This is a genomic window from Streptomyces sp. NPDC054887, from assembly GCF_053610585.1.
Window position 1 is genome coordinate 1 of the sequence record NZ_JBSGYQ010000045.1, and the last position, 57361, is coordinate 57361.

At 70.3% G+C, this 57361-nt stretch carries 54 protein-coding genes (1 of these 54 cut by a window edge); 37 read left to right on the top strand and 17 right to left on the bottom strand.

Going from position 1 to position 57361, the window contains the following annotated elements:
• Positions 1-51 precede the first annotated feature (51 nt).
• Both ACWGH0_RS23695 and ACWGH0_RS23700 read right to left on the bottom strand, forming a co-directional pair.
• Positions 52-1770, bottom strand: coding sequence for a chitinase (locus tag ACWGH0_RS23695; protein ID WP_453406214.1), 1719 nt, complete (start codon positions 1768-1770; stop codon positions 52-54).
• Positions 1771-2762: 992 nt separating this feature from the next.
• On the bottom strand, positions 2763-3251 hold the full coding sequence (locus ACWGH0_RS23700; protein WP_453406215.1) for a hypothetical protein: 489 nt from the start codon (positions 3249-3251) through the stop codon (positions 2763-2765).
• An 814-nt stretch (positions 3252-4065) separates the two neighbouring features.
• Here ACWGH0_RS23700 and ACWGH0_RS23705 point away from each other — a divergent pair.
• From ACWGH0_RS23705 to ACWGH0_RS23765, 13 genes are all read left to right on the top strand, one after another.
• A complete protein-coding gene (locus ACWGH0_RS23705; protein ID WP_453406216.1) occupies positions 4066-5109 on the top strand; it encodes a hypothetical protein in 1044 nt (347 codons plus the stop codon).
• A 141-nt stretch (positions 5110-5250) separates the two neighbouring features.
• On the top strand, positions 5251-5958 hold the full coding sequence (gene cpaB / locus ACWGH0_RS23710) for a Flp pilus assembly protein CpaB (protein ID WP_453406217.1): 708 nt from the start codon (positions 5251-5253) through the stop codon (positions 5956-5958).
• A 10-nt stretch (positions 5959-5968) separates the two neighbouring features.
• Complete coding sequence (locus tag ACWGH0_RS23715) at positions 5969-7600, top strand: AAA family ATPase (protein ID WP_453406218.1); 1632 nt, start codon at positions 5969-5971, stop codon at positions 7598-7600.
• Positions 7597-7980 (top strand): TadE/TadG family type IV pilus assembly protein, encoded by a 384-nt coding sequence (locus ACWGH0_RS23720; RefSeq protein ID WP_453406219.1) that lies wholly within the window; start codon positions 7597-7599, stop codon positions 7978-7980. The genes ACWGH0_RS23715 and ACWGH0_RS23720 overlap by 4 nt, the downstream gene beginning before the upstream one ends.
• Before the next feature lie 82 nt (positions 7981-8062).
• Positions 8063-9418: a CpaF family protein gene (locus ACWGH0_RS23725; RefSeq protein WP_453406220.1), complete on the top strand. Its 1356-nt coding sequence runs from the start codon at positions 8063-8065 to the stop codon at positions 9416-9418.
• 7 nt (positions 9419-9425) lie between these two features.
• Positions 9426-10361, top strand: coding sequence for a type II secretion system F family protein (locus ACWGH0_RS23730; RefSeq protein WP_453406221.1), 936 nt, complete (start codon positions 9426-9428; stop codon positions 10359-10361).
• 30 nt (positions 10362-10391) lie between these two features.
• Positions 10392-11279, top strand: coding sequence for a DUF5936 domain-containing protein (locus tag ACWGH0_RS23735; RefSeq protein WP_453406222.1), 888 nt, complete (start codon positions 10392-10394; stop codon positions 11277-11279).
• A gap of 5 nt (positions 11280-11284) precedes the next feature.
• On the top strand, positions 11285-12709 hold the full coding sequence (locus ACWGH0_RS23740) for a sensor histidine kinase (RefSeq protein ID WP_453406223.1): 1425 nt from the start codon (positions 11285-11287) through the stop codon (positions 12707-12709).
• Positions 12710-12749: 40 nt separating this feature from the next.
• A complete protein-coding gene (locus ACWGH0_RS23745) occupies positions 12750-13814 on the top strand; it encodes a response regulator (RefSeq protein WP_453406224.1) in 1065 nt (354 codons plus the stop codon).
• Between the two features lie 149 nt (positions 13815-13963).
• Positions 13964-14200 (top strand): hypothetical protein, encoded by a 237-nt coding sequence (locus ACWGH0_RS23750; RefSeq protein WP_453406225.1) that lies wholly within the window; start codon positions 13964-13966, stop codon positions 14198-14200.
• A complete protein-coding gene (locus ACWGH0_RS23755; protein ID WP_453406265.1) occupies positions 14200-14802 on the top strand; it encodes a pilus assembly protein TadG-related protein in 603 nt (200 codons plus the stop codon). The genes ACWGH0_RS23750 and ACWGH0_RS23755 overlap by 1 nt, the downstream gene beginning before the upstream one ends.
• Positions 14803-14832: 30 nt before the next feature.
• Positions 14833-15435, top strand: a complete 603-nt coding sequence (locus ACWGH0_RS23760) for a hypothetical protein (RefSeq protein WP_453406226.1) — start codon at positions 14833-14835, stop codon at positions 15433-15435.
• Between the two features lie 4 nt (positions 15436-15439).
• Positions 15440-16096: an OmpA family protein gene (locus tag ACWGH0_RS23765; protein WP_453406227.1), complete on the top strand. Its 657-nt coding sequence runs from the start codon at positions 15440-15442 to the stop codon at positions 16094-16096.
• 51 nt (positions 16097-16147) lie between these two features.
• Here ACWGH0_RS23765 and ACWGH0_RS23770 read toward each other — a convergent pair whose 3' ends face one another.
• On the bottom strand, positions 16148-16414 hold the full coding sequence (locus tag ACWGH0_RS23770) for a hypothetical protein (protein WP_453406228.1): 267 nt from the start codon (positions 16412-16414) through the stop codon (positions 16148-16150).
• Positions 16411-16905: a hypothetical protein gene (locus tag ACWGH0_RS23775; RefSeq protein WP_453406229.1), complete on the bottom strand. Its 495-nt coding sequence runs from the start codon at positions 16903-16905 to the stop codon at positions 16411-16413. Before ACWGH0_RS23775 ends, ACWGH0_RS23770 begins: the two co-directional genes overlap by 4 nt.
• Before the next feature lie 82 nt (positions 16906-16987).
• Here ACWGH0_RS23775 and ACWGH0_RS23780 point away from each other — a divergent pair, with 82 nt between their 5' ends.
• Positions 16988-17329, top strand: coding sequence for a PadR family transcriptional regulator (locus ACWGH0_RS23780; protein WP_453406230.1), 342 nt, complete (start codon positions 16988-16990; stop codon positions 17327-17329).
• A complete protein-coding gene (locus ACWGH0_RS23785) occupies positions 17326-17997 on the top strand; it encodes a permease prefix domain 1-containing protein (RefSeq protein ID WP_453406231.1) in 672 nt (223 codons plus the stop codon). The genes ACWGH0_RS23780 and ACWGH0_RS23785 overlap by 4 nt, the downstream gene beginning before the upstream one ends.
• A 61-nt stretch (positions 17998-18058) precedes the next feature.
• On the opposite strand, the gene ACWGH0_RS23790 is transcribed toward ACWGH0_RS23785, so the two are convergent.
• Entirely contained in the window at positions 18059-18568 is a 510-nt protein-coding gene (locus ACWGH0_RS23790) for a nuclear transport factor 2 family protein (RefSeq protein ID WP_453406232.1), read from the bottom strand.
• A gap of 221 nt (positions 18569-18789) precedes the next feature.
• Between ACWGH0_RS23790 and ACWGH0_RS23795 the strand changes: the two genes are divergently transcribed.
• The 4 genes from ACWGH0_RS23795 to ACWGH0_RS23810 all read left to right on the top strand — a co-directional run bounded on the left by ACWGH0_RS23795 (position 18790) and on the right by ACWGH0_RS23810 (position 22427).
• Positions 18790-19419: a PadR family transcriptional regulator gene (locus tag ACWGH0_RS23795; RefSeq protein ID WP_453406233.1), complete on the top strand. Its 630-nt coding sequence runs from the start codon at positions 18790-18792 to the stop codon at positions 19417-19419.
• Positions 19403-20296 (top strand): SGNH/GDSL hydrolase family protein, encoded by an 894-nt coding sequence (locus ACWGH0_RS23800; RefSeq protein WP_453406234.1) that lies wholly within the window; start codon positions 19403-19405, stop codon positions 20294-20296. Before ACWGH0_RS23795 ends, ACWGH0_RS23800 begins: the two co-directional genes overlap by 17 nt.
• 349 nt (positions 20297-20645) lie before the next feature.
• A complete protein-coding gene (locus tag ACWGH0_RS23805) occupies positions 20646-21209 on the top strand; it encodes a dihydrofolate reductase family protein (RefSeq protein WP_453406235.1) in 564 nt (187 codons plus the stop codon).
• A 714-nt stretch (positions 21210-21923) separates the two neighbouring features.
• Positions 21924-22427, top strand: coding sequence for an FBP domain-containing protein (locus ACWGH0_RS23810; RefSeq protein ID WP_453406236.1), 504 nt, complete (start codon positions 21924-21926; stop codon positions 22425-22427).
• A 1162-nt stretch (positions 22428-23589) separates the two neighbouring features.
• Here ACWGH0_RS23810 and ACWGH0_RS23815 read toward each other — a convergent pair.
• Entirely contained in the window at positions 23590-24267 is a 678-nt protein-coding gene (locus tag ACWGH0_RS23815; protein ID WP_453406237.1) for an endonuclease domain-containing protein, read from the bottom strand.
• 1092 nt (positions 24268-25359) lie between these two features.
• On the opposite strand from ACWGH0_RS23815, the gene ACWGH0_RS23820 reads away from it, so the two are divergent.
• From ACWGH0_RS23820 to ACWGH0_RS23830, 3 genes are all read left to right on the top strand, one after another.
• A complete protein-coding gene (locus ACWGH0_RS23820) occupies positions 25360-25929 on the top strand; it encodes a hypothetical protein (RefSeq protein ID WP_453406238.1) in 570 nt (189 codons plus the stop codon).
• Positions 25930-26204: 275 nt separating this feature from the next.
• On the top strand, positions 26205-27785 hold the full coding sequence (locus ACWGH0_RS23825) for a polymorphic toxin-type HINT domain-containing protein (protein ID WP_453406239.1): 1581 nt from the start codon (positions 26205-26207) through the stop codon (positions 27783-27785).
• 134 nt (positions 27786-27919) lie between these two features.
• On the top strand, positions 27920-28261 hold the full coding sequence (locus ACWGH0_RS23830) for a hypothetical protein (RefSeq protein WP_453406240.1): 342 nt from the start codon (positions 27920-27922) through the stop codon (positions 28259-28261).
• A 191-nt stretch (positions 28262-28452) separates the two neighbouring features.
• On the opposite strand, the gene ACWGH0_RS23835 is transcribed toward ACWGH0_RS23830, so the two are convergent.
• Positions 28453-28908, bottom strand: a complete 456-nt coding sequence (locus ACWGH0_RS23835; RefSeq protein ID WP_453406241.1) for a DUF192 domain-containing protein — start codon at positions 28906-28908, stop codon at positions 28453-28455.
• Positions 28909-29048: 140 nt separating this feature from the next.
• On the opposite strand from ACWGH0_RS23835, the gene ACWGH0_RS23840 reads away from it, so the two are divergent.
• The 3 genes from ACWGH0_RS23840 to ACWGH0_RS23850 all read left to right on the top strand — a co-directional run bounded on the left by ACWGH0_RS23840 (position 29049) and on the right by ACWGH0_RS23850 (position 31764).
• Positions 29049-29846: a prepilin peptidase gene (locus ACWGH0_RS23840; protein WP_453406266.1), complete on the top strand. Its 798-nt coding sequence runs from the start codon at positions 29049-29051 to the stop codon at positions 29844-29846.
• Between the two features lie 165 nt (positions 29847-30011).
• Positions 30012-31130, top strand: a complete 1119-nt coding sequence (locus ACWGH0_RS23845; RefSeq protein WP_453406242.1) for a baeRF3 domain-containing protein — start codon at positions 30012-30014, stop codon at positions 31128-31130.
• Between the two features lie 322 nt (positions 31131-31452).
• The gene (locus tag ACWGH0_RS23850) at positions 31453-31764 is read left to right on the top strand and encodes a winged helix-turn-helix transcriptional regulator (protein ID WP_453406267.1); all 312 of its coding nucleotides are present in this window, start codon (positions 31453-31455) and stop codon (positions 31762-31764) included.
• Between the two features lie 341 nt (positions 31765-32105).
• On the opposite strand, the gene mgrA is transcribed toward ACWGH0_RS23850, so the two are convergent.
• The gene (mgrA, locus tag ACWGH0_RS23855) at positions 32106-33143 is read right to left on the bottom strand and encodes an L-glyceraldehyde 3-phosphate reductase (protein WP_453406243.1); all 1038 of its coding nucleotides are present in this window, start codon (positions 33141-33143) and stop codon (positions 32106-32108) included.
• A gap of 167 nt (positions 33144-33310) precedes the next feature.
• Between mgrA and ACWGH0_RS23860 the strand changes: the two genes are divergently transcribed.
• The 5 genes from ACWGH0_RS23860 (at position 33311) to ACWGH0_RS23880 (ending at position 39051) form a co-directional block, all read left to right on the top strand.
• Positions 33311-34072, top strand: a complete 762-nt coding sequence (locus tag ACWGH0_RS23860; RefSeq protein ID WP_453406244.1) for an isoprenyl transferase — start codon at positions 33311-33313, stop codon at positions 34070-34072.
• A 318-nt stretch (positions 34073-34390) separates the two neighbouring features.
• Positions 34391-35713 (top strand): PhoH family protein, encoded by a 1323-nt coding sequence (locus ACWGH0_RS23865; RefSeq protein ID WP_453406245.1) that lies wholly within the window; start codon positions 34391-34393, stop codon positions 35711-35713.
• A gap of 393 nt (positions 35714-36106) precedes the next feature.
• A complete protein-coding gene (locus ACWGH0_RS23870; RefSeq protein ID WP_453406246.1) occupies positions 36107-36844 on the top strand; it encodes an aggregation-promoting factor C-terminal-like domain-containing protein in 738 nt (245 codons plus the stop codon).
• 129 nt (positions 36845-36973) lie between these two features.
• Complete coding sequence (locus ACWGH0_RS23875; protein ID WP_453406247.1) at positions 36974-38320, top strand: AI-2E family transporter; 1347 nt, start codon at positions 36974-36976, stop codon at positions 38318-38320.
• Positions 38317-39051 carry a hypothetical protein gene (locus ACWGH0_RS23880; RefSeq protein WP_453406248.1) on the top strand — a complete coding sequence of 245 codons (735 nt, stop codon included), beginning with the start codon at positions 38317-38319 and terminating at the stop codon, positions 39049-39051. The genes ACWGH0_RS23875 and ACWGH0_RS23880 overlap by 4 nt, the downstream gene beginning before the upstream one ends.
• 61 nt (positions 39052-39112) lie before the next feature.
• Here the strand turns inward: ACWGH0_RS23880 and ACWGH0_RS23885 are convergent, their stop codons facing one another.
• Both ACWGH0_RS23885 and ACWGH0_RS23890 read right to left on the bottom strand, forming a co-directional pair.
• On the bottom strand, positions 39113-39646 hold the full coding sequence (locus tag ACWGH0_RS23885; protein WP_453406249.1) for an alkyl hydroperoxide reductase: 534 nt from the start codon (positions 39644-39646) through the stop codon (positions 39113-39115).
• A 5-nt stretch (positions 39647-39651) separates the two neighbouring features.
• Complete coding sequence (locus tag ACWGH0_RS23890; RefSeq protein WP_453406250.1) at positions 39652-40206, bottom strand: peroxiredoxin; 555 nt, start codon at positions 40204-40206, stop codon at positions 39652-39654.
• Positions 40207-40338: 132 nt separating this feature from the next.
• On the opposite strand from ACWGH0_RS23890, the gene ACWGH0_RS23895 reads away from it, so the two are divergent.
• Entirely contained in the window at positions 40339-41322 is a 984-nt protein-coding gene (locus ACWGH0_RS23895) for a hydrogen peroxide-inducible genes activator (protein WP_453406251.1), read from the top strand.
• Positions 41323-41366: 44 nt separating this feature from the next.
• Here the strand turns inward: ACWGH0_RS23895 and ACWGH0_RS23900 are convergent, their stop codons facing one another.
• Together ACWGH0_RS23900 and ACWGH0_RS23905 are read right to left on the bottom strand one after the other, a co-directional pair.
• The gene (locus tag ACWGH0_RS23900) at positions 41367-41636 is read right to left on the bottom strand and encodes a hypothetical protein (protein WP_453406252.1); all 270 of its coding nucleotides are present in this window, start codon (positions 41634-41636) and stop codon (positions 41367-41369) included.
• Complete coding sequence (locus ACWGH0_RS23905) at positions 41633-42562, bottom strand: SPFH domain-containing protein (RefSeq protein WP_453406253.1); 930 nt, start codon at positions 42560-42562, stop codon at positions 41633-41635. The genes ACWGH0_RS23900 and ACWGH0_RS23905 overlap by 4 nt, the downstream gene beginning before the upstream one ends.
• 255 nt (positions 42563-42817) lie before the next feature.
• On the opposite strand from ACWGH0_RS23905, the gene ACWGH0_RS23910 reads away from it, so the two are divergent.
• Positions 42818-45127 (top strand): transglycosylase domain-containing protein, encoded by a 2310-nt coding sequence (locus ACWGH0_RS23910; RefSeq protein WP_453406254.1) that lies wholly within the window; start codon positions 42818-42820, stop codon positions 45125-45127.
• 82 nt (positions 45128-45209) lie between these two features.
• On the opposite strand, the gene ACWGH0_RS23915 is transcribed toward ACWGH0_RS23910, so the two are convergent.
• The 3 genes from ACWGH0_RS23915 to ACWGH0_RS23925 form a co-directional block, all read right to left on the bottom strand.
• Positions 45210-47060, bottom strand: coding sequence for a SpoIIE family protein phosphatase (locus tag ACWGH0_RS23915; RefSeq protein ID WP_453406255.1), 1851 nt, complete (start codon positions 47058-47060; stop codon positions 45210-45212).
• A gap of 262 nt (positions 47061-47322) precedes the next feature.
• Positions 47323-47997, bottom strand: coding sequence for a cytidylyl-2-hydroxypropylphosphonate hydrolase (gene fomD / locus ACWGH0_RS23920; RefSeq protein ID WP_453406256.1), 675 nt, complete (start codon positions 47995-47997; stop codon positions 47323-47325).
• A 44-nt stretch (positions 47998-48041) separates the two neighbouring features.
• On the bottom strand, positions 48042-49445 hold the full coding sequence (locus ACWGH0_RS23925; protein ID WP_453406257.1) for a class II fumarate hydratase: 1404 nt from the start codon (positions 49443-49445) through the stop codon (positions 48042-48044).
• Positions 49446-49551: 106 nt separating this feature from the next.
• Between ACWGH0_RS23925 and ACWGH0_RS23930 the strand changes: the two genes are divergently transcribed.
• Positions 49552-51075 carry a ricin-type beta-trefoil lectin domain protein gene (locus tag ACWGH0_RS23930; RefSeq protein ID WP_453406258.1) on the top strand — a complete coding sequence of 508 codons (1524 nt, stop codon included), beginning with the start codon at positions 49552-49554 and terminating at the stop codon, positions 51073-51075.
• 131 nt (positions 51076-51206) lie between these two features.
• On the opposite strand, the gene ACWGH0_RS23935 is transcribed toward ACWGH0_RS23930, so the two are convergent.
• Positions 51207-52883, bottom strand: a complete 1677-nt coding sequence (locus tag ACWGH0_RS23935; protein WP_453406259.1) for a fumarate hydratase — start codon at positions 52881-52883, stop codon at positions 51207-51209.
• A 150-nt stretch (positions 52884-53033) separates the two neighbouring features.
• On the opposite strand from ACWGH0_RS23935, the gene ACWGH0_RS23940 reads away from it, so the two are divergent.
• The 4 genes from ACWGH0_RS23940 to ACWGH0_RS23955 all read left to right on the top strand — a co-directional run bounded on the left by ACWGH0_RS23940 (position 53034) and on the right by ACWGH0_RS23955 (position 56925).
• Entirely contained in the window at positions 53034-53738 is a 705-nt protein-coding gene (locus ACWGH0_RS23940; RefSeq protein WP_453406260.1) for a DUF1707 SHOCT-like domain-containing protein, read from the top strand.
• 91 nt (positions 53739-53829) lie between these two features.
• Positions 53830-54198 (top strand): WhiB family transcriptional regulator, encoded by a 369-nt coding sequence (locus tag ACWGH0_RS23945; protein ID WP_453406261.1) that lies wholly within the window; start codon positions 53830-53832, stop codon positions 54196-54198.
• A gap of 163 nt (positions 54199-54361) precedes the next feature.
• On the top strand, positions 54362-54919 hold the full coding sequence (locus tag ACWGH0_RS23950; protein WP_453406268.1) for an effector-associated constant component EACC1: 558 nt from the start codon (positions 54362-54364) through the stop codon (positions 54917-54919).
• Positions 54916-56925, top strand: a complete 2010-nt coding sequence (locus tag ACWGH0_RS23955) for a caspase, EACC1-associated type (protein ID WP_453406262.1) — start codon at positions 54916-54918, stop codon at positions 56923-56925. Before ACWGH0_RS23950 ends, ACWGH0_RS23955 begins: the two co-directional genes overlap by 4 nt.
• 112 nt (positions 56926-57037) lie before the next feature.
• On the opposite strand, the gene glpX is transcribed toward ACWGH0_RS23955, so the two are convergent.
• Positions 57038-57361, bottom strand: partial view of a class II fructose-bisphosphatase gene (glpX, locus tag ACWGH0_RS23960; protein ID WP_453406263.1) — the 3' end only. It continues 708 nt past the right edge of the window; 324 of the gene's 1032 nt are visible here — the last part of the coding sequence; its start codon lies beyond the right edge, outside the window; its stop codon occupies positions 57038-57040.

The window sequence follows — 57361 nt, forward strand, 5'->3', positions numbered from 1 at the left end:
GGCGGCGCCCCGGTACACCGGGGGGCCCCGACGCACCCGCCCTGCCCGCTGTTACGGCAGGTTGTGCACGTGCGGTCCCACCGCGTTGGACCAGGCGTTGCCGGCCGTGGCGTCCCAGTTCGTGGACCAGGTCATCGCACCGCGCAGACCGGGGTACGTCCTGGCGGGCTTGAAGGAACCGCAGTTGGTGCCCCGGGTCAGGCAGTCCAGGGCGGCGTTCACGACGGACGGCGCGACGTACCCACTGCCCGCGCCCCGCGTGGACGCCGGCACGCCGATCCCGACCTGGCTCGGAGCGAGGCCGCCCTCCAACTGGATGCAGGCCAGCGCGGTGAGGAAGTCGACGGACCCCTGCGAGTACACCTTGCCGTCGCACCCGAGCATGGACCCGCTGTTGTAGTACTGCATGTTGACGACGGTCAGAATGTCCTTCACCGCGAGCGCCGTCTTGAAGTACTCGGTCCCGGTGTTCTGCATGTCGATGGTCTGCGGCGCCATGGTGAGCACGAGCCCTGAGCCCGCCTTCGCGGACAGCTGCCGCAGTGCCTTCGTCAGATACGTCGAGTTGATCCCGTGTTCGAGGTCGATGTCGACACCGTTGAAACCGTACTCCTGCATGAGCGCGTAGGCGCTGTTGGCGAAGGCGGTCGCGGACGCGTCACTGTTGATGGTGACGTTGCCCTTCTCCCCGCCCACCGAGATGATCACCGACTTGCCGGCGGCTTTCTTCGCGGCGATGTCCGCCTTGAAGTCGGCGACGCTCGCGTATCCGACGGCCGGATCGAGGTTGAAGACGATCTGTCCCGGCGTGGCGGTCGAGTCGGCGAACGAGACGGCGATGATGTCGTACTGCGCCTGCACGTCGCGGAGCTTCTGCACGGTCGCGCCGTTGTCGAAGTTCTGCCAGTAACCGGTCAGCGCGTGCTTCGGCACGGCCGGCCCGGGACCGGTACCGCCCCCGGGTGCGGTCCGGCCGCTCACGGAGGCCGACTTGGCCGACTCCCCGGCCGCATTGGTCGCGCTGACCTGGAACTCGTACGCGGTGTCCGCGGCCAGCCCGCCCACAGTCGCCGAGGTCCCGCTCACCGACTGGACCTTCGTACCCCCGCGGTAGACGTTGTACCCGGTGGCGCCACTGACGCCCGACCACGACAGGGCAACGGACGACGCCGTCGTCGCGCCGACCGTGAGCCCGGCCGGGGTGGCGGGGATCCCCGGCTCGGGGTCGGTGCCACCACCCCCGTCGGGTCCGAAGACGGACACGTCGTCGACGTAGTAGGCGCTCTGGCCGTACCAGCCGTGTGTGTAGACCGTCACGGAAGTGGTGGAGGGGCCGGCCTTGAAGCTGGTGGTGAGCTGCTTCCAGCCGGCCGAGTCGGGCGTCCAGGTGGACACGTCCGTGGTCCCGGTACCGCTCGCGCCGAGGTACGCGTACCCGCCCTGGACCCAGGCGCTGAGCGTGTACGTCGCACCGGGCTTGACGGCGACGGTCTGCGTACAGCGGGCGTTGTCCTGGCCGCCCGGGGCGGCCTTGAGGGCAGCGGCACCACCGTGGGTGGGGGAAGAGACGGTGGTGCCGCTGCCTGCGGAGCAGGCCCAGTTACTGAGCCCGGCCTCGAAGCCGGCGTTCTTCACGACGTTGACGTCGGCGGTGGCGGCGGTGGTGGTGGAGGTGGTGGCGGTGGTGGCTTGGGCGGCGGGGGCGGCCAGCCCGGCGGTGAGGAGGGTGGCGGCGGTGAGGGCTATGAGGGGAAGGGCTGGGCGGTCCACTTGCTGCCTCCGGTGGGGGAGTGTGGGGAGGAGTCGCTGAGACGGTGGCCACCGTTTGTTGGTCGTGCGTTGTTGGTCGTTAAAATGGTTCAGACCAATTCGCTTGTCAAGACCTCTGGCAGGAGCGGGGGGTGGGGATGGGTGGATGGGGTGCGGCGGGGGTGGGGGTGACGGGCGGGGGGCTTCGATGGGCCTGGGGCGTTGGTTCTTTCTGGTGTGGGGGCCGCCTTTCTGGAGGGTGGCGTCGGAGGCCCGCCCCTCAAGGGCGCTCCTGCGTCGCGTCGCCTACGGCGATTCCGCTGCGCTCCACCCTTGACCGCCGAACCTCCGACGCAAGGCTTGAGGGGGGCGGCCCCCGGGGGGGAGCCCACGGGAAAGGCTCGGTGAGTGGCCGTACGCCGTCGCCGGGCGGCGGGCCGGTGGGTGGGGCGCGGTCGCTTCTGGGGTGGTGCGGCCCCTGGCTAAGCGGCTGACGGGAACGGCCGTTGGTGCGACACCACCATTGCGACCCGCGCCAGCACACCGGCCGGGAAGCGGACCGCCTGCGGGCGACGTGCGGATGGTCATGCAGGCGACGGGGATGGAGCGACCTTTGCTCCTGCGGGCGCGTCCATGCGGGATGCGGCTGCGGGATGTGGCTTGTTGTGACTGTGTGGCTCGTGGTGAACCGTGTTGTGGGTCGAAAGCCGCAAATGATTGCGGGACGCGTTACGGCTGTGACTGCCGTAACGGACGAGGCGTGCGAGGCGTCCCTCCCTCGCCAAGTGCGGAGTTCGTCCCATCCCCACGTGCGGGGTATCCGCCCCGTCGCTCCGTCGCTCCGTCGCCCTGTGGATCCGTCGACCCGTGAATCCGTCGATCCGTCGATCGCCAATCCTTCGAATCCGTCGACGCGCGTGCTGTCTGGCTGCACATTGCCTCAGATCTCAACCCACCTGCCGTATCAGGACCAGCACTGTGGTGATCGGCATCGTCGTTCCTGAGACCTCACGTCACTGGCCGTCAGTCCTCCACAGGTCCAGGCCGGCGCGCAGCAGTTCGCGGACTGCTGCTGTCTCTTCCTCGGTCCATGACTCCGAGACGCCGTTCGCTGGAGGGGAGTCACCGGCGAAGAGCTTCTCGTACGCGTTGTCTTGCGTCGGCCCCCGTGAAGGGAGGGTGGTGCCGGTCCGCGTGCTGTACGAGAGGTCGTCGAAGAAGTTCCACGCCTCCAGTAGCAATTCTGCGGAGGGGGAGTCGCGGTCGGATCCCTCGACCCACCGCCGTACGGCTGTCAGGTCAAGGGACCCCTCCCCCTCCCAGTTGAGCTCCCAGCCCTCGCGGTCGCACGTCTTCTGCAACGTCGTCCGGTCGTGGAGAGACCAGGGCCGTCCACCGTTGTCAGTCATGAACTGGTCGGGGAAGTCGCCCTCCCCGGGACGCCAGATGAGGAAGTGATCCGCTTCGTTGCTTCTTATGCGGTACGGGTAGTGAACTGACATGTCGGTTCCCGGTCTCTCCGGAGGCGTGCAACGAACTCCACATATGGCATGCGACTGAGCGTGCGCCGATCGCGCATATCGCCCATAGGGGTAAGTAGGGGCGGCTGCTCGTGTCATGTGTGGGTTTCGAACCATTCTCCTCTCCGACCCTCCGACCCTCCGACCCGCCGGCCTCGGCCGCTTACCTCCGCCACCGGCTACCCCGATTCCCCGGGGCAAGCCCACCCCTCATCCAACCGGCCAGCAGGTCGCCCCGATCGGCTCGTCGTCCACTGGCGTGGGTGTGCGTGTGGGTTGCAATGTCGGTGTCGCACCAGCGGCCGTCGTCGCACCCGCCGAGACAGGGGCCGAGCCGCCCCAGAACCGACCGCGCACCCACCCACGCACCTCACAGCCACCAGTCAAACGCCCGCCCCTGTCCCCGCTCCCGTGCAGGGCGTTTTTCCTGGCGTCGTCCCCCTATAAGCGTTTGCGGTGGGACGGGGTGGTGGGTCAAGGGTGGGCCGTAGGTCCATCGCGCAGCGACGCGACGTAGGAGCGCCCTTGACGCGCCGCCCCGGCCCACCGACACTCAAGCGCCCGGGGACGGCCCCACACCCCCCAGAAGCAACGGGTGGTCAACCAGCCACCCCATCCCCGGCCCCAGTCACCACCCGCCTAACCTCCACCCCCTCCACACCCCCGTATGAGAAAAAGGAAAAGTGTTCTCCGCCACGTAGGCCGTGGATAAAGTGCTGGTGCAGCACGACGGAGCAGCATCGATCTGCGGACGCCGCCGGGATCAGCGGCGTACGGAGTGAACGGGGAAACCAACGTGCCGACCGCGATCGCAGTCACCAGCGCCGATTTGGTGTTGCCGCCGACCGATCAGCAGACCCCCACCGCAGCCCTGCTCCAGGCTCCCGAGGATCAGCCGCTCGAAGCAGCGCTCGTCGACATGCACGTCATGCTGGAGCGGTACGGATACGTCGTTGCCGTCTATCCGGCCTCCATTTCAGCTGCTCACGAGCGCCGTCTCCACACCCTCCGTTCGATGCTGGAGACCGACCGGCTCGCACTGCTGAAACTGGATCTGCCACCGCTCGGGATCGCCGTACTGGGCCGCCAACTGCGGCAGTTGTCCATCTGCGACTTCAGCGCGGGTGTCGTCGCCTCGGCCGCCAGGCTTCTCTCGCACTACATCTACTCCGGCGCGCTGCTCAACTCCGTCACCAAGCTCGACCGAGTTCCCGTCAGCCTCAAGTCGCACGCGAAGTCGTGGATGCCGGGCACGCAGTTCGCCGTACTGACCAACCCTGAACCGCAGTTGGTCAAGATCAGCAGCAGCGGCGGCAGCAACCACGCCACCGGCACGGGCAGCAGCCGTAGCAATAACAGCAACAGCAACAGCCACCGCAACACCAACACCAACCGCAACAGCTCTCGCACCGCCCCCGCAGGCGCCCTCACCACCCGCACCGGATCCACGGCCTCCGTATCCGCAGCCGGAATCACCGCCACCCCAGCCGGCCTAGCCGGTCCCCAGTTCGCGACTCAGCTTCTCGTCGGGCGGGGTTCCCTCGCGTCCGACTGGGTCACCGGTGTCCTCGCACCCGCCTGGCAGGTGTCCGGTGTGCACGAAATCGGGCTGCCCGACGACTCCCCGCGCTGGTGGGGCACGGCGAAGATGATCGAGTTCACGGCGTTCCTGCCGGACATCTCCGTGCTCTACCAGTTGGTCGCCTCCGTGCGGCGCGAGAAGTGCCGCTGGTGCGGTGTCGAACTCATCGGTGACCGCTGCGGTTTCTGCTGCTCCCCCCTCACCCCGCCCGAGAACCAATCCCGTGCGGTCGGTGTCCTGAACCAGGGGTCGCCGTAGCGTCGCGCGGGGCACGATATCCCTCAGACCTTCCGACCCTCAGACTTTCCAACCTTCAGACCCACAGACCTTCAGGCCGTCCAACCTTCAGTCAGTCCGTTGATCCGACGTTCCCGTTCCTGATCGAGGTAGCCCGACTCCATGAACTCACGTCAGCGCCGCGGTGTCATTCTGCTGCTCCTGTCGGTTCTCTGCGCCTTCGGGGCGTTCGCCGGCGTGCTCTCGGTGATCAGTGATGTGAACTCGAAGGTGGGCCCGGAAGTCTCGGCGTACCGGCTCAAGGACGACGTGGCACCGTACAAGCAGCTCGAACCGGGCCAGTTCGAGAAGATCTCGATGCCGAAGCGGTGGCTTTCCGCCAATGCCGTGACCGATATCGGGGAGGTACGCGGCAAGATCGCGGTGACTCAGCTCCAGAAGGGGTCGCTCCTCCAGAGCGACATGATCGTGAAGAAGCCGGAACTCGGTTCCGGGGAGCAGGAGATCGCGATCATGATCGACGCCGCCACCGGTGTCGCCGGCAAGATCAATCCGGGTGCGAGAGTGAACATCTTCGCCACGTTCGAGGGCGAGGACGAGGGGCAGCCCGACAAGTCCCAGGTCATCGTCTCCGGCGCGCGCGTGCTGGACGTAGGCAGGATCACGGCTCTTGAGCCCGGCGCCAACGACCGCAGCCGCCGCGCCAAGGACGCCGTACCGATCACTTTCGCCCTGAACACGCTCGACGCCCAGCGTGTGGCGTACGCGGAGTCCTTCGCCCAGCACGTGCGCCTGGCCCTCGTGGCCGACGGCAGCGACACCACGATCTCGCCGCGCGACCGTGAGTACACCCTCGACGGGGACAAGTGAGGACCGGCGTATGACGACTCGTATCCTCCCGGCGGTCGGCGACCCTGACGCCGCCCGCGCCATCACCACCCTCCTCAGCCAGCTCCCCGACGCCGAACCCGCCGCGCCCGTCATCGACTCGACGTCGCTCCTCGACACCCTGGCGAGGCTCGCGGGCGAATCGCTCGACGAGCTGCCCGAGGTCGTCCTCGTGCACGAGCGCATCGGTCCCGTGCCCGCGCTGGAACTGATCCGTGAGGTCGCGCTCCGCTTTCCGGCGGTCGGCGTCGTCCTCGTCACCGCCGACACCGGTCCGGCGCTCTTCACGGCTGCCATGGACTCCGGCGCGCGGGGGCTGGTCGGACTGCCGCTCGGTTACGAGGAGCTGGCGGCCCGCGTCCAGGGCGCCGCCTCCTGGTCCACGGGCGTACGCCGCCACCTGGGCACCGGTCCGGACGTGTTCGCGGGACCCGGCGGCACGGTGGTGACGGTGACGGGCGCGAAGGGCGGCACCGGTGCCACGGTCGTCGCCGTACAGCTCGCCCTCGCGGCGAAGGCGTCGGGGCGTACGGTCGCGCTGGTGGACCTCGACCTGCAGTCGGGTGACGTGGCGTCGTACCTGGACGTGCAGTTCCGCCGTTCGATCGTCGACCTGGCCGGCATCGCCGACATCTCACCGCGCGTGCTCCAGGACGCCGTCTTCTCGCACCCCACGGGCATCAGCCTGGTGCTCGCCCCCGCCGAGGGGGAGCGCGGCGAGGAGGTCACCGACCGGGTGGCGCGGCAGGTGGTGAGCGCGCTGCGCAACCGCTACGAGGTCGTGGTCGTCGACTGCGGTACGCAGATGAACAGCGCGAACGCGGCCGCCGTCGAGATGGCCGACGAGGCGCTGCTCGTCGTCACGCCGGACGTGGTGGCCGTACGGGCGGCCAAGCGCATGGTGCGGATGTGGGACCGGCTCCAGATCCGCAAGGCGGAGGAGACGACCACCGTCGTCAACCGGCACAACCGCAATACGGAGATCCAGCCGCCGCTGGTCGAGCGGATCACCGGCACGAAGGTCGCACGGGCCGCGATCCCCGCCAACTTCAAGGAGTTGCAGGCGGCGACGGATGCCGGCCGCATGCAGGATCTGGACAGCCGTGGCACGGTCCGGCAGGCCCTGTGGGCGCTGGCCGGCGAGCTGAGTCTGGTGAAACCGGTCGCGGGCTCGGGGAGCAAGGGTGCCGGGAGGCTGCTGCGGAGCGACCGCGGGGCGATCGGGTTCCGGGGGCGGGGCAAGGACCGCGACCGGGGCGCGGTCACGGTCGAGCTCGCGGGCATGGCGCCTCTGATCATCTTCGTCATGGTCGCGATGTGGCAGGCGGTCCTGTTCGGCTACACGTTCTCCCTGGCGGGCAACGCGGCGGACGAGGGCGCGCGGGCGGCCACGGCGGCGGCCACGACCGGCGGCTCCGGACAGGCGGCCTGCGAGGCCGCGGCCACGGAACATCTGCCGTCCGCGTGGCGGGACGACGCCGGGGAAATCAGCTGCGTACCGGAAGGCAACCTGTGGAAGGCGAGGGTGGAACTCAACACCCCCGTCCTCTTCCCCGGAGCCGGCAGCTTCCCGTGGGACGTGACAGGCAGTGCGGGCGCCGCGAGGGAAGGGGACGGGCCGTGAGACGTCTACTGCGCCGGATCGTCGGGCGGGAACGCGACCGGGGAGCGGCCATCCTGGAGTTCGCCGGCTTCCTGCCCATCCTGCTGATCGTCGCCATGGCCGGCATCCAGCTCGGCATCGTGGGTTACGCCGCCTCCCAGGCGGGCACGGCGGCGCGCGCGGCGGCCCGTACGGAGGCGCAGGAGGAGTACGGGGGGCAGGGCGTGGTCACCGGCAAGGCGGCGATGAGCGACTGGCTGGCCGACGCCACCGAGATCACGTTCAGTGGCAATGTCACCGCCAAGGCCACGGTCCAGATCCCCTCGGTCGTCCCCGGCATCGAGGACTTCGGCACGGTCGATCGCTCGGTCACGATGCCCGCCGACCAGGAGGACCGGTAACCCCCGCCCGATGGGAGAGGCGCCCAGGAGACACCCGTACGGAAGCCGCACGAGCGATCCGCACCACCGAGGAGTGACGCACATGAGTCTGCGGGCACGCATCACCGCCCCCGAAGAGCACGCGGGAGGGCGGGAGGACGGCCACCTGGTCGCCACCTACCGGACCAAGCTGCTCGAGGAGATCGACCTCGCGGAGATGTCCTCGCTCGCGGCCGGCGAGCGGCGTGCCCGGCTGGAGCGCGTCCTCGCCCACATCATCAGCCGTGAGGGGCCCGTCCTCTCCACGGCCGAGCGTTCGCAGCTCATCCGCCGGGTCGTCGACGAGGCGCTCGGGCTGGGCGTCCTGGAGCCGCTCCTCGAAGACGCGTCCATCACCGAGATCATGGTGAACGGCCCCGACTCGATCTTCGTCGAGCGGGCCGGGCGCGTCGAGCAGCTCCCCATGCGTTTCGCGTCGAACGAGCAGCTCATGCAGACCATCGAGCGCATCGTCTCGACGGTCAACCGCCGCGTCGACGAGTCGAACCCGATGGTCGACGCCCGCCTGCCGTCCGGCGAGCGCGTCAACGTCATCATCCCGCCGCTGTCCCTCACCGGCCCGACGCTCACGATCCGCCGATTCCCGCGGGCGTACCGCCTCCAGGAGCTGATCGGCCTCGGCACGCTCGACGAGCAGATGCTGCTTCTGCTGTCGGCTCTGGTACGGGCCCGGTTCAACGTCATCGTGTCCGGCGGTACGGGTTCCGGGAAGACCACGCTGCTCAACGCGCTCTCCGGGCTCATCCCCGACCACGAACGCATCATCACCGTCGAGGACGCGGCCGAGCTCCAGCTCCAGCAGGCGCACGTCATCCGCCTGGAGACGCGCCCGCCCAACGTCGAGGGCAAGGGCCAGATCACGATCCGCGATCTCGTACGCAACTCCCTGCGTATGCGCCCCGACCGCATCATCGTCGGTGAGGTGCGCGGCGGTGAGACGCTCGACATGCTCCAGGCCATGTCGACCGGCCACGACGGTTCGCTCGCGACCGTCCACGCCAACAGCGCCGAGGACGCGCTGATGCGCCTGCAGACCCTCGGCTCGATGTCGGAGGTGGAGATTCCGTTCGAGGCGCTCCGGGACCAGATCAACAGCGCCGTCGACGTCATCGTGCAGCTGGCCCGCATGGCCGACGGCTCCCGCAAGATCAGCGAGATCGCGATCCTGGTGTCCCACGGCCGCGAGCGGTTCCAGATCGCCCCGGTGTCGCGCTACCTCGCCCAGCCGATGAGCGCGGACCGCGTCGTCCACGGCCGGTTCGAACACCTGGGGCTGCCCCGCCGCATCGCGGACCGGCTGCACCTGGCGAACGAGCCGATCCCGCCCGCCTTCGGCGTGGCGGACCTCGGTGATCCGCTCGATCCGCTCAATCCGCTCTACGTACGAGAGGCCCAGTAGGTACGCGATGAACAATCCCGCAATGCTGGCGATCGGCAGCACGCTGCTCTGCGGCGCCTTCGCCGTCGCCGGGCTTCACACGTACGTGTCGGGCAAGGCCCAGCGCGCCGCCCTCGTCGACCGCCTGGCCATCACCGGCCCGCACTCGGCGGGACGACAGCGGCGGTTCACGGCCGTCGACCGGCGGCTGCGCAGGACCGCTCTGGGCAAGAGGATCCACGTACGGCTCTCGGCCACCGGGCTGGATCTGACGGCGGGCGAGTTCTTCGTCTACATGGTCGTCGGCGTCGCGGCGCTCTGGCTGATCGCCTCCTCGGTCCTGGCCCCCTTCTTCGGGCCCGTCGCCGGCCTGGTCGCCCTCTGGGGAGGCAGCGCGTTCCTCAACTGGCAGCGGCAGAAGCGGATCGAAGCCTTCATCAACCAGCTCCCCGACCTGTCCCGGATACTCGCCAACGCGACCGCCGCCGGGCTGGCCCTGCGTACCGCGCTCAGCATGGCGGCCGAGGAGCTGGAGGCGCCGGCGGGCGAGGAACTCGCGGGCGTGGCCAACCAGCTCGCGGTCGGCCGGTCCATCGACGACGCCCTGGGAGAACTCGCCGAGCGCCTTCCGTCGCGCGAGCTCGTCGTCCTCGTCACCACCCTGGTCCTCTCCAACCGGGCCGGCGGCACGGTCGTCGGATCCCTGCGCAACCTCACGGAGACGCTGGAGGAGCGCAAGGAGACGCGGCGCGAGGTCCGCACGATGCTCGCCGAGGTCAACGCCACCGCGTACACGATCCCGCTGCTCGGCCTCGGCGCGATGATCATGCTGAACTCCGTGACACCCGGCTCCATGGCCCGCATGACCGGCAGCCCCGTCGGCCAGATCATCGTGATCGTGGCCATAGGGCTCTACGCGCTCGGCTTCATCGTCATGCGCCGCCTCGGCAAGATCGACGTCTGACCGCCCGTACGGGAGACAGGAGGGATCGGCATGGCACTGCTTCTCGCGCTGGTGGTCGGGCTGAGCGTCGCGGGCGCGTTCCAGGGCATCAGGATGTACCGCGCCGAGGCCAAGATCCCCGGTGACCTGGCCGTCGCCCTGGAGATCGGCGCCTCGCGCGTCTCGGGCCCCGAATCGGCGGTCGACCGCCTCGGCATGCGCTTCGCCCCGGCCGTACTGCGCCTCATGGGCCCCCGGCGGGTCGACAAGAAGCGCCGCAGGATCGACATGGCGGGCAACCCGGGCGGCCTCACCGTCGACCGGTACGCCGCGCGGCGCGCCGTCTACGGCCTGTTCGGCGGCCTCTCCGCGCTCGTGCTGCTGCTGAAGGACCTGCCGCTCTTCGGCGTCTTCTGCATCGCCTACGGACTCTTCGCGGCGGACGTCACCATCTGGCAGGCCGTCCGCGAGCGCAAGGACGTCATCGAGCGGACCCTGCCCGACTTCCTCGACGTACTGGCCGTCGTCGTCAGCGCCGGCCTCGGCTTCCGGCAGGCGCTGGACCGGGTGTCGGAGAAGTACGAAGGCCCCTGGGCCGACGAGGTACGCATCACCCTGCGCCAGATGGACATGGGTGTCAGCCGCCGCCAGGCGTTCGACGAACTGCGCCGGCGCAACGAGTCCGAGCAGGTCTCGCAGTTCGTGACCGCCCTCCAACAGGGCGAGGAACTCGGCGCTCCGATCGCGGACACCCTGATCCAGATCGCCAACGACATGCGCCGGACCGACGCGCAGAACTCCCGGCGCCGCGCCGCCAAGGCGATCCCCAAGACGACGGTCGTCACGCTGGCCTTCATGGTCCCGGCGACGCTGCTCCTCATCGTGACCAACATGTTCCTGGGGTCGGAGACCGACTTCGGCTCGGTCTTCGGCGGCTGACGGCCATGGTGGCGCTTCCCACGATCCGGCTCCGGCACGGGCCCCGTACGCCGGTGGGAGGTGGTACGACGGCCCTGCACGGCGGCGCGGCCGTGCCCGAAGAGGCCCCCGCGTCCGCCCTCGCCGACGACGTACCCGCACCGAGCATCCCGATCCAGATCAACGCCCTCCAGGCGCTGTGCCGCCAGGTGTTCGGCTTCCGCCTCGCCATGATCGCGCTGGGCGCGCCCTTCGCGCTCGCCCGCGCGGGCGGGCAGTTCGGCGGCTGGCTGGTCGGCGGGGCGGTGGTGTTCAGCTTCGTGGGCTCGTACGCGATGCTGCGGGACTGGGAGGTCTTCGGCCCGCTGCTCATCAAGTACCGCACGCTGATGGGCGTGGACGTGCTGTTCGGCTCGGTCCTGCTGCTGACCGCGTCACCCGACTCGGCCCTCGGGTACGCCACCGTGTGCACGCCGCTCCTCGCGGGCCTGCTGTACGGCTGGCGCGGAGCCGGGATCTTCACGGCCATCCAGATCCTGCTGCTGGCGGCGGCGTACACGGCCTGGTCGGAACGGATCGCGAGCCCGGCGAGCACGCTGCTGATAAGCGGCTTCTGCGTGGCGGCGGGCATCATCGGCGTCACCCTCCGGAACCTGATGTTCCGATTCGGTGCGGCGACGCAGGCCCTGTCCGAGGCCAACGCCCGGCTCGCGGTCACGGACGCGGTGGAGGACGAGCGGGCCCGCCTGGCCCGGGAGATGCACGACTCGGTCGCCAAGACCCTGCACGGCGTCGCGCTGGCGGCGGAGGGGCTGGCGCAGTCCGCCGACCGCATGGACCCGCTGACCGTCAAGCACCAGGCCGGCATGGTCGCCAGGTCGGCGCGGCGCGCAGCGGCGGAGTCCCGCGAAATCCTGTCCGACCTGCGCAGACAGGCCGACTACGACACCGGGGGAGTGGTCGTCGCGGACGAACTCGCCGCCCGCCTCGCCGACTTCGAAAAGCGTACGGGCATCCGCACGGCGTTCCGCGACATCGGCGGCACGTCCCCGGTGCCGACGGTCCCCCACGCGGTCGGACGCCACCTCCTGACCATCGCCACGGAGGCGATGGAGAACAGTCACCGCCACGCGCACGCCTCCCGGGTGACCGTCGAGTTCGGCCTGGCCGGCGGAATACTGCGCATCAGCGTCCTCGACGACGGCCGGGGCCTGCCCGCCGGCATCAGCCTCGACGACCTCCGCAAGGCCGGCCACTTCGGTCTCGTCGGCATGGTGGAGCGGGCCGCCGGCATCGGCGCGCGCATCAGCATCGGCCGCGGCCGCAGCGCGGGAGGCACCGAGGTACGCCTGGAACTCCCGGCGGCGGCGCTGGCACCGGCGGGCGCCGGCCCGCGGCCGCCCCTGCCCGCACTGCCGCCCCTGCCCCCACGGACGAGGGCCTCGAACTGACCCACCGCCCCCCGTCACTCTCCCGAGAGGAGGCCGCACCATGCCGGACGACAACTCGTACGACTCCGGGCCCCGCCCCTCCGTGTCGTCGCCGTCCCACGTGTCCCAGCACACGTCGTCGCACACGGTCGAACCGCGCTCGGAGCACACCCCCACCGGGGTCCGCGTTCCCCCGCCGGCGGCGGCGTTCCCCGATCCGTCCCCCGACCCCTTCGGCCCGCCGTCGCTCCTGCGCGTGGTCGTCGCCGACGACAACCCGGTCGTACGGGCAGGGCTCACCGTCCTGCTCGGCGGCCGCGACGACGTGGAGGTCGTCGCGGAGGCGACCGACGGCCGCCAGGCCCTCGCCGCCGCCCAGCACCACCGGCCCGACGTGGTGCTGCTCGACGTGCGGATGCCGGGCGTCGACGGCATCTCCGCGCTGCCCTACCTGGTACGGGTGGCGCCGGTGCTGATGCTCACGTACAGCCGCGAGAGCGAGATCGTGCGGGAGGCGCTGCGGCTGGGCGCGGGCGGCTACCTGGTGCACGGCGAGTTCACCGCCGAGCAACTGGTCGCCGCCGTACGGGACATCAAGAACGGCCGCGCCCACTTCTCGCCCTCGGCCCAGGACGCGTTGCTGGCCCACATGCGCGGCGGCGGGGCGGCAGGCGGATCGCAGCCGCTGCCGGAGGGCCTCGGCGCGGCGTACGCCACGGGCCGCCCGTACACGGGCACGAGCCGCGTCCCCGGCCACACCACGGCGCCCGATGCGACTGCACACACCGCCAGAGGGCCCAATCCCGCGCCGAACGTCTCGGATTCGAGGCGATCCCGAGAAACTACTTCGCACCTGCAATCGGACATGGCACAGTATTCAACGGACCGGCAGACCCAGCGGGCACGGAACTCAGAGGACTTCGGGCTGAGTACGAGGGAGGTGGAGGTCATGGACCTGATCGCTTCGGGGATGAGCAACCAGCAGATCGCCGCCACCTGCTTCATCAGCGAGAAGACCGTGAAGAACCACATCAACCGCATCTTCGCGAAGCTGCACAGCGCGAGCCGGAGTGAGGCGATCGCGCTGTGGCTGGGATCGGCGAGGGGGACGACGACTCATGGCTGAGCACACGAGCACGACCGCCCCCGGACAGGCCCAGACCGGCCTTTGGGCCCAGACTTGGGCCCACGGGCCCTGCGCCGCCCCCTCCGCCCCGACGTACGTTTCCACCATCGCGGAAACGCACACGTCGGCCGACCTCGGAGGGGCACCCCATGGCGAAGGACATCACGCTCAAGACCGCAACGAAGGCCCAGCTCGCCATCAGCAACTGGCGCCACACGGTCGTGACCCGCATGCAGAAGCGAGCGGACGAGGGCGCGAGCGTCGTGGAGTACGCGGGCCTGGTCGTGGTGATCGCACTGATCGTGGTGGCAGTGCGGGAGTTGAACCTCGACGACACAATTTCTGGCGCGATCGACGACGCGGTGGCCGACATCACCGGCGACTGATCCGCAGCACGCTTCGGCGCGACCGAGGGCAGACCCTCCCCATGTACGTAGTGGTGGTGGGGGGTCTGCTCTTTCTTGCGTTCGCATATTTCGCCTTCGCTCAGGCCGCCGTCGCCCGCAATGGCGCTCAGTCCGCGGCTGACGCCGCAGCCCTTGCGGCTGCCCAGGACGCGCGCGACGAGTTGACCGACGGGTTCATCGACGCTCTTGGCACGCCGGAGTGGCCCAAATGGCTCATGGCTGAGGGCGACTTCGGTGTTGGGTTCACAGCTGCCGCAAGGCGGCTGGCCAGTGACAACGATTCGAACCTCGTGAGCGTCGAGCCGAGGGTTGTCAATGGATACCCGGCTTTTCAGGCCGAGATTCTCACCCGATTCACGGTGGGGGACTCTGTTATTCCCGGAACAGAAAGCAGGCATGCTGAGGCTGATGCCACCGCCGTTATCGAACCCCGCTGTGACATTGTGCCGGGGGGTGACTTGTCGGATCTTGTCGAGATCGACTGCGAGGGCAGTGGTCGTTGGACAATCGATCCCAAGGATTTCGTCATCGGTGATCTGCCTCAGCCCAGGGATCTGTTCTCCGTCCATCTGGCTGAGTGAAGTGCGAATGTCGAGAAAAGGAAGAGCTTGATGAGCATGCGGTACTCCATGAAGGCCCGGAGGGCACTGACCGCTGTGGCGATCACTACTGGCTTGGTCCTCACGGTGGCCGGATGCGGAGGAGGAGAAGAGGACAAGCCGAGCTCGGGGGCCACTTCTTCGCCCTCGGGCAAGGGAGCGGGCGGCGATGAGAAGCCGGAGGAGAAGGAGCCGGAGGCTCCGGAACAGAACACCGTCCTGGCCGAGGTGCAAGGAGGTGAGGACATCACTCTGACGATCACTTCGGCCGTACGCGATGAGGGTGGTTTCGTCACCGTCGAAGGCAAGGTCAAGAACGGCAGCGGAGGACGGTGGTCAGCCCCCGGCTGGCAGGGCAGTGAACGGGAGCTGGCCGACAATTCGGGTTCCATGGCTGGGTCTTCGCTGGTCGACAAGGCCGGCAAGAAGAAGTACCTAGTGCTGCGTGACACGGACGGGCGGTGCTTGTGCACTCAGTTCTCCGGTGGCTTCCGGAGCGGTGACGAGAAGGCCTGGTATGCGCAGTTCCCCGCCCCGCCGGCCGGCAGCACCAAGGTCGATTTCCAGATTGCCGACATGCCCCCGGCAGCCATCGAAATCACTGACGGTGAGTGACGCCATGCCTTCCCACCTTTCCCGAAGTCGCCCCGCGCATTTCGCCACAGCCACACTTCTGACGGCAGCCCTGTTCTCCGGCCTGTCGGTGACGGCGGCCCAAGCCGATCCCTCGCCCAGCGCACCCCCCGGCAGCACGACGACGTCCCCGCCCCCAGAGGTCGACGGCAACTCTCCCGGGTTGAAGCTGGCAGACGGCGGCACCCTCGCCCCCGCCCGCGTGATCGACATCAAGTCCGTCGTCGAAGACCTCGGTGGTGAGGAGCGGCGTGAGGACACCAACTCCGACGTGAAGTTCGCCCTCCAGGCCGAGGTCCTCTTCGGCAAGGACAGTGCGAAGCTCAACGCGGAGGCCGCCTCCCGTATCAAGTCCATCGCCGACGAGATCATCGCCCAGAAGGCGACCAAGATCCGGGTCTTCGGCTTCACCGACGACCTCGGCTCGTACGAGCATGGCAAGGTGCTCTCCAAGAAGCGCGCGGACGCCGTTCAGCAGGAGCTGAACAAGTCCCTCGACTCCTCCGTCACCTTCGAGATCCGCGGGTACAGCGAGGACTACCCGATCGCCGACAACGATTCCGAAGAGGGCCGGAAGAAGAACCGGCGCGTAGAGGTGTCGTTCCCCCGCGGCGAGGCACCGGCCTCCGCCCCCGAGAACTGACCGGTTCCGGTCGGCGCGCTCACGCCGCCGGCCGGCCCTCGGCCCGTTCGTTCATGCCGCCAACGGGATGTTCCGTATCCGGCGAAGGGCGAGCAGGCCGCCGACGCCGGGGACGGCGGCGAGCCACCGCACGCGGGACGAGGCGGCGCCCCCGGCAGGCCAAGCGGTCGCGATGACGACGAGGTACGCCGTGCCGTGGAGCGGCCCGGCGAGTGAGGCGACCGCCGGCGAGTGCGCGGTGAGCAGGTTCGCCAGCAGGACGACGAGGGAGGCGGCCTCGACACGGGCCGCGATGAGCAGGAGGCGCACCCTCGTCACGCTCCCGTCGTCGAACCGGGACGCACGATCATGAGCACGACGACGACCGCCCACAGAAGGTTGAAGACACCGGTCAGCATGGCCAGTTGAGCCACCGCAGGCACGGGCTCCTCACGCTCGTCCAACCCTTGGAGCGACGCGAGCAGACGTGCTTGGCGGGGCAGGATGGCCAGCGCGAGAACGGCCGCGGCGATCGCCGTCAGCGCGAGCGAGGTTGTCAGCCAGGCGTCGGTGAGTACGCCGAGTTGCACGGCCGTGGCGATCCCGAAGACCGGCACAGCGATGCCTGCGACGGCGTAGACGCGGCATATCCGGTGCAGGGATGCGGCAACCCCGACGGACCGCCCACCGGTGTCCCTGCCGCCGGCGGTCGCCACACCGCCGGGCGCGGGCTGCCTGACGTACCGGGGGAACAGGGATGCGGCCACGGCGATCGGTCCGATCGCCAGAATCGCCGCGAGTACGTGGATGGACAGCAGCAGCTTGGTCACCGCGGGCTCCTGGGGCCGTGCGTTATAGGTTGGCTGCCAATAGGTACCACGCCTACTCCTCCATTGGGTAGGCTGCCTACCTATGAGGGCAGACGCGGTACGAGGACATCTGGACGGGCTGCTGCTTGCCGTGCTCGAACCAGGGCCGCTGCACGGGTACGCGATCATCACCGCGGTCCAGCAGCGCAGCGGAGGCGCGCTCGACCTCCGCACCGGAACGATCTATCCGGCGCTGAACCGGCTGGAGCGGCTCGGGCTGCTGAGCAGCACGTGGGACTCCGTCGGCGAGCGGCGACGGCGCTGTTACGAACTCACCGACGCCGGGCGCGGCAGCCTGGCCCGTGAGCGGACGGCGTGGGAGGAGTTCACGACGGCGATCGGCTCCGTCCTGAACCCGGCACCGCCGCCCCGGCCCGCCACGTGAACGCCACCGGTAGGCACGCCGACCCCGTCGAGGAGTACGCCCACACCCTGGCGGGCGCCCTGCACGGTCCGGCCCGCGTCAAGGCGCGGCTGGTCGACGAGGTGCGCGACGGCCTCGCGGAGACGATCGCGGCGTACACCCACGGGGGCCTGCCCCGCGAAGAGGCGACCCGGCAAGCGGTACGGGACTTCGGCAGTCCGGACGAAATAGTGCCGAGCTGTCAGCGGGAACTGACCATCGCCCAGGCCCGGCACACCGCCCGGGCCGCGGCTCTCGCCGCCCCGTTCCTGATCGCCTGCTGGTACGTGGTGCGGAGCGCCGACCCGGGTCAGGCCTGGCTCGTCCCACGGGCGGCGCAGTCGCTGGCCGTACACCTGGCGGGGATCGCGGGCGTGGCCGCGCTGCTCGCGGCAGCCACCCTGGCCGCCACCGGCACCCTCGCCCGCCGGCTTCCCACGCCGCACCACCTCCCCCTCGTGGTCGCATGGACCGGCACCACCGCGAGCGTGGCCATGGCGATCGCCACCCTGTCTCTCACCATCTCCGCACTCCTGGCCACGACCTGGCCGCTGCTCGCCCTCGCCGGCTCACTGGCCGCCGCGTCGCACGCCCTGGTCGCAGCTTCCGCACGCGCCTGCCGCCGGTGCGCGCGCTCCCCGGTGGCGTAGCCGCCGCACCGAGCCAGGGGCCGGCCGGGCGCCGGGTCCCACCAGGTCACGGACGGGCGGCTTATGCGGGTGGGGCGGGTGAAGGCGGCGGTACAGGGGCGGCTTCGGTCACGGGGTCCGGGCCGGGGGCGAGTCCGTCTGCCACCAGCCCCGCCAGTACCGCCTCACCCAGGGCATGCACCGCCGATTGCGGGCGGACCATCACCGTGAACTCCTTGATCAGGCCCTGCTCGTCGAAATGCAGCAGGTCGACGCCGTGGACAGCCCTGCCGTTCACGACCGTACGGAAGAGCAGCACCGCCGAAGGGGCCTCACCGCCGTCGGCGCTCGTCTCCGCCGTACCGGCGTACTCGCCGACGTAACGGAAGTCCTCGAAGGTCCGCAGCAGGACGCCGAAGAGCCCCATGACCATCGGCTTGCCCTCGAAGGGCCGGAACTTCACCGGGCTGTAGAGGCGGATGCCGTCCGCGAACAGCCCGTCGAGCGCGGCGAGATCCTCCTTCTCCACGGCGGCACGAAAGCGCGCGGCGGTGGCGGCGGCCTCAGCAGGAAGCTGGTCGTCATCGTTCATGCGTCGGTACTCCTCAACAGTCGGGTCAGTCACATGTGGCTGCGCGCCCACGTGCGTGCACGTAAGCAGGCGCGCACGGGCGCAAGCACCCACGCACGCGCATCCACTTCACCGTCACGTACGTGCACGTGGGCACCGTCTCCCTAGTCATCAATCTGACTAGTCACTTTCTTGACTATGATGATGTGGGTACGCACGCAGAAAAGGAAGGGGCCGCATCGATGGCCTTGCGACATGCCGTCCTCGCAGCGCTGCTCGCGGGCGACGGCAGTGACGGGGACGGCCGGGGCGAGTACAGCGGCTACCAGCTGGCCAAAGCGTTCGACATCGGCGTCGCCAACTTCTGGCACGCCCTGCCCCAGCAGCTCTACGCCGAGCTGGCCAAGCTGGAGAAGGAGGGCCTGGTCGCGGGTCGGCAGGTGGTCCAGGAGGCGCGGCCGAACAAGCGCCTCTTCCGCGTCACGGAGGCCGGTCTCGCCGAGCTGGAAGCCTTCGCCGCCGCTACGCCGAAGGCTTCGTTCATCCGCGACGACCTGTTGGTCAAGGTCCAGGCCGCCGACAGCGTCGACACCGCCCGGGTGATCGAGCAACTGGAGCAGCGGGCCGCACTGGCCGAGGCCAAGATCGAGCTGTTCGGCAAGGTGCTGCGCAAGATGCGCGGCGACCTGGCCGAAGAGGAGTTCCTGCGCCGAGGCGACCGGATTGGCCCGTACCTCACCTGCCTGCGCGGCCTGGCGCTGGAGCGGGAGAACCGGGAGTGGGGGCTGCGCGTTGCGGCCGTCCTGCGCGAGAGGAAGAGCACCGAGGGGCGGACCACGGAGAGGCGGAGCAGCGATGCAGAACGGCGATGAGCGGGTGCCGTACGGGCGGCAGGTGGCGGACGGGCGACGGGCGGCGGACGGGGGACACGTGTCGGACAACGTGCCTGGTGCGGGCGGTGGTGGGCGGGCGCTGTCGTACGCCCGTTACGTCGCCCTGGGGGACAGCCAGACCGAAGGGCTCGGCGACGGTGACGACACCACCGGCCTCCGGGGCTGGGCGGACCGTTTCGCCGAACACCTCGCCGCTGCCAACCCCTCTCTTCAGTACGCCAATTTGGCCGTACGGGGACGCCTCGCCGGTCAGGTTCGCGCGGAACAGCTCGCACCGGCTCTGGCCCTGCGCCCCGACTTCGCGACGGTGGTCGCAGGGGTGAACGACGTGATGCGGCCGAAGTTCGACGCTGCCGAGGTGGTGGGGCACCTGGAGGCGATGTTCGCCGCCCTGACGCGCGGCGGCGCCCGCGTCATGACGATCACCTTCCCCGACATCGGGAAGGTCGCGCCGCTCGCCCGGCCACTGCGTTCCCGTATGCACGCGCTGAACACGGGCATCCGCGCGGCGGCCGGCCGCCACGGCGTTGTGGTCGTCGAGACCGCCGAACACGCCTTCACCGTCGACCCACGGATGTGGACCGCGGACCGGCTCCATCTGAGCCCGCTCGGCCACGAACGCTTCGCGGCGGCCGCAGCGTACGCCCTACAACTCCCCGGCGTCGACGACGCGTGGTCACGCCCGCTGCCTCCCCATACCGCCGTCGCCGGCTGGCGGGCGGCGCAAGCCGAGCTGCGATGGGTCGGCGCGCACCTCGGTCCGTGGCTGGGGCGACGCCTGCGCGGCCGGTCCTCAGGAGACGGCCGCACGGCGAAGAGGCCCGAACTGACCTACTTCGTTGATCATTCCGGCTAAGTTCTTCCGATGAAGAGTGCTCTGGCCGATGAGTTTCGCAGTGCAGTGAGGTCTCAATGAACACGAAGCACACAGGGCACGAAGCACGCAGCAGGAAGCAAGAAGCAGAAGGCACAGAGCAGTAGGCGCCAAGCACAAGGCAGTAGGTGCCAAGCACAAGGCGCAGAGCACCAAGCACAGAACACCGATTACCGAGCACGAGCACGAGCACCAAGCACCAAGCACCAAGCACAAAGCACCAAGCACCGAACACAGAGCACCGAACACGGAGCACGAAGTCCGCAGACGCAGTGCGCGGCGCGGAGCCGTCTCCGTCCCCTCCCGAGCGAAACGCCCGAAAGGTACCACCATGCGCAAGTTCAAGCTTCAGGTTCAGATGACCGTCGACGGCTACATGGCTGGCCCGAACGGTGAGATGGACTGGATGACGTTCCCTTGGACGGACGACATCAACGCCTACATCGGTGCGCTGACCGACCCGGTCGACTGCATCGTGCTGGGACGCAAGCTCGCGGAGGGTTTCATTCCGGCCTGGGCGGCCGGCCCGGAGGGGGAGGACCAGGCGTCCATCGACAAGATGAACAACACGCACAAGGTCGTCATCTCCAACACCCTCACGGAGTCGCCGTGGGAGAACGCCGTCGTGGCGGGTGGTGACCTGGCCGAGACGGTGAACAAGCTGAAGGCGCAGCCGGGAGGCGACATCATCGCGTACGGAGGCGGCACGCTCGTTTCGAACTTGATCGCCGAGGAGCTGCTGGACGAACTGCACCTGTTCGTCAACCCGACCGCCATAGGGGCCGGCATGCCCGTGTTCGCGAACCGGGATGGCTACCAGAAGCTCCGCCTGGTCACGGCGCGACCGTTCGACTGCGGCATCACGGCCCTCCACTTCGAACCGAAGCGTGCCTGAGCGGCGGTGTGGGGTGGGTGAGGTGCGGCGGGGGTGGGGTGACGGGCCGGGGGCTTTGTTGGGCCTGGGGCGGTGATTGCTTCTGGTGTGGGGGCCGCCTTTCTGGAGGGTGGCGTCGGAGGCCCGCCCCTCAAGGGCGCTCCTGCGTCGCGTCGCCTGCGGCGATTCCGCTCCGCTCCACCCTTGACCGCCGAACCTCCGACGCAGTGCTTGAGGGGGGCGGCCCCCGGGGGGAGCCCACGGGTCAGGCTCGGTGAGTGGTTGTTCGTGCGTCGCCGGATGGCGGGTGTGTGGGTGGGGCGCGACGGCTTTCGGGGTGGTGCGGCCCCTGCTTCGGCGGGTGCGGCGACGGTTGTTGGTGCGGAGTTAGAGGCGGCAGGCGACATGTCGCAGGCGACGTGCGACCTGTGACCTGTGACCTGCGATGTGCGGCATGGGCATCTCGCGCGCACGCTGACCACTTACGTGCCACGGACCGGGTGCTTGGTGGCGGACGGTGGGTTGGGAGGATCGGGCACCGACCCTTGGCAGCAGCAGGCCGAGCGGGGTGGTGACGGCGGTGGCGGCCTGGAGGACGCCGTGCGCGTTGCCCTGCTCGTATGGGTGGCCGGCCATGGGGAGCACGTGAACCCGTGGATCTATACCTAGGCCGGTTGGAGGGGCCTGCGGATATTGAGATGCGGGGTGGTTTTGGCGGCCGTAGGGTCGACGCCCGTGGAACCACTCACCGAGAAACAGATCCGCTCTTCCTTCGTGAACTGCACCAAGGGCGAGGCGGCACGGCTGCGCCTGCCGCTCGGCTTCGCCGAATTGCCATGGGGCGAACTGGACTTCATCGGCTGGGTGGACCCGGGAGCACCTTTGCGGGCGCATATCGTGCTGCCACGAGCGGAAGGCCCGGTGGGGGTCTCGCTGCGCGTACCGTCGGTGAGTCGCACCAGTGCGGTGAAGTCCAGCCTGTGCCAGGTATGCCTGACGGGTCATGCGTCTTCGGGTGTCACCTTGCTGGTCGCCCCCTTGGCGGGCACCAAGGGCCGCGAGGGCAACACTGTCGGTATCTACATCTGCGCAGACCTCGCCTGCTCCCTGTACGTGCGCGGCAAGCGGCAGCCGAAACTGCGTTCCGGGCGGTACGAGGAGACTCTGACGCTGTACGAGCGTCTCGCCCGTATGACAGCCAACCTCGACGCCTTCGTGGCCAAGGTCACGGGCAACTGAACCGCTGCCATGGGCGAACAGCAGGCACCTGACGCGCACGAACCGTGCGCACGAGGACCGGCGGCGAGCGAAACGCCGGTGACGAGCGACTGGTAGAGGGACGTATGACTCCCCCGCCTGTCGACTTCGTCCCGCCGGCCTGGCGGCGGGGAGCCGGCCCACGGACCCTGTGCGACCAACACGCGCCCCACCGTCGAGGCTGCAGCGTTCCCCCAACGGCCTGCGCTGGAGATCAATGGCTGCGTGGCGCGGGTAGCCGCGCACCTAATCGCTGGCGCTAGCCCGGCCGTATGGTCGGCTGACGCCCCGCACGAGACCGGTGGTGCGGGACGTAATCAACAAATGACGCGCCCACCAGTCGACCTAATAGGGTGAATGGGTGCGAAACAGTCATCCACCTCCGCGTTCTGTGCAGTTCGTCCCAGCGTCCTCACCAGCGTGAGCGTGGATCGCCGATATCGATCTGCGGCCAGTGAGTCACCTGGGCGCCCTTGCCCACCCACCTCAGCCATGTGCTTGTAGCCCCGTCGGCCGCCGGTCGGGGCAGAACCGAACTGCCCGTCTCACCCCGTTCCCTCCGTCGCGCCCCACCCACTCAGCAACAAGTCCGCAGGTCGTCCTGACCACGGCAAGCACCCACCGGTGTGAGTCTTCGTGCGGGTCCTGACGTGCGTGTCGCACGACATCCGTTGTCGCACCCGCTGAGGCGGGGCCCCACCACCCCTGGACCGACTGCGCCCCACCCGCTGTGCCACGGGTCCGCAGGTCGCCCCGATCGGCTCGTCGTCCACTGGCGTGGGTGTGCGTGTGGGTTTCAATGTCGGTGTCGCACCAGTGGCCGTCGTCGCACCCGCTGAGACAGGGGCCGAGCCGCCCCAGAACCGACCGCGCACCCCACCACACACCCGCAAGCCACCGAACCAACGCCCGCCCCTGTCCCCGCTGCCGTGCAGGGCGTTTTCTTGGCGTCGTCCCCCTATAAGCGTTTGCGGTGGGCCGGGGTGGTGGGTCAAGGGTGGGCCGTAGGTCCATCGCGCAGCGACGCGACGTAGGAGCGCCCTTGACGCGCCGCCCCGGCCCACCGACACTCAAGCGCCCGGGGACGGCCCCACACCCCCCAGAAGCAACGGGTGGTTCGCCGCGTGCGTTCGCCGCCGCTTCGTCATCCCCGACTCTCCAATGCCAGTGCGCTACGGATCTCTTCGATCATCGTGTCCGGGCGGCGGTAGACATCCATGGCTGTGAATCGAAGCGATCGGCGGATGGGTTGGCACAAGCTGAGTTCGTTGAAGCGACGTACGTCTCGCTCATGGGCGTCTCGGTCGCCGTGGTACGCGTAGCCCTCAATCTCCACCGCCACACCCTCAGCCCGGAACAGGAAGTCGACAGTCCGCCGTCGGCCTCCCGGCGGCCGCACCTGCGCCTGTGGCTCGGGGTGCAAGTTCGCGTCGTGTATGTGCAGACGAGCGACAGTTTCGGCGGGCGAACCGCTCCGCCGGTCCGCGAGCGCGAGCGCGGCGCGCGCTCGCCGTACGCCACGCTGAGGTCCGGCCTCCAGAGCAGCCGCTACCGCTCCGAGGTGCGTGAACGCAGGTCGTTTCGCCGTCGGGTCGCCCGTCGGCGGGCGAATCGACACCGCCGACTCGACGGTGATCAGAGCCTCGTCCCGAGGGCTCGACCGCAACAGGTCCGCCAGCGTGCGACTGACGGTCGTGACGCGGATGCCCGCGACGTACGCCGTGGCCTCTTCGGGCAACCACTCCCGGTGCACGCGCGCCTGCGGCAGCACCACCCCCGACGCCTTCGCGGCGTGGACCGTGAAGTCCAGCCCGCGCTCCAACCCTCGTGCCGCTCCTAACCCTCCTACTGACTGCAATGCTCGGCCCGCCTCCACCCGTCGGGCCGACGCCACCCCTCGATCCGACTCCACCTCTCCTTCCTGCGCCGACTTTCCGTCCTGCGCCGACCTCTCTCCCTGCACAGGCCATCGATCCTGCGCCGGCATCCCGTTACTCGCTGTCCACGGAAGTTCGAAGTCGTGCAGCCAAGCCGCCGTCCATCGGCTTGCGACAAGTCGTGGGTGCGCCAGTTGGACCGCCCGTAACCACGTCGTGCGGTCGACCACCATGCCGGGCTCGGCCCAGCTTCCCCGACGGATCCGCGTCCAGCCTTCCTCTCTGAGTACGCGATGGAGACGGGACGGTGACCAGCCGTTCTCTGCGGCTTGGCGGGTCAGCAGCACGCCACCCTGGCGCCGCGCCAGCACGGTCAGCGGCAACGGTGCTATCAAACTCCTCGCCGATGCCGATGCCGATGCCGTCGCCGACGTATCCCCCGTGGTGCGCGTCATGTGTCGAGCGTCCCAGTCGACTTCCACGTACGCGACCCCTGTGGATAAGTGTGGATGAGCGGACGCGGAGTGCATTTGGGCCCGTGGGCCCAGGCGCCCTCCACCGCACCTTGTTAGCGTGCGGGGGACCAGTGACGAGGCAACCAGCAGCAAGGAGCAAGGAGCAAGGAGCCGGTAGTCGGCGCTAGGCCGTAGGCGGCCCATGGCGGCGGACAAACGCTCAGCCGTCAGCCGCCCATGCGCTGATAGCCGTCAGTCGTCGTACGCAGGGAGCAGTGAGGCGTGAAGGCACGTTCGACACGGTCCACCCAGTCAGCACGTTCAGCCCTTTCGCCCAACCCAACGCCGTCAGCTCCTGCGGCTCGTCGACCCGCATCTGCCGTCAGTGTTGCCACAGCCCCAGCTCCAGCCAGAGCAGCCGCAGTCGCAGCAGTTCTCCTCCTGACGGCGGCCTGCGGTGGCGGTCCCGTCGCTACTGATGACAAGGACAGTCGGGCGAAGCCAGCAGAAGCCGCCTCTGCCTCCCCCTCTGTCACCGCTCCAGCCGCCACCGACAAACCGGTCACCAGCACCGGCGTCACCTTGAGCGCACGTGAGCTGAAGAAGGTTGCCCTTGCGAACGGCGACGTACCGGACTTCGCCGTTACGCCGATGGAGGGCGCCGGCCAGACCGGCACCGAGCGCGCCGCGCAGCCCGAGTGCCAGGCGCTCGCCGCCGTCATCAACGGTGCGCCCGAGCCCACACCCTCCGCCGTCGTCCACCGCACGCTGACTGACGAGTCGGAGGAGGGCCGGGACGACCAGACGGTCGTTACCGAGATCCTCACCTCGTATCCCGGAGGGAGCGCGGTGCAGGTTCTCCGAGGCGTCAGCAAGGCCGTACGGGCCTGTGCCGACGGCTTCAAGACCACCGGCGGCGAAGGACCCTCCACCTATACGGAGGTGAAGCCGCTACCCGCACCCAGAGCCGGGCAGGAGGCCCTGGCCTACCAAGTGACCGGAGCATTCGAAGGCGCCGACGTGCCGCTCGTCTTCCAGCTCGTACGCACCGGATCGACGGTCGTCATCTTCTACGCCGCTAACTTCATCGACGCGAAGCCCCCGGAGATCCCCACCCGCCTCGCCACCGCCCAGGCGTCCAAACTTCCCTGATGCCTCGACCGCACCAGGGACCTTGACCGCGCCCAGGAGCCTCGACCGCGCCCCGTAACCCCGACCACGCCCAGAAACCCCGACCGCACCAGAGTCCTCGGCCGACCCGGCACCTCACCTCGCCGACCACCGCCCGCGCCGCCTCGGTATTTGAGCCCGCGTTGGGTCCGTGGGCCCATGCCCGTCAACACGGTGTTCCGTACGGTCACGGCATGGCACTCCACTTCGGTCGACCCCGCAGGCGACGTCGCCAACCGCGAACCGAGGCACGCCTGTTGGGGCTGCGCAAGGCGCAGTCGGGGCAGACCACGTTGGAGTACGCGGCACTTGTGCTGGTCGTCGCCGCCATCATCGGGGCCCTCGTCGCCACCGGTTTCGGGCAGACCATCTCCGAGCAGGTCGGCGCGGCGGTCTGCCGGATCACCGGCAGCGGTGACTGCGGGAGTGGTGGAGGTGGCGACCCGCAGGCACGCGAAGACGGTGGGAAGCAGGGCGACGGCGACACCAACGGCACCGGAAGCACCAACGGCACCGGAAACACCAACGAAGCCGGCGACGGAACGAAGTCTCCCGAGCAGATCGCGTACGAGAAAGCCCTCAAAGAGCTACAGGACGCCAAGAACGCCGAGCAGAGCGACAGCGAGAAGGCCCAGCAAGCGGCGAAGGAGCTCGGCAAGATCCTCGCCGAGGAACTCGGCATCACCGATGCCGTCGACTGCGTCACGACCGGAAACGCCGGGTCCTGCACCGAAACCCTGATCAACGTCCTGACCAGCCTCATCGGCGGAGCTGTCGGCAAGCTGGCCGCGAAGTACGGCGCGCCGTGGAAGTGGAAGAAAGCCGCCGAGCTCGTACGGAAGCTGAAGAAGCACGGCGACGATCTGTACGACGGCCTCACCGGCATGGTGAAGAACCGCAAGCGCGTCGAGGACGCCCAGGACAAACTCGCCGACGCGCAGCGCAGACTCGACGAGAAGAAACCGGGCCAAAGGAAACCCGACCAGCCCGACAAACGGCCCATCACCTGCGCCGGCGCCCACAGTTTCCTGCCCGGCACCCTCGTACTGCTCGCCGACGGATCGGGTCGGGACCGCATCCCGATCGAGGACGTACGCGTCGGTGATCTCGTCACCGTGACCGATCCTGTCCGCGGCGTGACGACCGGCCGCCGGGTCACGCACACCATCACGACGTACGACGACAAGCACTTCACCCGCCTGACCGTCCGTACGCCGGCCGGACACCGCGCCGTCACCGCGACCGACACGCATCCCTTCTGGGTGACCGGCGACGGCGCTCCCCGCTGGGCCGACGCCGGCGACATCAGGCCGGGCGCGAGCCTCCGCGCCTCCGACGGCAGCGCGCTCCCGGTCACGGCGGTCTCGCACCACACCCGGCGGCAGACCACCCACGACCTCACCGTCGCCGGCATCCACACGTATTACGTCGGCGTCGGCGGGCAGAACGTCCTCGTCCACAACAACGACTGCGTGGACAAGGAACTCCTCGACGAGATGAAGGAGACGGGCGTCAAGTTCGACCCGGAGAAGGTCATCAGGGCCGAGCGGGACGCCGACGGCAAGATCGTGTTCCTGGAGGAGGGCAACTCGCGGGCCGGCCTCAAGCACATCCTCGAAGAGCACGCCGATGATTTCGAACGGAGCGGAATCGCCCGGGAGGACATTCCCGACCTCGTGATGCAGGCTGCGACCAAGGGCAAGAAGGTGGGTACGCAGGGCAAGGGGGACGGGCGGCCGATCTACGAGGTCGAGTTCAAGGGACAGAAGCGAAGGGTGGCGGTGACGGTGGGGAACAACGGGTTCGTCGTCGGCGCCAACCCGAAGAGCGTGAGCTAGCGGGAACGGGAACGGGAACGGGAACGAGAAGCGGGACGGGTGACGGTATGAGGGCAGAAGCACGAGCAGGGGACGTACGAGCGGAAACCGGCACGGGCCGGGGACCGGGGACCGGACCGGGTGCCGTACGTCGGGTGCGGTTGGCGGCGGACTACGACTGCCACCCGGTGTGGGTCCGCGGCAGCGACGGCATCAGCGACAACGTCGCCCCCGGCGAGTTGCCGGTCGATGCGGGCCTCGCGGCGGAGCTGGAGCGCTGGGGGGATGCGTACGACGCCACGCTGGACCGCGACGACCCCGTGGCGTCCGGATTTCCGACGCCGCAGGACGAGGCGGCGTTCGCCGAACGCGGCGCGACGCTCGCGCGCGAGCTGGCCCGGCAATTGGGTGCGGCCTGGCAGGTCACGTACTACGACCCGAGGCTGTCCGAGGACGTGCCGTACGGCCCGGAGTCGGGCGGGGGAGCGCCCCGGTAACGCTGGAGTAGCGGACTCCGGGAGCCGGTGGCGGCGCGGAGTGGGGCGGGCGTGACAGGCAGCCAGCCTGGGCCGACGGAGAGACCACCCCCGCCGGCTGCACAGCACCCGGCATCAGCAGGCCCGCCCACCGTCACCCGGCGTCTGCGGAGTCGCCGACCGTCACCCGGCATCAGCGGAATCGCCCACCGTCAGCCGACATCCCCGCCCCGCCCACCGTCCCCGCTCGCGCCCTCGTCGTCGCCCCGCGCCCCCGCACCGCGAACCGTAAGCAGCACTCCCCGCCGTACCCCCCACCGTTCCAGCGCCCCCGCCTCCGCTTCCAGTACGTGGCGGGCGCGTGGGCGGGGCAGGCCGAGGCGGCCGGGGGGCATCATGCGGACCGCGAGTACCCGCAAGTCGCGGTCCAGGTAGGCCACATCGAGCGCGAAGCGCATGCCGAAGGTGTGCACGCTGCTCGCGGGGGTCAGCAGCAGCGCGCCCGGGATGCCGTCCCTGCCCAGCAGCCCCCGCGTGCGGGCCCGTCGGGACGCCGCGATCTCGATCGGTACGGACACCGGCACCTGGCCGGCCCGGCCGTCCGCCGTCCCCGCCGCAACCGTCACCGTCAACGTCCCGGCACCGTCCACCCATTGCCCCATGCGCATGCGTCGACGGTAGCTCCGCGGCCTGCGGCCGGCGGCCCAAGCCCCACGGCTCACGGCCGACCCCCACCCCCCACCCCTCTAGGCCCCCAGACCCATGCCCCAACCCCCCGCCGCCCCCTAGGCTCCCCCTCGTGTACGTCATGCTGATCGCGGCCGCTGCCCTCTGGGGTGCCGCCACCGGAGTGTTCGTGCCCCGTGCCGCCTACCGGCTGGCCGTCGAGCCGGAGGAGGGGTGGCGGTCGGCGTGCCCGGCCGGGCATCCGTTCGCGGGGCCCGGGCGGGGCTGGCTCGGTACGGCGCGCTGCGCGCGGTGCGCGGCGGTGGTGGAGGTGGGCGCGCCGGTGCGTACTCCGGACGGCGTACCGCCGCAGGGGTCCGCTCCCGCGCCGTACACGGGCACCGTGCGCCCCGTCGTCGTCAGTGCCGTCGCGTGCGCGCTGCTCGCCGCTGCCACCGGGGCCCGGCCGGAGCTGGGGGTGTGGCTGCTGCTGGCGCCGTTCGGTGTGCTCCTGGCGGTGGTGGACCGGCGGGTGCACCGGCTGCCCGACGTCCTGACCCTGCCGCTCGCCGGGGCGACCGCCGCCCTGCTCGGGCCGGCCGCGCTGCTGCCTGGGAACGGCGGGTCGTGGACGGGCGCGCTGCTCGGGGGCGTGGCCCTCGGCGGCGGCTACTTCCTCCTGTTCCTGGTCAACCCCAACGGCATGGGCTTCGGCGACGTCAAACTGGCCCTCGCCCTCGGGACCGCCCTGGGCTGGTACGGATGGCCGGTGTTCTTCGCGGGGGCGTTCGCCGGGTTCCTGTTCGGCTCGGTGTACGGCGTCGGTCTTGTGCTGCTGCGGCGCGCGGGACGCAGGACCGCGATCCCGTTCGGCCCCTTCATGATCACGGGGGCGCTCGCGGGGCTGCTGCTGGGCGGAGTGGGCGCTTCGGCCGTCTGACCGCGCGCGCCGACCGGGCAATCGTGAGAAGTTGCCATGAGACGTGTGTAACGCACGCAATGTAGGCAATGCTCGCAATGAACGCACGTACGTACGGACGGGCGGTCGGCACGGTAAGCCGCCTGCCCGCGATCCACAGCCGCAGCCGCAGCCAGGAGCGCCCGAATGACGCAGCCGACCCGCCCCACCCCGGAACTGCTCGCCGAACTGCGCAAGCCCCGCCCGTATCCGGCCGTGTCGGTCACACTGCCCACGCACCGGCACTGGCCGGAGAGCCAGCAGGACCACATCCGCCTGCGCAACCTGCTCACCGAGGCCGAGAAGCGCCTCGCGGACGACCCCGAGGTGTCGAAGGCGCAGGCGACGGCGGTGGCGCAGCAACTGTCCGCCGCGGCCGACAGGCTCGACCCGGAGTACTTCGGCGACGGCCTGGTCGTCTACGCGTCGCCCGAGGAGCACCGGAGCTTCCTGGTCGGGGGGTCCGTGCCCGAGCGCATCGTGATCAACACGACGTACCTCACCCGCAACCTGGTCGCGCTGGCGGCGAGGGAGCGCCAGTACCTGGTGGTCGTCCTCAGTACGGGGGAGGTGCGTCTGTGGCGCGGGCAGGGTGAGCAGGTGAGCGAGGACGAGGTGTCCGGCTTCCCGGTGATCTCCTCCGGCGCGGAGCGCGACAAGGCGCCCAGCCGCGACGGAGGCCAGTGGACCGCGCAGGACTTCCGCAACATGCTGATGGAGGCCGACCGCAAGCTCACCGCGGTGCTCCAGGCGAGCCCGCTGCCGGTCGTCCTGGTGGGACTGAGCAAGCACATCTCGATGTACCGCGAGGTCACCCACCACGGGCAGGCGATCGCCGCCGAGCTCGAAGTGGGCGGACTGACGAACACGACGACGGCGGAGATGTCCGCCCAACTGGCACCGGCCCGCCGGGCCCTCGCCGAGGCCGACACGGCGCGGGCGATGCGCGGACTCGACGAGGCGCGCAGCGGCAAGCGGTACTCGGCGGGCGTGCAGGACGTGTGGCAGGCGGCGGGTGAGGGGCGCGTGGCGCTGCTCGTCGTCGAGGAGGGCCTGCGGGTGAGCGCCCGGCCGGAGACGGTGGAGGGCGCGCAACGGGCGACTCTCACTCTGCCCGATCCGGGCGAGGAGGACATGCCGGGCGCGGAGGAGGACATCATCGACTCCGTGGTGGAGACCGTGCTGTCGGCGGACGGCGAGGTCGTGTTCGTACCGGACGAGTCCCTGGCGGAGGCCCACGGGATCGCGGCGGCCCTTCGGTACTGAGCCGCCGGGGCGGTGGCGGGCGGGCGGGCGTTCCCGGCCGCCCCCTGCTCCCGGCCGCCGGCTGCTCCCGACGTCCACTCCTTTCGACGTCCGCTGCTTTCGACGTCCACTCCTGCCGACATCTGCTGCTATCGACGTCCGCTTCTTCCACCGCCCGCCGCCCCGTACAGTCGATGACCTTCGTCGGACGGCGCGAAAGCCGTTACGAACCAGGGGAGTCGGCGTGGGCAGGGAGTCGGCGACGGGCAAGGAGGCGGCAGTGGGCGAGGAGCCGGCGGTGGGCAAGGACACCGGGCCGTACGTCTGCGGGCTCGACGCCGCCATGGACGTGGTCGGCGGCAAGTGGAAGGCCCTGATCCTGTGGGCGCTGCACGACGCCGGCACGCTCCGCTTCGGGCAGCTCAAGCGCCAGGTGCCCGGTGTCAGCGAGAAGATGCTGATCCAGCATCTGCGCGAGCTGGAGGGGGACGGCATCGTGCACCGCGAGGTGTACCGGGAGGTCCCGCCGCGCGTCGAGTACTCGCTCACCGAGATGGGTGAGGACCTCAACACGGCCCTCGGGCCGCTCGGCGCGTGGGCCACCCGGCACATGGACCGGATCCTCGCCGCCAAGCGGCGCGACGTCGTCGCGTGAGCCGTCGGGCGAGCCTCCGTTCGAGCCGTCGCGTCAGCCTTCGCGTAAGCGGAGCGTCAAGTCCGCTCCCTCCCCCGGTTCGCTCTTCGGGGGGACGGGGGAGGGTCAGCAGAAGCGTATTTTCCCTAGTGCCGACTGGGCTGTAGGCCCGCCTGCGGCACCGCTGGAAAAAATCATGGACGACTTTCGGAGCGGCGGGGGCGCGAGCACCCTTTACGAAGGGTTATGGTGGAAACCCCCCCTCGGGCCGGTCCGTATCCCCCCCACGGACCGGCCCGTTTTTTGTCCCGTCACACCCGTGGCGCCGGTGCCTTCACGCCTCCCGGCTCACACGCGCACCGTCAGCCCCGCCCGGCCCAGATGTTCGTGCCGGCGGTGTCGACCGCGAAGGTGTCGATCTCCTTCAGTTCCTCGTCGGACAGTGCGGGCCCGCCCAGCGCCGCGACGTTCTCCTCCAGCTGCCCCACGCTCGACGCGCCGATCAGCGCCGACGTCATGCGCGGGTCGCGCAGCACCCAGGACAGCGCCAGCTGCGCGAGGGACTGGCCGCGCCGGCGCGCGATGTCGTTCAGTCCGTTGAGGCGGCGTACGACCTCCTGCGACAGCAGACCCGGGTCGAGCGACTTGCCCTGGGTGGCGCGCGAGCCCTCCGGGATGCCGTTCAGGTACTTGCCCGTGAGCAGGCCCTGGGCGAGCGGCACGAAGGCGATGCAGCCCATGCCGGCCTCCTCCAGGGTGTCCAGCAGGCCGTCGTCCTCCGTCCAGCGGTTGATCATCGAGTACGACGGCTGGTGGATCAGCGCCGGCACGCCCATCTCGCGCAGCAGCCCGGCCGCCTCGGCCGTCTGCTCGGCGTTGTACGACGAGACGCCGGCGTACAGCGCCTTGCCCTGGCGCACCGCGGTGGCCAGCGCGCCCATCGTCTCCTCGAGCGGGGTCTCGGGGTCGAAGCGGTGGGAGTAGAAGATGTCGACGTATTCCAGGCCCATCCGGGTCAGCGAGGCGTCCAGCGAGGACAGCAGGTACTTGCGCGAGCCCCACTCGCCGTACGGGCCGGGGTGCATGAGGTAGCCGGCCTTCGTGGAGATGATCAGCTCGTCCCGGTACGGGGCGAAGTCCTGCGCGAAGATCTTCCCGAAGTTCAGCTCGGCGGAGCCGGCCGGCGGGCCGTAGTTGTTCGCCAGGTCGAAGTGCGTCACGCCGAGGTCGAACGCGCGGCGCAGGATGGCGCGCTGGGTGTCCAGCGGGCGGTCGTCGCCGAAGTTGTGCCAGAGGCCGAGCGAGACGGCGGGCAGCTTGAGCCCGCTGCGGCCGGTGCGCCGGTACTCCATGGAGTCGTAGCGGTCACCGGCGGCGAGGTACAAAGGGGAATCAGTCACATTCCTCTCCTATCACGGACTTGTGACAGGCCGGGTTGGGCCGCCGAGACGCCCGCGCAGTAGTGTGGCCGCTTCGGGACCCGCATGCGTCCGGCTGGGAAAGCCGCGCGTGCCGGATCGGTCCCAGGGACGTACCGAACCCGCACGATGCCATGAGGTGAGACCCAGTGAACCTGCGCGACCTGGTGTACAGGCTCTACGCACGCCGGGTGGAAGGCCGCCTCGATCACGACCAGGTGCCCAAGCACATCGGTGTGATCCTCGACGGCAACCGGCGCTGGGCCAAGGCCTCCGGCGGCACCACCGAGCAGGGCCACAAGGCGGGCGCGAGCAAGATCCAGGAGCTCCTCGGCTGGTGCGCCGAGACGGACGTCGAGGTCGTCACGCTCTGGATGCTCTCGACGGAGAACCTGGACCGCGCGGAGGCGGAGCTGACGCCGCTGCTCGGCATCATCGAGGGTGCGGTGCGCGATCTGGCCGCCGACGGCCGCTGGCGGGTGCACCACGTCGGGACGCTGGACGTGCTGCCCGCCCGTACCCAGTCCGTGCTGAAGGAGGCCGAGCAGGCCACGGTCGGCAACGAGGGGATACTCGTCAACGTCGCCGTGGGCTACGGCGGCCGCCAGGAGATCGCCGACGCCGTCCGCTCGCTCCTGCTGGAGCACGCGCGGAAGGGCACCTCCCTGGAGGAGGTCGCCGAACTCGTCGACGTCGAGCGCATCTCGGAGCACCTCTACACGCGCGGCCAGCCGGACCCGGACCTGGTGATCCGTACGAGTGGCGAGCAGCGGCTCTCGGGCTTCATGCTCTGGCAGAGCGCCCACTCGGAGTACTACTTCTGCGAAGTCTTCTGGCCCGCCTTCCGCAAGGTCGACTTCCTGCGCGCACTGCGCGACTACGCCGCCCGCCACCGGCGTTACGGGTCCTGACGCGGGGCCCCGCCCCCGCCCCGCGAGCCCCCACCACCCGCCCCGGGAAAGTTCCCGGTTCACGACGTGTCATATGCCATGGCATGGTCGCGCGCGTTCGAGGGAATACCCCTTCCAGGTCGACGTCCGGTCCACGGGCGCCGTATCTCAGTGAGCGGCAAGTCCGCTCGCCCGGGAGGCCCGTTGCACCAGGACGACCACGCGCTGCGTGTGGACGAAGCGGAGGGCCGGAGTTCGGCCCGCGCAGCGTGGCCGAGCCCGGTTCCACCGCTCGCGACGCCGTCGCACCCGACCTCAGCCGAGGGGGTACGTCCTTCCGTGGTGACCAGCACAAAGCGCCGCATGCCCGACAGGCGCACTTACGTTCTCGACACCAGCGTCCTGCTGGCCGACCCGAACGCCATGACCCGGTTCGACGAGCACGAGGTCGTGCTCCCGATCGTCGTGGTCACGGAGTTGGAGGCCAAGAGGCACCATCCGGAACTCGGCTACTTCGCCCGGCAGGCCCTGCGCCTGCTCGACGACTGCCGCGTGCGGTACGGACGCCTCGACGCCCCGATTCCCATGGGCGACCTGGGCGGAACGGTACGTGTCGAGCTCAACCACTCCGATCCCGGCGTGCTCCCGGCCGGCTATCGATTGGGGGACAACGACTCCAGGATCCTGGCGGTGGCACGCAACCTCCAGGCCGAGGGGTTCGACGTGACAGTCGTGTCGAAGGACCTGCCGCTGAGGATCAAGGCGTCCTCGGTCGGCCTGCTCGCGGAGGAGTACCGCGCCGAGCTCGCCATCACCGACTCCGGCTGGACCGGGATGGCGGAACTGTCCCTCTCGGCCGAACAGGTGGACCTGCTCTACACCGAGGAGACGGTGTACGAACCGGCCGCCGCCGACCTTCCCGTGCACACGGGCCTGGTCATCCAGTCCGACCGCGGCAAGGCGCTGGGCCGGGTCACCGCCGAGGGGATGATCAGACTCGTCCGGGGCGACCGGGAGGCGTTCGGCATCCACGGGCGCAGCGCCGAGCAGCGGATAGCGCTGGACCTGCTGCTCGACCCGGACGTCGGGATCGTCTCGATGGGCGGCCGGGCGGGCACCGGTAAGTCGGCGCTGGCACTGTGCGCGGGCCTGGAGGCCGTGCTGGAGCGCCGCCAGCACAAGAAGGTGATGGTCTTCCGGCCGCTGTACGCGGTCGGCGGCCAGGAGCTGGGCTACCTGCCGGGTTCCGAGTCGGAGAAGATGAGCCCCTGGGCGCAGGCGGTCTTCGACACGCTGTCGGCCGTGGCGGGCCGCGAGGTGATCGAGGAAGTGCTGGGGCGCGGCATGCTCGAAGTGCTGCCGCTCACCCACATCAGGGGCCGCTCGCTGCACGACGCGTTCGTGATCGTGGACGAGGCCCAGTCACTGGAACGGAACGTCCTGCTGACCGTTCTGTCCCGGATCGGGGCGAATTCACGTGTGGTGCTGACCCACGATGTCGCCCAGCGCGACAACCTGCGGGTCGGCCGGTACGACGGAGTGGTCGCCGTCGTCGAGAAGTTGAAGGGCCATCCGCTCTTCGCCCATGTCACCCTCACCCGCTCCGAGCGGTCGCAGATCGCGGCGCTGGTGACCGAAATGCTGGAGGACGTGCACCTTTGATCCTGTAAGAGGGAAAAGGCAGTTGGCGCCGTCCGGCAGAACGCAGGATCCTAGCCGGGCGGCGTCCTGCTGCGCTCAAGTTTCCGTAAAACTCCTGGCCCGAACGGCGTGTGAGCTTTCCCACGCAACGAAGAATTGCCTATGGGCGTCGCCTTCCGGCAGAGTCTTGCTTCCGTCAGGCCCCGCATACGGCACACCCGCATCTTCAGTGATGCAGCACCACACAACTCAACAGTCGTCGCCGTATGCCGCCCGAGTCACTACGCGGCGCTCCCGCAAAGGAGTTGCCCACCGGGTCCGCGCCTCCTTCGACCCAGCGTCGTGGAGGCCAGTGCCAGGGGCACGATTGCGTCCGCGAGGTCACCCGAGCGGGCACTGCTGGAAGGAAACCGTGTGAGCCGGATTTCGGTCCGGGGATTCGCCGTGGCTTCGGCTACCGCGGTCACCACTGTCGGCGCCGTTGTGGGCGTCGCCTCGGGCGACACTCAGCCCTCGAACGACAACTTCGAGGCGACCGCAGCCGACACGACGCTCCTCGCAGACATCCCTGCCGGCCAGCAGGCCCAGGTGCAGACCGCGTCCCTGACGCAGCAGGCCGACGCACAGGCCTACGCCGCCGACGCGAGCGCCAAGAAGTCCGCGGAGGAATCGGCCCGTCTCCAGGCCGCCAAGGACGCCAAGTCGAAGAAGGAAGCCGCCGAGGCGAAGGCAGAAGCGGAGGCCGAGGCGAAGGCCAAGGCCGAAGCCGAGGCCGAGGCCAAGGAGCGCGAGGAGAAGCAGGCCGCGGCCAGCCGCTCCGAGACGCGTGACGCCTCCAGCTTCGCCGCCAAGGGTTCGTACACCGTCGCCGAGGTCCAGGCCATGGCGCGGCAGATGGTTCCCGGCGACCAGTTCCAGTGCTTCAGCAACATCGTGAACCACGAGTCCACGTGGAACTACCAGGCGCAGAACCCGTCGTCCGGCGCCTACGGCCTCGTACAGGCGCTGCCCGGCTCCAAGATGTCGTCCGCCGGCGCCGACTGGCAGACCAACCCGGCCACGCAGATCAAGTGGGGCCTCAACTACATGGACGAGCGCTACGGCAGCCCCTGCGGCGCGTGGTCGTTCTGGCAGGCCAACCACTGGTACTAGATCCCAGCGGTCGCTCAACTTCGCGGAGCCCCTCACCGTCCTTCGGTGAGGGGCTCCGCGCGTGTACCGTCGGGGACGGGTGTGTCTCCCCGGGGGGAGCGACAGGTGACGGGGAGAAGAGAGAACGACATGGCAACACAGCCGCAGCCGGGATGGCTCAGTCGTACGGGCGCGAAACTCACCCGGATGGGCGAGCTGCTGAACGAGCGCCGCGCCGCGGCCGAGGCCGAGGACGCCGACGGGCCCGGCCCGCGGGGCGCGGCGTACGGACCGGGCGCGGCCGACGGCGGCCTCGACCACGTTCCCGCGCCGCCCTCGTACGCCCCCGCCGTCGCCGCGAGACCCGAGCCCGTCGACGCCGTCCCGTGGGGGATGCGCGTCGCGGCCGAGGCCGGCTGGCGGCTCCTCGTGCTGGCCGGCACGCTCTGGGTGCTGATGAAGGTCATCAGCGCCGTACAGCTGGTGGTCCTGGCCTTCGTCGCGGCGCTGCTCGTCACCGCGATGCTCCAGCCCACCGTCGCCCGTCTGCGGCGGGTCGGGCTGCCGCGCGGGCTCGCCACCGCCGTGACCGCGATCCTCGGCTTCGTCATCATGGGCCTGGTCGGCTGGTTCGTGGTCTGGCAGGTCATGGAGAACATCGACAACCTCTCCGAGCGCATCAAGGACGGCATCGAGGAGACCAAGCGCTGGCTCCTCAACAGCCCGTTCCATGTCACCGAGGACCAGATCAACGACATCGCGAAGAACCTGAGCGACGCGGTGGGCACCAACACCGAGGAGATCACCTCGGCGGGCCTCCAGGGCGTCACGGTGATGGTGGAGGTCCTCACGGGGATACTGCTCGCGATGTTCTCGACGCTCTTCCTGCTGTACGACGGGAAGCGCATCTGGCAGTGGACGCTGCGGCTGGTGCCCGCTCAGGCCCGGCCCGGCGTCGCGGGCGCGGGCCCGCGCGCCTGGCGCACGCTCACGGCGTACGTGCGGGGGACGGTGATAGTCGCGCTCATCGACGCGATATTCATCGGCCTGGGAATCTGGTTCCTCGACGTGCCGATGGCCGTGCCGCTCGCCGTCTTCATCTTCCTGTTCGCGTTCATCCCGCTGGTCGGCGCGGTCATGTCGGGCGCGCTCGCGGTGGTGGTGGCGCTGGTGACCGAGGGCGTGTTCACGGCGCTGATGGTGCTCGTCGTCGTACTCGCCGTGCAGCAGATCGAGGGCCATGTGCTCCAGCCGTTCATCCTCGGCCGCGCGGTACGGGTGCACCCGCTGGCCGTCGTCCTCGCGGTGGCGGCCGGCGGCCTGGTCGCCGGAATCGGCGGCGCGGTGGTGGCGGTGCCGCTGGTGGCGGTGACCAACACGGTGGTCGGCTACCTGCGGGCGTACAGCATGGAGACGGCGCTGCGCGCGGCCGAGGAGCCCGGCCCGGTGCCGCAGCCCGCGCCGGTGCGGGGCGAGACCGCCGCGGTGCAGGAGTGATCTCCGAGCCGGAGATGGTCGGGGACCACGCGCCCTGGCCGGCGTCCGAGACCGCGACGAGCGAGGACCGGCCCCGTGCGCCGCGGGGCCGCAGGCCGTGGCTGTGGGCCGTGGGCGGCGCGCTGACGGCCTCGGCGGTGTGGGCGGGCGGGCTGTACGCGTTCGGGCCGGCCGCCGGTGTCGACACGCGGGGCTACCGGGTGGCCGAGGGCCTGTGCGCGAAGGTGAAGCTGAGCGCCCTGTCGGCGGAGTTCGGGAAGCGGCTGTCCGACCAGGACGAGATCCTCGACGAGCACGGCGCCCTGGACAAGATCGCGTGCGGTTACCACTTCGACTCGCGGGGGAAGCGGGCCGAGGGGCTCTCGGTGCAGTACAGCGTCGACGTCGTGCTGGAGACGCACAAGAAGACCGACCCGGAGCCCGAGTTCGAGGCGCTGGTCAACCAGCCGGGCTGGTTCGACGGGCTGCCGTCCCGGCCGCAGGAGGTCCCCGCGCTCGGTGAGAAGGCGTTCCTGACCGGGACCGGCGACGACGAGGAACCGCTTCTGCGGGTGCTGGACGGGGGAGCGGTGTTCTCCCTGGAGGTCGGCGCCTCGGTCGGCTACGACGAGGACTACCTCGAGAACCAGCCGGCCGACGCGGGGGATCCCACGCCCGACCTGTCGGCGGTGCAGCCGCTCATGGTGGAGGACATGCGGGACCTCATGGCCGTGTTCAAGGGCGAGTCCTGACGCACGCGAAAGGGCCCCGCGGACGTGATGTCCGCGGGGCCCTTCGTCTGCGTACCGCTGACTACTCGGCCATGAGGGCTTCGGAGTCGATCGTCACGCCGACGGCCTGGATGACCGCGGCGATCTTGACCGCTTCCTGGATGGTCTCGCGCTCGACGCCGGCCTTGCGCAGCACCTGCTCGTGCGAGTCGAGGCACTGGCCGCAGCCGTTGATCGCGGAGACCGCGAGCGACCACAGCTCGAAGTCGACCTTCTCGACGCCCGGGTTGCCGATGACGTTCATCCGCAGACCGGCGCGCAGCGTCCCGTACTCCGGGTCGGAGAGCAGGTGGCGCGTGCGGTAGAAGACGTTGTTCATCGCCATGATCGCGGCGGCGGACTTGGCGGCGGTGTACGCCTCGGGCTTGAGGTTGGCCTTCGCCTCCGGCTCCAGCTCGCGCAGCACCTTCGGCGAGCGCGAGGCGATCGCGCAGGCGAGGACGGTGCCCCACAGCTGCTGCTGCGGGAGGTCGCTGTTGCCGATGACCGAGCCGAGGTTCAGGCGCAGGTCCTTGGCGTAGTCCGGTACGGCGGACTTCAGTTCGTCGAGTGCCATGTCAGTCACTCACCCGACAGCAGGGCGACGGGGTCGAGGGTGTTCTCGCCCTTGGTCCAGTTGCACGGGCACAGCTCGTCGGTCTGGAGCGCGTCGAGGACCCGGAGGACCTCCTTGGGGTTACGGCCCACGGAACCGGCGGTCACCATCGTGAACTGGATCTCGTTGTTCGGGTCGACGATGAAGACGGCGCGCTGGGCGAAGCCGTCCTCGCCCTCGATGCCGAGGTCACGCATGAGCTCGTGCTTCGAGTCGGCCAGCATCGGGAACGGCAGGTCGGTCAGGTCCGGGTGGTCCTTGCGCCAGGCGTGGTGCACGAACTCGGAGTCACCGGAGAAGCCGAGGATCTGCGCGTCACGGTCGGCGAACTCGTCGTTCAGCTTGCCGAAGGCGGCGATTTCGGTGGGGCAGACGAAGGTGAAGTCCTTGGGCCACGCGAAGACGACGCGCCACTTGCCCTCGTAGGACTTGTGGTTGATCTGCTCGAACTCCTTGCCGGACTCCAGGGAGACACAGGCGGTGAGGTCGTACGTGGGGAACTGGTCACCAACAGTGAGCACGCGCGCTCCTTGCAGAGAGGGAAATCCCCTTTGGGGAGATTCCGCGGGGTTGGACGGAGCCCCACAGTGACACAGGAAGCATTGATCGCAGAAATAGCTAGACTGGCTTGATCCGATCGGAGGTGGTTATCAGTGACCGGTAGTAATGGGAACGGCGTCGTCGCCGTGGGCGGTGCCAGGGCCAAGCAGCCCAGCCTGTCGCAGCTGCGCGCGTTCGCGGCCGTCGCGGAGTATCTGCACTTCAGGGACGCGGCCGCCGCGATCGGCATGAGCCAGCCGGCCCTGTCGGGGGCGGTCTCGGCGCTGGAGGACGCGCTGGGCGTGCAGCTCGTCGAGCGTACGACGCGCAAGGTGCTGCTGTCTCCGGCGGGGGAGCGGCTCGCGGTGCGGGCGCGGGCCGTGCTGGACGCCGTGGGCGAGCTGCTGGAGGAGGCCGAGGCGGTACGGGCGCCCTTCACGGGGGTGCTCAGGCTCGGGGTGATCCCGACGGTGGCGCCGTACCTGCTGCCGACCGTGCTCACGCTCGTGCACGAGCGGTATCCGGATCTTGACCTCCAGGTCCACGAGGAGCAGACGTCGTCGCTGCTGGAGGGCCTGGCGGCGGGACGGCTCGACCTGCTGCTGCTCGCGGTGCCGCTGGGGGTGCCGGGGGTGGCCGAACTGCCCCTGTTCGACGAGGACTTCGTGCTGGTGACGCCCCGGGACCACTGGCTCGGCGGGCGGGAGGACATTCCCCGCGAAGCGCTCAGGGAACTGCGCCTGCTGCTGCTCGACGAGGGGCACTGCCTGCGGGACCAGGCGCTCGACATCTGCCGGGAGGCCGGCCGCACCGAGGGCGCGCCCGTGACGACGACGGCGGCGGGTCTGTCGACGCTGGTGCAGCTCGTGGCGGGCGGGCTCGGCGTGACGCTGCTGCCGCGCACGGCGGTGAAGGTGGAGACGGAACGCAACGACCGGCTGGTGACGGGGTACTTCGCCGACCCGGCGCCGTCGCGGCGGGTGGCGCTGGCGATGCGGACCGGGGCGGCGCGGCAGAGCGAGTTCGAGGCGTTCGCGCAGGCGCTGAAGGAGGCGATGCGGCGACTGCCGGTGCGGGTGGTGGCGGGCACGGGGTGAGGGGCGCCGGGCCTGCGGCCCGGTGCACTCCCCGCGGGCCCGCCCTACGCCGGCGGGGGCTGCGGGCCGGGCTCGCTTCCGGCGTCCGGTGACTTCAGGGGGCGCCCCCGCCGGGGGATCGGGCCGGCGGTGCCGGGCAGGCGCCCGCTCTCCGAGAGCGCCCGGCGCAGCAGGAACTCGATCTGCGCGTTCGCGCTGCGCAGCTCGTCCGACGCCCACCGGGCCAGCGCGTCGTACACAGCCGGATCGAGCCGCAGCAGCACCTGCTTGCGCTGCTGCTGCGGCCGCTTCCGCTGCGGGGCCTCGTCCGTCACTGGTAGAGCGTGCCGGTGTTCAGGACGGGCTGGGCGGCCCGGTCGCCGCACAGCACCACCATGAGGTTGCTCACCATGGCCGCCCGGCGCTCGGAGTCCATTTCCACGATGTCGTGCTCGGTGATCCGGTTGAGCGCCATCTCGACCATGCCCACCGCGCCCTCGACGATCAGCTTGCGTGCCGCGACGACGGCCCCCGCCTGCTGGCGCTGGAGCATGGCCGAGGCGATCTCGGGCGCGTACGCCAGGTGCGTGAAGCGGGACTCGATGATGTGCACCCCGGCCGCCTCGACCCTGGCGTGCAGCTCGACCGCCAGCTTCTCGGTGATCTCCTCGGCGTTGCCGCGCAGGGACAGGCCGTCCTCGTCGTGGGCGTCGTACGGGTACTCGATCGCGATGTGGCGCACGGCGGCTTCCGTCTGGGTGGCGACGAACTCCAGGAAGTCGTCGACCTCGAACGTCGCCTGCGCGGTGTCCTCCACCTTCCAGACCACGACCGCCGCCAGCTCGATCGGGTTGCCGTAGGCGTCGTTGACCTTCAGGACGGCGGTCTCGTGGTTCCTGATCCTGGTCGAGATCTTCGAGCGCGTGGTCAGCGGATTCACCCAGCGCAGCCCGTCGGTGCGGATCGTGCCGCGGTAGCGCCCGAAGAGCTGGACGACCCGGGCCTCGCCCGGCGCCACCATGTTGAGGCCGCACATCGCGAAGAAGGCGGCGAAGGCGAGCAGGACGCCGGCGACGACGAGTGCGACCTTGAGGCCGGTCGACGCCATGGTGGCGCCGGCGGCCACCAGGCCCGCTCCTCCGAGCAGGCCCAGGAGCCCCAGCAGCAGCGCGAGGCCGCCGCCGATGCTGTGCGCCGCCCGCTCGCGCACCCGTGGGGCGGGCATCTCGGGCAGGTCGGCGGGTGTGGACGTGCTGGTCATGGACATGTGGATCCCCCGGTTCCGTACGGCGTGACGCCGGCTCGGCTGCTTAGCAAAGTGATATCACTTTTTCCGGGACCGTAAACCCGTACGGGCGGGTTGGCAACCCTCCGGCCCTCTCATGAGTCGGTTCCAGTGAGACGGGTGCTGATTGTCACGTACGGAAAAGACCGGATCAGCCGTCCTTTGTCCGTAGGTGCGGTGTTAGCTTTCTGAGCTGACATCCGGGGGCTCGATGAGCGGAGTTACGGAGTAATGGGCAGAGCGGAAGCGCGAAAGGACCGGAAGCGCGGCGCGCGCCGGGCGAAGAAGGCGGGAGGCATACGCCGCTTCTTCACGTGGAAGAAGGTGCTGGGCACCTTCTTCGGCCTCTGCCTGCTCATGATGGGCGTCTTCGTCGCGCTGTACGTCTGGGTGCCGGTTCCGGCGGCCAACGCCGAGGCCAAGCTCCAGAGCAACGTCTACAAGTACAGCAACGGCGACATCATGGCCCGCTCGGGCAAGCTCAACCGCGAGATCGTCCCGCTCGCCAAGATCCCCAAGGACGTCCAGACGGCCTTCGTCGCCGCCGAGAACCAGAACTTCTACAAGGACTCCGGCGTCGACTTCAAGGGCACCGCCCGCGGTCTGCTCAACACCGTCACGGGCAAGGGCAAGCAGGGCGGCTCGACGATCACGCAGCAGTACGTCAAGAACTACTACCTGACCCAGGAGCAGACGGTCAGCCGCAAGCTGCGGGAGCTGGTCATCTCCATCAAGGTGGACCGCAAGCAGACCAAGCCGCAGATCCTGGCCGGATACCTCAACACCAGCTACTTCGGACGCGGGGCGTACGGCATCCAGGCGGCGGCCCAGGCGTACTACGGCGACGACGCCGAGGAGCTGTCCGTCTCGCAGGGTGCCTACCTCGCGGCGCTCCTCCAGGCCCCCAGCCAGTACGACTGGGCGGCGGCGAGCCCCACCAGCAGGAAGCTGGTCAAGGAGCGCTGGAACTACGTGCTCGACAACATGGTCGAGATGAACGAGCTCGACCCGGCCGCGCGCGCCCGCCAGAAGTTCGACATACCGCAGAACCCGAAGGGCGCCGCCGGCATGGAGGGCCAGACCGGCTACATCGTCACGGCCGCCAAGGCGGAGCTGAAGAAGCAGGGCGTCACGGAGGCCGAGTTCGACGCGGGCGGCTGGACGATCACGCTGAACATCGACAAGAAGCGCCAGCAGGCGCTGGAGAAGGCGGTCGACCGCCAGCTGGAGTCCAAGCTCGACCGCGAGAAGAGCAAGATCGACGCCACGCTCCAGGCCGGCGCGACCTCGGTGGACCCGAAGACCGGCAAGATCGTCGCGATGTACGGAGGCCAGAGCGCCACCAAGCACTGGATATCCAACGCCCAGCGCTCCGACTACCAGCCGGCCTCGACCTTCAAACCCGTCGTCCTCGCCGCCGCACTGGAGAGCAACTCCAAGAACCAGGACGGCATCCCGATCACGCCCAGCACCATGTACGACGGCACCAGCAAGCGCCCCGTCAAGGGCAGCGCCACCCCCTTCGCCCCGCAGAACGACCTGGGCAAGAGCTACGGACCCATCACGGTCCAGCAGGCCATGAACAGCTCGGTCAACTCCGTCTTCGCGCAGATGCTCGTCGACGTCGGCGCGCCGCGCGTCAAGGAGACCGCCCTCGACATGGGCATGGAGGACAAGGGCGGCTTCGACGAGCGTCCCGCCATGTCCCTCGGCGTGATGGGCGCCAGTACGACCGACATGGCGAGCGTCTACGCCACGCTCGACAACCACGGCAAGAAGATCACGCCGACCATCGTGAAGTCCGCCGAGCACAAGGACCGCGAGGGCGGCCGGGTCGACCTGCCCGAGCCGACGGCCGAGCAGGTCATCGACCGCTCGACGGCGGACAGCGTGACCAAGGTGCTCACCGGAGTGGTGAAGAGCGGTACGGGCGTACGGGCGAACCACCCCAACTACAACGCGGCGGGCAAGACCGGTACGTCGGAGAAGAACCGCTCCGCCTGGTTCGTCGGCTACACCCCCGAACTCGCCACCGCCGTCGCCATCTTCGGCGAGTCCCCGGACGGCGGGCGGCAGGTGTCCCTCACCGGTACGGCCAACGCCGGCCGTGCCAGCGGCGGCGGCTTCCCCGCCATGATCTGGTCGGACTACACCCTGGGCGCCCTCGGCGGCGGCTCGGACGCCGACTTCGACCTGGAGATCGACCCGGACGACGCCTACGTGCCCCCGCCGACCGACAGCCCGGACCCGACCTCCACGCCGAGCAAGACCCCGACCACGCCGAGCGGGACCCCGTCCACGCCGAGCAGCACCCCATCGACGCCGTCGTCCAGCCCGCCGCCGACGACGACACCGCCCGCCACGCCCTCGACGTCACCGCCGCCCATCACGATCGGCCCGCCGGACCCCGGCGGTGACTCCGGCGGCTCCGACGGCGGAGCGGACGGCGGTTCCGGCGGAGGGGACGACGGCGGATCCGACGGCGGAGCGGACGAAGGCGCGGACGGCGGCGCGGAGGACGGCTTCCTGCCCCGCCCCTGACCGACGGGACACAACTGCGGCGGGCACCCACAAGGTGCCCGCCGCAGTCGTACGCGCTGCCGCAGTCGTACGCGTACAGCGGCTACGGGCGCGTGGCCAGCTCGAACCAGACGACCTTGCCGGACGACAGGCGTGTGGCGCCCCACCGTCTCGCCAGCCGGTTCACCAGGAACAGGCCGCGCCCGCCCTCGTCCGTGTCCCGCGCCCGCCGCTGCCTCGGCAACTGCGGCGCGTCGTCGCCGACCTCGCAGCGCAGCACGTCCGTACGCAGCAACCGCAGCGTGACCGGCCGCTCGGCGTACCGCACGGCGTTCGTGACGACCTCGCTGACCAGCAGTTCCACCGAGTCGCTCAGCTCCTCCAGGTCCCAGCGCGCCAGCGCGCGCCGCGCCAGCCTGCGGGCCCGTCCGGGCGCCTGCTCCTCCGGCTCGAGGAACCAGTACGCGACATCGCTCGGCGCGATCCCGTCGAAGCGGGCGGCGAGCAGCGCGATGTCGTCGTCCCGGTCACCGGGTCCGAGCATGTCGAGCACGTCGTCGCACAGGGCTTCGAGGGGCGGGGAGTGGTCGGGTCCCGTCAACTGCGCGGTGTCGGCGAGCCGCTCCCGCAACTGCTCGATGCCCGTCCACACGTCCCGCAGCCGCGACTCGACGAGCCCGTCGGTGTAGAGCAGCAGTGTGGCCCCCGCCGGCGCGTCGAGCTCGACGGCCTCGAAGTCCACCCCGCCGACGCCGATGGGGGCGCCCGGCGGCACCCGAAGCACCTCGGCGCGACCGCCCAGGTGCAGCAGGATGGGCGGCGGATGCCCCGCGTTGGCGATGGTGATGCGGTGCGAGACCGGGTCGTACACGGCGTACAGGCAGGTCGCCATGCGGTCCTGGCCCAGCCGCTGCGCCTGCTCGTCGAGGTGGTGCAGCACCTCCTGCGGCGGCAGGTCGAGACCGGCGAGGGTCTGTGCCGTCGTCCGCAGCTGGCCCATGATCGCGGCCGATGTCATGGAGTGGCCCATGACGTCCCCGACGACCAGCGCGACGCGACTGCCCGGCAGCGGGATCGCGTCGTACCAGTCGCCGCCGACCCGGGCCGTCTCGGCGGCCGGCAGGTAGCGGGAGGCCAGCTTGACGCCGGTCGGCTGGGGGAGCGAGTCGGGCAGCATGGTGCGCTGGAGCTCGTCGGCGATGTACGCCTCGCGCCCGTACAGCACGGCCTTGTCGATGCCGAGTGCCGTGTGCGTGGCCAGCTGGGCGGCGACCAGCAGGTCGTTCGCCTCGAACGCGGGCCGCTCCGGCCTGCGCAGGAACACGGCCGCGCCGATCACGCGGCGCCGGCCCCGCAGCGGCGCGAGGATCGCGCGGCGCCCGCCCGGCAGGCTCATGGCCTCGCCGAGCAGCTCGGCGAGCGCCGCCCGCGCCGACGAGGTGTCGCCGAACACCGGACGTACGCCCCTGAGCACCTCGGCCAGGGCGCCGCCGCTGCGCACCTCGCACAGCTGCGGCGCGGGCATCGGCTCGGCCTGGAGGTCGATCTCCTCGGCCCCGTCGTCCGCTAAACGCAGCCGGTCGGTGCGGCGCAGCCGCAGCATGAACGGCACGGCGGGGCGCTCGTCGCCGACCGGCAGCGGGTCGCGCAGATAGACCAGGATCGCGTCCGTGAACGTCGGCACGGACGCCCGGCACAGGCCGAGCACGATCTCGTCCAGGTCGATGCCGCGTGCGATCCGCCGCGTGGCCGCGCCGACGAACCGCAGCCGGTCGCCCTCGCTCCTGGCCGCCGCGGCAGGCTCCGGGGTCCCGTCGCCCGCGGCCGGCTGGGGAGCGGGCGCCGGACTCGGCACCGCGGGCGGCGCCTCCTCCTGCCGCGGCCGGGTGCGCTCGTGCGGCCGGGCGACCAGGGGCTGCCGGCCTTCGTGCGAGGTGGACTGGTGCTCCGTCACGCGTGGGGTTCCGTCCGTCCGGGGAGCTTGTGCGATGCAATCGCTTTGTGTGGCGATATACCCGCTCTGCGGGCGGCCTCGACAGGACGGCGGACCCCGAACCCGGCAGATTCGCGTTCCGGCACGGGTCCACCCCCCTGTGGTGACTTACGGTCAGGTCCTGCGCCGGGCCCGCCAGTTGTGGACGGGACCAGTGCGCTCAGTGCGCTCAGTGTTGCGGAAGGCGATCCTACGTTTGACCCATGGGGGCGTTTCAAGGGTCTCACGGAGCCGTGTGAACGGGAGTGCGGTCCCAGTCATCCGGCAGGCGGGGAACGGCCCAGCGCGGATCGGGCCGCCAGTTCTCCCAGCCGTCGCGAAACGGCGTGCCCCACGCTCCGATCAGGCGGACCGCGGCGCGCCCGGCGTCCCGTACCCGCGCGGCCTGTTCGCCGCTCAGCAGTCCCACCCGGCGGGCCTGCTCGAACTCGTCCTCGTCGAGCCAGCACCAGGCGCGGTCCGGGTTCACGCAGATGTCCAGGAAGTGGTCCTCGGAGTCCACGCCGCCCGACCAGCGGGTGTGCGGCTCCTCCAGGTTCACGTACCAGTTCTTGAAGCGCCAGCCCGGCTCCCAGAACAGCCACACCGACCACGGGTCGCCCGGTCGCGCCAGCTTCAGCACGCCGGTGCCCCACCACCGTGAGGTCGTGGTGGTCCGCGGCGCCGTGTACCGGGTCGCCAGCGGCTCCTCGTGCACCGGTGTGCCGTCCGCCAGCACCGGCCGGACGCACTGGGTGCCCGGCGCCATCCACACCGCCAGCAGTTCGTCGGTGTCCCGGACGACCGTGACGGGCCGGCAGATGTGGATCCGGCCCGAGCCGTTGCCGCGATAGCGCCAGAGGATGTGGTCCCCCGGCGCCCACCGCGCCCTGCCCGCACCGCCCGCCGTATCTGTCATGAGCAGATCTTAGGAGTACGTTCCGCCGGTTGCCGCGACCGAGGTCACGGGTGCGTCATACGCAGCACGTCCAGGGCCTCGTCGAGCTGTACCAGCGTCAGGTCGCCCCGCTCGACGTACCCGGACTCCAGCACGACCTCGCGGATCGTCCTGCGCTCGGCGAGGGACTTCTTGACGACCTTCGCCGCCTCCTCGTAGCCGATGTACTTGTTGAGCGGAGTGACCACGGACGGTGAGGACTCGGCGTACTCGCGGGCGCGTTCGGCGTTGGCGGTGATGCCGTCGACCGTACGGTCGGCCAGCAGCCGGGTCGCGTTGGCGAGCAGCCGCACCGACTCCAGCAGGTTCTTGGCCATCACCGGGAGCATGACGTTCAGCTCGAAGTTGCCCGCGGCGCCCGCCACCGCGACGGTCGCGTCGTTGCCCGTCACCTGCGCCGCGACCATCAGCACGGCCTCGGGAACGACCGGATTCACCTTGCCGGGCATGATCGAGGAGCCCGGCTGGAGGTCGGGAAGGCTGATCTCGGCCAATCCGGTGCGCGGTCCGGACGCCATCCAGCGCAGGTCGTTGGAGATCTTGGTGAGCGAGACGGCGATCGTACGGAGCTGGCCCGACGTCTCGACGAGTCCGTCCCGCGCGCCCTGCGCCTCGAAGTGGTCCCGGGCCTCGGTGAGCGGCAGCCCCGTGGCGCGGGCCACTTCCGCGATGACGGCGGCCGAGAAGCCGGGCGGGGTGTTGATGCCGGTGCCCACCGCCGTGCCGCCGAGCGGGAGTTCCGCGAGCCGGGGGAGCGAGGCCCGCAGGCGTTCCACGCCGTACCGGACGGCCGCCGCGTAACCGCCGAACTCCTGGCCGAGGGTGACCGGGGTGGCGTCCATCAGGTGCGTACGGCCGGACTTCACGACGTCCGCGAACTCCGCCGCCTTGCGCTCGAGCGAGGCCGCCAGGTGGTCGAGGGCGGGGATCAGATTGCCGGTGACGGCGGCGGTCGCCGCGATGTGGATGGACGACGGGAACACGTCGTTGGACGACTGGGACGCGTTGACATGGTCGTTGGGGTGGACCGGGCTGCCGAGGCGCTCGGTGGCGAGCGTGGCGACGACCTCGTTCATGTTCATGTTGGAGGACGTGCCGGAACCCGTCTGGAACACGTCCACCGGGAAGTGCTCGTCCCACAGCCCCCGCGCGACCTCGCCGGCCGCCTCGGCGACCGCCCGCGCGATGTCCGCGTCGAGCACCCCGAGCTCCGCGTTGACCACGGCGGCGGCGGCCTTGATGCGGGCCAGGGCCTCGATGTGGGCGCGCTCCAGGCGCTGGCCGGAGATGGGGAAATTCTGCACGGCCCGCTGGGTCTGGGCACGCCATTTGGCGTGCGCCGGCACCCGTACCTCGCCCATCGAGTCGTGCTCGACCCGGTACTCGCCCTGCTGGTCGTCGCTCGTCATGCTCACGTACCTCCTGGAAAAGTTGAGCACTTGTCTTGTTCTGCGTATTCCCAAGTCGCCTACCGGCCAGTAAATACCGGGGGTAACAACAAACCGGGGAGGCGCAATGCAGCGCACACGGCTCAGACTTCGCTCTGCGGTCGCGGCCGCCGCCGCACTCGCGGCGGCCATGGGGGGCGGCCTGGTGGCCACGGCCCCCGCCACCGCCGCCGACAGGACCGCGTCGGCTTCCACACCGCTTCCGGCCGAACTGGAGGCCGTACGGGCCGCCGAGGCCGTGAAGCTGTACGGCAGCGCGGCCGAGCGGCCGATGGACCAGCGCAAGACCGGGCTGATCTCGCTCGGTGACAGCGAGATCTCCGGCGAGGGCGTGGGCACGTACGAACCCGGCACCAACGGGCCCGACAACTGGTGCCACCGCTCGCCCGACGCGGCGATCCACCGCACCGGCATCCCGGCCGACGTGACGTACAACGTCTCCTGCTCGGGCGCGTACAGCGGAAACATCCGGATCGGGGGCAGCAAGCAGTACGCCGACGAACTGGTCCAGAGCGACAACCTGGCCGTGAAGGCCCGCAACACCCGCATCAAGATGGTCCTGCTGGTCGCCGGCGCCAACGACGACCTCCAGTTCGGACCGGTGATGACGGACTGCGTCACGCGCTGGCTGACGATCCAGGGCACCTGCGAGCCGAAGTACGCGCCCGGCTGGCAGGCACGTGTCGACGCGCTCGTCCCCAAGGTCGAGCAGACCGTCCGCGACCTGCGGACGGTGATGCGCGACGCCGGGTACGCCGACGGCGACTACAAGATGGTCGTGATGGGCTACCCGAGCCCCATCGGCCCCGACTTCAAGGACAACCCGAACTTCCCCGGCAAGATTCCGGGCGGCTGCGTCGGGTACGACTCCGACGCGGCCTGGGGCCGCGACACCGCGGTCTCCACGTTCGAACGCGGGATGCGCAGGGCGGCGGCGAACACGGGGTCCGTCTACCTCGACAACTCCCGCCTCTTCCACGGCCACGAGGTCTGCATGGAGGACCCCTGGGCGCGCGGCCTCTACATCGACCTCTCCAAGCCCGGCCTGCCGGACTCGAACTCGGTCCGCCAGTCCTTCCACCCCAACATCCGGGGACACGCGGCGTTCGCCTCGTGCCTCACCCAGCTCTACGGAACGGCGCTGCGGGAGGCGAGCTGCGCGGACCCTGCCAGTACCGGAAAGCCGGTGCTGTTCGCCGGGGCGTGGGACGACGTGTTCAAGCCGCTGCGGAACGCGGCGACCGGGACGTGCGCCGACGTGCCCGGTTCGACGACGCGCAACGGCACGGCGGTCGGCGGCTGGGACTGCCACGGCGGCCGCAACCAGGGCTGGTGGTACGACACCGCGCAGAAGTCGGTCCGTACGGAACTGACGCACGACCGGTGCCTGGACGTGCCGGGCGCCAAGTACCAGGCGGGAGCGGGGCTTGTCCTGTGGAACTGCTCGGGCGCGGCGAACCAGCAGTTCGTACGTGACGGTTCCACCCTCCGCCCGGCGGCGTCGACGGGCCTGTGCGTGACGCTGGCGGCGGCCAAGGACCCGCTGCGGCTCCAGCCCTGCACGGGGGCGGCTAACCAGCGCTTCGCGTAGCGGGGACACACGGCACGGCGGTGCGGGCCCCTGCCCGGGGCCCGCACCGCGCCGTGCGCGGGACGACCGACGGGAGCGCCCCCGCCCGCGGGATCGCGGACGGGGGCGGACGGCGCTGCGCCGGGAAGGGGTCAGGCCAGACCGGGGCCCCGGACCGGGATGGAGGTGAACGTCGGGGCAGGGGCGGGCTCGGTGAAGAAGTCGTTGCCCTTGTCGTCGACGACGATGAACGCCGGGAAGTCCTCGACCTCGATCTTCCAGACCGCCTCCATGCCGAGCTCCTCGTACTCGACGACCTCGACCTTCTTGATGCAGTCCTGCGCGAGCCGGGCCGCCGGGCCGCCGATCGAGCCCAGGTAGAAGCCGCCGTGCGTACCGCACGCGTCGGTCACCTGCTTCGAGCGGTTGCCCTTGGCCAGCATGACCCTGGACCCGCCGGCCGCCTGGAACTGCTCGACGTACGAGTCCATGCGGCCGGCCGTCGTCGGGCCGAAGGAACCGGACGCGTACCCCTCGGGGGTCTTCGCCGGACCGGCGTAGTACACCGGGTGGTCCTTCAGGTACTGCGGCATCTCCTCGCCCGCGTCCAGCCGCTCCTTGATCTTCGCGTGCGCGATGTCACGGGCGACGACGAGCGGGCCGGTGAGGGACAGGCGGGTCTTGACGGGGTACTTGGTGAGCTCCGCGAGGACCTCGTCCATCGGCCGGTTCAGGTCGATCTCGACGACGTCGCCCTCCTCCGAGAGCTGCTCGTCCGTGGTGTCCGGCAGGAAGCGCGCCGGGTCCTTCTCCAGCTGCTCCAGGAAGACGCCCTCGGCGGTGATCTTCGCGACGGCCTGGCGGTCCGCCGAGCAGGACACGGCGATCGCGACGGGCAGCGACGCCCCGTGCCGGGGCAGGCGCACCACGCGCACGTCGTGGCAGAAGTACTTGCCGCCGAACTGCGCGCCGATGCCGATCCGCTGCGTCAGCTCGAAGACCTTCTCCTCCAGCTCCTTGTCGCGGAAGCCGTGGCCGGTCGGCGAGCCTTCGGCGGGCAGCTCGTCCAGGTAGTGCGCGGAGGCGTACTTCGCCGTCTTGAGAGCGAACTCGGCGCTCGTGCCGCCGACGACGATCGCCAGGTGGTACGGCGGGCACGCGGCCGTGCCGAGCGAGCGGATCTTCTCCTCCAGGAACTTCATCATGGAGGCCTCGTTGAGGACGGCCTTCGTCTCCTGGTAGAGGAAGGACTTGTTGGCGGAACCGCCGCCCTTCGCCATGAAGAGGAACTTGTACGCGCCGCCGTCGGTCGCGTACAGCTCGATCTGCGCGGGCAGGTTCGAGCCGGTGTTCTTCTCCTCCCACATGGTCAGCGGGGCCATCTGCGAGTACCGCAGGTTGAGCTTGGTGTAGGCGTCGAAGATGCCGTGCGACAGGGCCTCCTCGTCACCGCCCTCCGTGAGGACGTTCTGGCCGCGCTTGCCCATGACGATCGCGGTGCCGGTGTCCTGGCACATCGGCAGGACGCCCGCGGCGGCGATGTTCGCGTTCTTGAGCAGGTCGAGGGCCACGAACTTGTCGTTGCTCGACGCCTCCGGGTCGTCGATGATCCGGCGCAGCTGGGCCAGGTGCGCGGGCCGCAGGTAGTGCGAGATGTCGTGCATCGCCTCGGCGGCCAGGGTGCGCAGCGCCTCGGGGTCGACCTTGAGGAACGTACGGCCGTCGGCCTCGAAGGTGGAGACACCCTCGGCGGTCACCAGGCGATACGGCGTGGTGTCCTCTCCCAGGGGGAGCAGATCGGAGTACGCAAACTCTGGCATTTCGGCCATTCCTCAACTCGGCAGACGGCAACTGGCCTCCATTGGCGCAGCCCGTCCACCAGCGTAAGACGCCCGCCGTGCGACAGGTCTGTGAGGTAAGGCTCAGTTGGCGGCCGCGCGCACTAGTCGCGATCTATCGCGTCTGGGTAGGCTGGGGCGGTGGACCTCGACAAGAGCCAATCAGCGGCCTCCGGCCCCGGCCGGCCCCAGCAGCCGACCGCCCCGGCGGTGCCCGCCGAGCCCGCCCTGCGCGCCTCGGACGCGGACCGTGACCGGATCGCGGACATCCTGCGCGACGCCGTGGCCGAGGGCAGGCTGACCGCGGAGGAGCACGCCGACCGCGTCGAAGCGGTCTACCGCGCCAAGACGGTCGCCGAACTGGAGCCGCTGGTACAGGACTTGCCCGCACCCGGCGGCGGCGCCCGGCCCGCCCCCGCCTCGGCGGCGTACGACCCGGTCGAGTCGGCCCTGCCGGTCGTGGCCGAGAACCTGGTCGCCGTCTTCAGCAGCTCGACGCGCAAGGGCCGGTGGCGGATCGGCCGCAGGACGAACGCCTTCGCCCTCTTCGGCAACGTGGAGATCGACCTGACGGAGGCGCTTTTCGGCCAGCGGCTGACCGTGATCAACGCGACCTCCGTCTTCGGCAACGTCGAGGTGCGCGTCCCCGAGAACATCACGCTGCGCGGCGGCGGGACCGGGATCTTCGGGAACTTCGAGGTCGACACCCTCGAAGCACACGATCCCGAGGCGCCGGTCGTCGTCGTCAACGGCTACTCGGTGTTCGGCAACATCGAGGCGAAGCCCAAGCGCGGGAAGCGCATCGCGGACCTCCACGGTCGCTTGCGCAAACACCTTGGGCACTGACGTGTTCGAAACCCTGTGCATAGGCGCGCGCACAGCGGGTAGGGACTGCTGCATCGCTGCTCGCTCCCGAAGCCGTCGTCAGGAGTAGACCGTGCTGCATCCGCCGCATCAGTCCCTGCAGGTCGCCGCCGTTCCGTCGCAGCGCGCGCCGTCCCGGGATCAGGCCGGCCCTTGGCACACGGAGGCGGTGTGCCGCCGCGACGAAGCCGGGCTCTTCTTCGCGCCCTCGAAGGAACCGACGGCCGCGCGGCTGGCGCGGGAGGAAGCGGCGAAGAGGGTCTGCGCGCGATGCCCGGTCATGGTCGAGTGCCGGGAGCACGCCCTGCTCCAGCCCGAGCCGTACGGCGTCTGGGGCGGCCTGACCGCCGCCGAGCGCCGGGTCGTGCTGGCGAGGCGCAGGCGGCGTGAGATGGAACTGAAGGCGTCCGCGCCCGCCGGCCGCATCGCCGCCGCGGGCTGACCCCCCGGACACGCCCCTCTCCGCTCCCGTTCGCCTCCTTTCACGCCCCCCGGGACAGAGCAACTCGCCGTCCAGGCATGCCGGTTGTGCGAGTATCGGACGGGGCGCGTGTGACGCGCGCCACCTTGTTCGGGGCCGAGCGCACGGGAGTCGCGTGGACCGCATGGACGGTACGGAGATCAGGTTCGAGGCCGGCCCGGGACCGGACCGCGGCGCGGACCTGCGGTCTCTCCACAAGTGGCTGTCCGACGACATGTCGCTGCGCGGGCACGCGCGCATCGGGAAGGTCGCGGAAGGGGCGGGAAGAGAAGCCGCCGCGTCGCCGGGCCTGATGGGGATCGACGCGGAAGCCGTGGCGGCTGTGGTGTCCACGGCCGTGGCACTGGCCCAGCTGCCGCTCTCGTTCGACGCCTGGCGGCAGGCGCGCAGACCACGCAGCCCGATCACCGTCCACGTCGTCGGAGCGGACGCGGAGCGGATCGCGGAGATCATGCGCGCGTACGGACAGACCCCGCCGGAACCGGCGGTGGACCCCGAGCCGGCGGCGCGGCCGCCGGCGCCGGGAGAGCGGGGTCCCGAGTCGTCCCAGCCGGAACCGTCGGGCCCCGCGCCCGTCCCGGTACGGCCCGCCGCGGGGGCCGCCCAGGGCCCTACGGCCTCCGCGACGGACCCCGCCGCCCCGTCCGGCGTCCCCCCGCGCCCCGAAGGGCACGCCCCGTGACAGCCGCCGCCCGGCCCGAGCAGGTCCCTGTGCCACCGGAGGGCGGCTCGCAGCGGATCGACCCGGCCCGCTCGGCCTGCGTGCTGATCGGAGTCGACAAGTACCCCGGCGGCAAAGGACTCGCGCCGTTGCGCAGCGTCCGCCACAACCTCGTCGAGCTGCGCGCCGCGCTGGCCGACCGGTCGGTCTGGGGCATCCCCGAGGACCGCATCGTCACCGTCGCGAACCCACGGACGTCCGCCGAGATCTGCGACCCGATCAGGGTCGCCGCACAGCAGGCCGTCGACACCCTCCTCGTCTACTACGCCGGCCACGGCCTCCTCGACCGGGACGACAGCCGGCTCTGCCTCACCCTCCCCGGCTCCAGCGAGGACAAGCCGGAGACCTGCGTCGACGCGGGTTACGTGCGCCGCGCGATGAAGGACAACGGGGCCGCGCTGCGCCGGGTGCTGATCCTGGACTGCTGCTTCAGCGGCAAGGTGCTCCAGATGTCGCCGGCCGGGACGGCGGCCGCGGACCTCGGCGTGCGGGCGGCGGTGCGGACGCTGCGGGACGTCAAGGGCTCGTACGTGATGACCTCCGCGACCCACGACCGCCCCTCCCACGCGCCCGACCCGGACCAGTGCAGCGTCTTCACCGGGGAGCTCGTCGAAGTACTGCGCAAGGGCATCCCCCAGGGCCCGGACATGCTGGGACTGCACGCCGTCTTCCGGGAGGTCAGGGACCGCGTCGTCGAGCGGGACGACCTGCCGAGCCCGCAGGAGCCCCAGGACGAGAGCCAGAACGGCGTCGGCGACCTGGAGTTCGTCCGCAACCTCGCCGTACTGCCTCCTCTGCTGGAGCCGGGTGTGCCCGTACCCCCGCCGCGCGGACGGCGATGGCCGTGGGCCCTGACGGCCGGGGCGCTCGGCCTGGCGATCGGGTTCGCCGCGACGCCGGCCGTCGACTGGTGGCAGGAGCGCGTGCGCGAGCCGGTGGCGGCGGCCGGGCGGTGCGCGGCGGGCGCCGTCCTGCTCGACCACTCCGACGCGCTCGACAAGACGGAGGCCGACGGCGAGAAGCTGGCGGGGCTGTCCGGCCTCGCGCTCCTGCCCGGCGGAAACGGCGAGGCGCTCGCGCTGGCCGACAACGAGTTCAACCGGGTCTTCCCGCTGCGTCTGACCGGTGGCGGCGGCTCCCGCACCCTGGCGCCCTCGGCTCGGACCGCCACCACTCTCCGCCCCGCGGCCGGCGGCAGGCTCCCCGCCTGGATCGACGCGGAGGCGCTGGTGGTGGAGAAGGGCGGCCGGACCATCCTGGTCGCGGCGGAGACCGGGCCCGCCCTGCGCCGGTTCGACCTGACGACCGGCCGCCAGGTCGGCAAGGACCTGCCGGTGCCCCGCGAGTTCAGGCCGTGGCCGGTGGGCGGCGCCCAGACGGGCCGGACCATCGAGGCGCTCGCCCTCAGCCCCGACGGCCGGCACCTGTACGCCGGCATGGAGGCGTCGCTGTCCCAGGACGGCGACGAACGCGGCCGCAACCTGCTGCGTATCCAGCGCTACACGGGCACGCCGGGCGGGGCGTACGTACCGGACCGCCAGTACGCCTACCGGGCCGCCGACGGGCTCTACCTGACCGAACTGGTGGCGGCCGGGCCGGACGAGCTGCTGGCTCTGGAACGCCACTACGCCGCCGGCGTCGGCAACGCGATCCGCGTCCAGCGGCTGTCCCTGGAGGGCGCGCAGGACGTGACGGGGGAGCGGGCGTTGTACCGCAGGCCGGCCGACGAGTTCGTGCGCAGCAAGGTGCTCTTCGACCTGGCCGCCTGCCCGCCCGGCGACCCGGGGCAAGTGGCCGGGAAGAGCCCGCAGACCAATCCGCTGCTGCAGAACGCGGAAGGGATGGCGCTCGGGGAGCCGTGGACCGAGGGCGAGCACAAGGGCTGGCGGCCGCTCTACCTCGTGTCGGACGACAACCTCAACGCGCAGCAGATCACACGGCTGTACCTGCTCGCCGTACGGGTGTGAGCGCAGGCCCGGTCCGCGGACGCGGACGGCGCCCCCGGGGTCGGAGGCGCCGTCCGCACGGCCCGGGGGCCGTTGCCGCTGCTTCTCGCGGTCCGCTGCTTGTGCCGGTCCGCTACTGCGCGCGGTCGAAGTCGATGGCGCTGTAGGCGCGCAGCTTCGAGAGGCGGTGCGTGGAGTCGATCTGGCGGATCGTGCCCGACTTCGAGCGCATCACCAGGGACTGGGTGGTGGCGGTCTCGGAGCGGTAGCGGACGCCGCGCAGCAGCTCGCCGTCCGTGATGCCGGTGGCGACGAAGAACACGTTCTCGCCGCTGACCAGGTCGTTCGTGTGAAGTACGCGGTCCAGGTCGTGCCCCGCGTCGAGTGCCTTCTGACGCTCGGCCTCGTCCTTGGGCCACAGCTTGCCCTGGATCGTGCCGCCGAGGCACTTGATCGC

Coding starts and splice junctions, on each gene's coding strand:
- ACWGH0_RS23850 (WP_453406267.1), top strand. CDS start 31,453: ATGGACGTGGTCGGCGGCAAGTGGAAGGCCCTGATCCTGTGGGCGCTG.
- ACWGH0_RS23795 (WP_453406233.1), top strand. CDS start 18,790: ATGGCCTTGCGACATGCCGTCCTCGCAGCGCTGCTCGCGGGCGACGGC.
- ACWGH0_RS23845 (WP_453406242.1), top strand. CDS start 30,012: ATGACGCAGCCGACCCGCCCCACCCCGGAACTGCTCGCCGAACTGCGC.
- ACWGH0_RS23780 (WP_453406230.1), top strand. CDS start 16,988: ATGAGGGCAGACGCGGTACGAGGACATCTGGACGGGCTGCTGCTTGCC.
- ACWGH0_RS23735 (WP_453406222.1), top strand. CDS start 10,392: ATGGCACTGCTTCTCGCGCTGGTGGTCGGGCTGAGCGTCGCGGGCGCG.
- ACWGH0_RS23935 (WP_453406259.1), bottom strand. CDS start 52,883: ATGGCCGAAATGCCAGAGTTTGCGTACTCCGATCTGCTCCCCCTGGGA.
- cpaB (WP_453406217.1), top strand. CDS start 5,251: ATGAACTCACGTCAGCGCCGCGGTGTCATTCTGCTGCTCCTGTCGGTT.
- ACWGH0_RS23925 (WP_453406257.1), bottom strand. CDS start 49,445: ATGACGAGCGACGACCAGCAGGGCGAGTACCGGGTCGAGCACGACTCG.
- ACWGH0_RS23730 (WP_453406221.1), top strand. CDS start 9,426: ATGAACAATCCCGCAATGCTGGCGATCGGCAGCACGCTGCTCTGCGGC.
- ACWGH0_RS23800 (WP_453406234.1), top strand. CDS start 19,403: ATGCAGAACGGCGATGAGCGGGTGCCGTACGGGCGGCAGGTGGCGGAC.
- ACWGH0_RS23740 (WP_453406223.1), top strand. CDS start 11,285: ATGGTGGCGCTTCCCACGATCCGGCTCCGGCACGGGCCCCGTACGCCG.
- ACWGH0_RS23715 (WP_453406218.1), top strand. CDS start 5,969: ATGACGACTCGTATCCTCCCGGCGGTCGGCGACCCTGACGCCGCCCGC.
- ACWGH0_RS23805 (WP_453406235.1), top strand. CDS start 20,646: ATGCGCAAGTTCAAGCTTCAGGTTCAGATGACCGTCGACGGCTACATG.
- ACWGH0_RS23750 (WP_453406225.1), top strand. CDS start 13,964: ATGGCGAAGGACATCACGCTCAAGACCGCAACGAAGGCCCAGCTCGCC.
- ACWGH0_RS23835 (WP_453406241.1), bottom strand. CDS start 28,908: ATGCGCATGGGGCAATGGGTGGACGGTGCCGGGACGTTGACGGTGACG.
- ACWGH0_RS23875 (WP_453406247.1), top strand. CDS start 36,974: ATGGCAACACAGCCGCAGCCGGGATGGCTCAGTCGTACGGGCGCGAAA.
- fomD (WP_453406256.1), bottom strand. CDS start 47,997: ATGACAGATACGGCGGGCGGTGCGGGCAGGGCGCGGTGGGCGCCGGGG.
- ACWGH0_RS23745 (WP_453406224.1), top strand. CDS start 12,750: ATGCCGGACGACAACTCGTACGACTCCGGGCCCCGCCCCTCCGTGTCG.
- ACWGH0_RS23790 (WP_453406232.1), bottom strand. CDS start 18,568: ATGAACGATGACGACCAGCTTCCTGCTGAGGCCGCCGCCACCGCCGCG.
- ACWGH0_RS23950 (WP_453406268.1), top strand. CDS start 54,362: ATGGACGGTACGGAGATCAGGTTCGAGGCCGGCCCGGGACCGGACCGC.
- ACWGH0_RS23725 (WP_453406220.1), top strand. CDS start 8,063: ATGAGTCTGCGGGCACGCATCACCGCCCCCGAAGAGCACGCGGGAGGG.
- ACWGH0_RS23905 (WP_453406253.1), bottom strand. CDS start 42,562: ATGACCAGCACGTCCACACCCGCCGACCTGCCCGAGATGCCCGCCCCA.
- ACWGH0_RS23765 (WP_453406227.1), top strand. CDS start 15,440: ATGCCTTCCCACCTTTCCCGAAGTCGCCCCGCGCATTTCGCCACAGCC.
- ACWGH0_RS23910 (WP_453406254.1), top strand. CDS start 42,818: ATGGGCAGAGCGGAAGCGCGAAAGGACCGGAAGCGCGGCGCGCGCCGG.
- ACWGH0_RS23885 (WP_453406249.1), bottom strand. CDS start 39,646: ATGGCACTCGACGAACTGAAGTCCGCCGTACCGGACTACGCCAAGGAC.
- ACWGH0_RS23700 (WP_453406215.1), bottom strand. CDS start 3,251: ATGTCAGTTCACTACCCGTACCGCATAAGAAGCAACGAAGCGGATCAC.
- ACWGH0_RS23930 (WP_453406258.1), top strand. CDS start 49,552: ATGCAGCGCACACGGCTCAGACTTCGCTCTGCGGTCGCGGCCGCCGCC.
- ACWGH0_RS23840 (WP_453406266.1), top strand. CDS start 29,049: ATGCTGATCGCGGCCGCTGCCCTCTGGGGTGCCGCCACCGGAGTGTTC.
- ACWGH0_RS23760 (WP_453406226.1), top strand. CDS start 14,833: ATGAGCATGCGGTACTCCATGAAGGCCCGGAGGGCACTGACCGCTGTG.